The 54524-nt window shown below is 68.3% G+C and carries 55 protein-coding genes, 2 tRNA genes and 1 riboswitch (2 of these 58 running past the window's edge); of the genes, 28 read left to right on the forward strand and 29 right to left on the reverse strand.

What is annotated here, in order from left to right; all coding sequences use genetic code 11:
- A protein-coding gene (locus tag ACSFBC_RS21745) for an MFS transporter (protein ID WP_435512427.1) crosses the window boundary here: on the reverse strand, window positions 1-883 show its 5' portion. Its footprint begins 1034 nt before the window's first position; only the first 883 of its 1917 coding nucleotides appear in the window; the start codon lies at window positions 881-883; its stop codon lies off the left edge, out of view.
- An 11-nt stretch (window positions 884-894) separates the two neighbouring features.
- On the reverse strand, window positions 895-1734 hold the full coding sequence (locus ACSFBC_RS21750; RefSeq protein WP_435512428.1) for a hypothetical protein: 840 nt from the start codon (window positions 1732-1734) through the stop codon (window positions 895-897).
- A 100-nt stretch (window positions 1735-1834) separates the two neighbouring features.
- Here ACSFBC_RS21750 and ACSFBC_RS21755 point away from each other — a divergent pair, with 100 nt between their 5' ends.
- Together ACSFBC_RS21755 and ACSFBC_RS21760 are read left to right on the forward strand one after the other, a co-directional pair.
- A complete protein-coding gene (locus ACSFBC_RS21755; protein ID WP_435512429.1) occupies window positions 1835-2569 on the forward strand; it encodes a helix-turn-helix domain-containing protein in 735 nt (244 codons plus the stop codon).
- 193 nt (window positions 2570-2762) lie between these two features.
- A riboswitch (glycine riboswitch) is annotated at window positions 2763-2869 on the forward strand.
- Between the two features lie 77 nt (window positions 2870-2946).
- Window positions 2947-4170: an FAD-dependent oxidoreductase gene (locus ACSFBC_RS21760; RefSeq protein ID WP_435512430.1), complete on the forward strand. Its 1224-nt coding sequence runs from the start codon at window positions 2947-2949 to the stop codon at window positions 4168-4170.
- A 13-nt stretch (window positions 4171-4183) separates the two neighbouring features.
- Here ACSFBC_RS21760 and ACSFBC_RS21765 read toward each other — a convergent pair whose 3' ends face one another.
- The 5 genes from ACSFBC_RS21765 to ACSFBC_RS21785 all read right to left on the reverse strand — a co-directional run bounded on the left by ACSFBC_RS21765 (window position 4184) and on the right by ACSFBC_RS21785 (window position 8162).
- Entirely contained in the window at window positions 4184-5449 is a 1266-nt protein-coding gene (locus ACSFBC_RS21765) for an FIST signal transduction protein (protein WP_435512431.1), read from the reverse strand.
- Between the two features lie 39 nt (window positions 5450-5488).
- Complete coding sequence (locus ACSFBC_RS21770) at window positions 5489-6151, reverse strand: PhaM family polyhydroxyalkanoate granule multifunctional regulatory protein (RefSeq protein ID WP_435512432.1); 663 nt, start codon at window positions 6149-6151, stop codon at window positions 5489-5491.
- A gap of 62 nt (window positions 6152-6213) precedes the next feature.
- A complete protein-coding gene (locus ACSFBC_RS21775) occupies window positions 6214-6708 on the reverse strand; it encodes a copper chaperone PCu(A)C (protein ID WP_435512433.1) in 495 nt (164 codons plus the stop codon).
- A gap of 123 nt (window positions 6709-6831) precedes the next feature.
- Complete coding sequence (locus tag ACSFBC_RS21780; RefSeq protein WP_435512434.1) at window positions 6832-7209, reverse strand: DUF2946 family protein; 378 nt, start codon at window positions 7207-7209, stop codon at window positions 6832-6834.
- Window positions 7210-7220: 11 nt separating this feature from the next.
- Window positions 7221-8162: a TraB/GumN family protein gene (locus tag ACSFBC_RS21785; protein WP_435512435.1), complete on the reverse strand. Its 942-nt coding sequence runs from the start codon at window positions 8160-8162 to the stop codon at window positions 7221-7223.
- Window positions 8163-8281: 119 nt separating this feature from the next.
- Here ACSFBC_RS21785 and ACSFBC_RS21790 point away from each other — a divergent pair, with 119 nt between their 5' ends.
- Window positions 8282-8695 (forward strand): VOC family protein, encoded by a 414-nt coding sequence (locus ACSFBC_RS21790; RefSeq protein ID WP_435512436.1) that lies wholly within the window; start codon window positions 8282-8284, stop codon window positions 8693-8695.
- A 60-nt stretch (window positions 8696-8755) separates the two neighbouring features.
- Window positions 8756-9919, forward strand: coding sequence for a toxin-antitoxin system YwqK family antitoxin (locus ACSFBC_RS21795; protein WP_435512437.1), 1164 nt, complete (start codon window positions 8756-8758; stop codon window positions 9917-9919).
- A gap of 28 nt (window positions 9920-9947) precedes the next feature.
- Here the strand turns inward: ACSFBC_RS21795 and ACSFBC_RS21800 are convergent, their stop codons facing one another.
- From ACSFBC_RS21800 to ACSFBC_RS21810, 3 genes are read right to left on the reverse strand one after another with little or no spacing between them, the layout of a single operon-like run.
- Window positions 9948-10925 carry a Bug family tripartite tricarboxylate transporter substrate binding protein gene (locus ACSFBC_RS21800; RefSeq protein WP_435512438.1) on the reverse strand — a complete coding sequence of 326 codons (978 nt, stop codon included), beginning with the start codon at window positions 10923-10925 and terminating at the stop codon, window positions 9948-9950.
- A 4-nt stretch (window positions 10926-10929) separates the two neighbouring features.
- Window positions 10930-11157: a hypothetical protein gene (locus ACSFBC_RS21805; protein WP_435512439.1), complete on the reverse strand. Its 228-nt coding sequence runs from the start codon at window positions 11155-11157 to the stop codon at window positions 10930-10932.
- Entirely contained in the window at window positions 11154-12878 is a 1725-nt protein-coding gene (locus ACSFBC_RS21810) for an FAD-dependent monooxygenase (protein WP_435512440.1), read from the reverse strand. The genes ACSFBC_RS21805 and ACSFBC_RS21810 overlap by 4 nt, the downstream gene beginning before the upstream one ends.
- Before the next feature lie 88 nt (window positions 12879-12966).
- On the opposite strand from ACSFBC_RS21810, the gene ACSFBC_RS21815 reads away from it, so the two are divergent.
- Window positions 12967-13749 carry a helix-turn-helix transcriptional regulator gene (locus tag ACSFBC_RS21815; RefSeq protein ID WP_435512441.1) on the forward strand — a complete coding sequence of 261 codons (783 nt, stop codon included), beginning with the start codon at window positions 12967-12969 and terminating at the stop codon, window positions 13747-13749.
- A gap of 6 nt (window positions 13750-13755) precedes the next feature.
- On the opposite strand, the gene ACSFBC_RS21820 is transcribed toward ACSFBC_RS21815, so the two are convergent.
- Complete coding sequence (locus tag ACSFBC_RS21820) at window positions 13756-14838, reverse strand: fumarylacetoacetate hydrolase family protein (RefSeq protein ID WP_435512442.1); 1083 nt, start codon at window positions 14836-14838, stop codon at window positions 13756-13758.
- Window positions 14839-14944: 106 nt separating this feature from the next.
- Between ACSFBC_RS21820 and ACSFBC_RS21825 the strand changes: the two genes are divergently transcribed.
- A complete protein-coding gene (locus ACSFBC_RS21825; RefSeq protein WP_435512443.1) occupies window positions 14945-16075 on the forward strand; it encodes a DUF3108 domain-containing protein in 1131 nt (376 codons plus the stop codon).
- Window positions 16076-16182: 107 nt separating this feature from the next.
- A complete protein-coding gene (locus tag ACSFBC_RS21830) occupies window positions 16183-16461 on the forward strand; it encodes a BTH_I0359 family protein (RefSeq protein WP_435512701.1) in 279 nt (92 codons plus the stop codon).
- Window positions 16462-16474: 13 nt separating this feature from the next.
- Here the strand turns inward: ACSFBC_RS21830 and ACSFBC_RS21835 are convergent, their stop codons facing one another.
- On the reverse strand, window positions 16475-17542 hold the full coding sequence (locus tag ACSFBC_RS21835; protein WP_435512444.1) for an AbrB family transcriptional regulator: 1068 nt from the start codon (window positions 17540-17542) through the stop codon (window positions 16475-16477).
- 56 nt (window positions 17543-17598) lie between these two features.
- Here ACSFBC_RS21835 and ACSFBC_RS21840 point away from each other — a divergent pair, with 56 nt between their 5' ends.
- Window positions 17599-18423, forward strand: a complete 825-nt coding sequence (locus ACSFBC_RS21840) for a ChaN family lipoprotein (RefSeq protein WP_435512445.1) — start codon at window positions 17599-17601, stop codon at window positions 18421-18423.
- A gap of 10 nt (window positions 18424-18433) precedes the next feature.
- On the opposite strand, the gene aptA is transcribed toward ACSFBC_RS21840, so the two are convergent.
- On the reverse strand, window positions 18434-19768 hold the full coding sequence (gene aptA, locus ACSFBC_RS21845; protein WP_435512446.1) for an omega-aminotransferase AptA: 1335 nt from the start codon (window positions 19766-19768) through the stop codon (window positions 18434-18436).
- A 90-nt stretch (window positions 19769-19858) separates the two neighbouring features.
- Between aptA and purU the strand changes: the two genes are divergently transcribed.
- The 4 genes from purU to ACSFBC_RS21865 are packed head-to-tail and all read left to right on the forward strand — an operon-like array spanning window position 19859 to window position 23329.
- A complete protein-coding gene (purU, locus tag ACSFBC_RS21850) occupies window positions 19859-20707 on the forward strand; it encodes a formyltetrahydrofolate deformylase (protein WP_435512447.1) in 849 nt (282 codons plus the stop codon).
- Window positions 20708-20739: 32 nt separating this feature from the next.
- Window positions 20740-22245 (forward strand): FAD-linked oxidase C-terminal domain-containing protein, encoded by a 1506-nt coding sequence (locus ACSFBC_RS21855; protein WP_435512448.1) that lies wholly within the window; start codon window positions 20740-20742, stop codon window positions 22243-22245.
- Window positions 22246-22255: 10 nt separating this feature from the next.
- Window positions 22256-22600 carry a CidA/LrgA family protein gene (locus tag ACSFBC_RS21860; protein WP_435512449.1) on the forward strand — a complete coding sequence of 115 codons (345 nt, stop codon included), beginning with the start codon at window positions 22256-22258 and terminating at the stop codon, window positions 22598-22600.
- 6 nt (window positions 22601-22606) lie between these two features.
- Window positions 22607-23329: an LrgB family protein gene (locus ACSFBC_RS21865; RefSeq protein WP_435512450.1), complete on the forward strand. Its 723-nt coding sequence runs from the start codon at window positions 22607-22609 to the stop codon at window positions 23327-23329.
- Window positions 23330-23354: 25 nt separating this feature from the next.
- On the opposite strand, the gene ACSFBC_RS21870 is transcribed toward ACSFBC_RS21865, so the two are convergent.
- Window positions 23355-23732 carry a YXWGXW repeat-containing protein gene (locus ACSFBC_RS21870; protein WP_435512451.1) on the reverse strand — a complete coding sequence of 126 codons (378 nt, stop codon included), beginning with the start codon at window positions 23730-23732 and terminating at the stop codon, window positions 23355-23357.
- Window positions 23733-23913: 181 nt separating this feature from the next.
- On the opposite strand from ACSFBC_RS21870, the gene ACSFBC_RS21875 reads away from it, so the two are divergent.
- From ACSFBC_RS21875 to ACSFBC_RS21885, 3 genes are all read left to right on the forward strand, one after another.
- The gene (locus tag ACSFBC_RS21875; protein WP_435512452.1) at window positions 23914-24564 is read left to right on the forward strand and encodes a TetR/AcrR family transcriptional regulator; all 651 of its coding nucleotides are present in this window, start codon (window positions 23914-23916) and stop codon (window positions 24562-24564) included.
- Between the two features lie 50 nt (window positions 24565-24614).
- Window positions 24615-25526, forward strand: a complete 912-nt coding sequence (gene rocF, locus ACSFBC_RS21880; RefSeq protein ID WP_435512453.1) for an arginase — start codon at window positions 24615-24617, stop codon at window positions 25524-25526.
- Window positions 25527-25633: 107 nt separating this feature from the next.
- Window positions 25634-26035, forward strand: coding sequence for a response regulator (locus ACSFBC_RS21885; RefSeq protein WP_435512454.1), 402 nt, complete (start codon window positions 25634-25636; stop codon window positions 26033-26035).
- A gap of 7 nt (window positions 26036-26042) precedes the next feature.
- On the opposite strand, the gene ACSFBC_RS21890 is transcribed toward ACSFBC_RS21885, so the two are convergent.
- From ACSFBC_RS21890 to ACSFBC_RS21900, 3 genes are all read right to left on the reverse strand, one after another.
- A complete protein-coding gene (locus tag ACSFBC_RS21890) occupies window positions 26043-26732 on the reverse strand; it encodes a DUF2242 domain-containing protein (RefSeq protein WP_435512455.1) in 690 nt (229 codons plus the stop codon).
- Window positions 26733-26837: 105 nt separating this feature from the next.
- Window positions 26838-28112, reverse strand: a complete 1275-nt coding sequence (locus ACSFBC_RS21895) for a Glu/Leu/Phe/Val family dehydrogenase (protein ID WP_435512456.1) — start codon at window positions 28110-28112, stop codon at window positions 26838-26840.
- A 134-nt stretch (window positions 28113-28246) separates the two neighbouring features.
- Window positions 28247-28933 (reverse strand): YggS family pyridoxal phosphate-dependent enzyme, encoded by a 687-nt coding sequence (locus ACSFBC_RS21900; RefSeq protein WP_435512457.1) that lies wholly within the window; start codon window positions 28931-28933, stop codon window positions 28247-28249.
- A 50-nt stretch (window positions 28934-28983) separates the two neighbouring features.
- Here ACSFBC_RS21900 and ACSFBC_RS21905 point away from each other — a divergent pair, with 50 nt between their 5' ends.
- The 3 genes from ACSFBC_RS21905 (at window position 28984) to pdeM (ending at window position 32075) form a co-directional block, all read left to right on the forward strand.
- On the forward strand, window positions 28984-30027 hold the full coding sequence (locus ACSFBC_RS21905) for a type IV pilus twitching motility protein PilT (RefSeq protein WP_435512458.1): 1044 nt from the start codon (window positions 28984-28986) through the stop codon (window positions 30025-30027).
- A 161-nt stretch (window positions 30028-30188) separates the two neighbouring features.
- On the forward strand, window positions 30189-31325 hold the full coding sequence (locus ACSFBC_RS21910) for a PilT/PilU family type 4a pilus ATPase (protein WP_435512459.1): 1137 nt from the start codon (window positions 30189-30191) through the stop codon (window positions 31323-31325).
- 72 nt (window positions 31326-31397) lie between these two features.
- Window positions 31398-32075, forward strand: a complete 678-nt coding sequence (gene pdeM / locus ACSFBC_RS21915; RefSeq protein WP_435512460.1) for a ligase-associated DNA damage response endonuclease PdeM — start codon at window positions 31398-31400, stop codon at window positions 32073-32075.
- Between the two features lie 15 nt (window positions 32076-32090).
- Here pdeM and ACSFBC_RS21920 read toward each other — a convergent pair whose 3' ends face one another.
- Genes ACSFBC_RS21920 through ACSFBC_RS21930 form a run of 3 tightly spaced genes read right to left on the reverse strand, consistent with a single transcriptional unit; the run spans window position 32091 to window position 34159 of the window.
- The gene (locus tag ACSFBC_RS21920; protein WP_435512461.1) at window positions 32091-32606 is read right to left on the reverse strand and encodes a TPM domain-containing protein; all 516 of its coding nucleotides are present in this window, start codon (window positions 32604-32606) and stop codon (window positions 32091-32093) included.
- Window positions 32607-32608: 2 nt separating this feature from the next.
- Window positions 32609-33544 (reverse strand): TPM domain-containing protein, encoded by a 936-nt coding sequence (locus tag ACSFBC_RS21925; RefSeq protein ID WP_435512462.1) that lies wholly within the window; start codon window positions 33542-33544, stop codon window positions 32609-32611.
- Window positions 33545-33562: 18 nt separating this feature from the next.
- Window positions 33563-34159 (reverse strand): LemA family protein, encoded by a 597-nt coding sequence (locus ACSFBC_RS21930; protein WP_435512463.1) that lies wholly within the window; start codon window positions 34157-34159, stop codon window positions 33563-33565.
- A 132-nt stretch (window positions 34160-34291) separates the two neighbouring features.
- On the opposite strand from ACSFBC_RS21930, the gene ACSFBC_RS21935 reads away from it, so the two are divergent.
- The 3 genes from ACSFBC_RS21935 to ACSFBC_RS21945 all read left to right on the forward strand — a co-directional run bounded on the left by ACSFBC_RS21935 (window position 34292) and on the right by ACSFBC_RS21945 (window position 36425).
- On the forward strand, window positions 34292-34744 hold the full coding sequence (locus ACSFBC_RS21935; protein WP_435512464.1) for a YybH family protein: 453 nt from the start codon (window positions 34292-34294) through the stop codon (window positions 34742-34744).
- A 17-nt stretch (window positions 34745-34761) separates the two neighbouring features.
- Window positions 34762-35739: a YheT family hydrolase gene (locus ACSFBC_RS21940; protein ID WP_435512465.1), complete on the forward strand. Its 978-nt coding sequence runs from the start codon at window positions 34762-34764 to the stop codon at window positions 35737-35739.
- A 149-nt stretch (window positions 35740-35888) separates the two neighbouring features.
- Window positions 35889-36425 carry a DUF2946 family protein gene (locus tag ACSFBC_RS21945; protein WP_435512466.1) on the forward strand — a complete coding sequence of 179 codons (537 nt, stop codon included), beginning with the start codon at window positions 35889-35891 and terminating at the stop codon, window positions 36423-36425.
- A 76-nt stretch (window positions 36426-36501) separates the two neighbouring features.
- Here the strand turns inward: ACSFBC_RS21945 and ACSFBC_RS21950 are convergent, their stop codons facing one another.
- The 4 genes from ACSFBC_RS21950 to ACSFBC_RS21965 all read right to left on the reverse strand — a co-directional run bounded on the left by ACSFBC_RS21950 (window position 36502) and on the right by ACSFBC_RS21965 (window position 43119).
- Window positions 36502-37125 carry a c-type cytochrome gene (locus ACSFBC_RS21950; RefSeq protein WP_435512467.1) on the reverse strand — a complete coding sequence of 208 codons (624 nt, stop codon included), beginning with the start codon at window positions 37123-37125 and terminating at the stop codon, window positions 36502-36504.
- 148 nt (window positions 37126-37273) lie between these two features.
- Window positions 37274-38668: an efflux transporter outer membrane subunit gene (locus ACSFBC_RS21955; protein ID WP_435512468.1), complete on the reverse strand. Its 1395-nt coding sequence runs from the start codon at window positions 38666-38668 to the stop codon at window positions 37274-37276.
- A 4-nt stretch (window positions 38669-38672) separates the two neighbouring features.
- A complete protein-coding gene (locus tag ACSFBC_RS21960; protein ID WP_435512469.1) occupies window positions 38673-41831 on the reverse strand; it encodes an efflux RND transporter permease subunit in 3159 nt (1052 codons plus the stop codon).
- 13 nt (window positions 41832-41844) lie between these two features.
- Complete coding sequence (locus ACSFBC_RS21965; protein ID WP_435512470.1) at window positions 41845-43119, reverse strand: efflux RND transporter periplasmic adaptor subunit; 1275 nt, start codon at window positions 43117-43119, stop codon at window positions 41845-41847.
- Between the two features lie 153 nt (window positions 43120-43272).
- Between ACSFBC_RS21965 and ACSFBC_RS21970 the strand changes: the two genes are divergently transcribed.
- Both ACSFBC_RS21970 and ACSFBC_RS21975 read left to right on the forward strand, forming a co-directional pair.
- Window positions 43273-43938, forward strand: coding sequence for a TetR family transcriptional regulator (locus tag ACSFBC_RS21970; RefSeq protein ID WP_435512471.1), 666 nt, complete (start codon window positions 43273-43275; stop codon window positions 43936-43938).
- A 42-nt stretch (window positions 43939-43980) separates the two neighbouring features.
- Window positions 43981-44055, forward strand: a tRNA-Arg gene (locus ACSFBC_RS21975).
- A gap of 89 nt (window positions 44056-44144) precedes the next feature.
- Here the strand turns inward: ACSFBC_RS21975 and ACSFBC_RS21980 are convergent.
- Window positions 44145-45044, reverse strand: a complete 900-nt coding sequence (locus ACSFBC_RS21980) for a LysR family transcriptional regulator (protein WP_435512472.1) — start codon at window positions 45042-45044, stop codon at window positions 44145-44147.
- Window positions 45045-45171: 127 nt separating this feature from the next.
- Here ACSFBC_RS21980 and ACSFBC_RS21985 point away from each other — a divergent pair, with 127 nt between their 5' ends.
- The 3 genes from ACSFBC_RS21985 to ACSFBC_RS21995 are packed head-to-tail and all read left to right on the forward strand — an operon-like array spanning window position 45172 to window position 48130.
- Entirely contained in the window at window positions 45172-46377 is a 1206-nt protein-coding gene (locus tag ACSFBC_RS21985; protein WP_435512473.1) for a pyridoxal phosphate-dependent aminotransferase, read from the forward strand.
- A 40-nt stretch (window positions 46378-46417) separates the two neighbouring features.
- On the forward strand, window positions 46418-47395 hold the full coding sequence (locus tag ACSFBC_RS21990) for a Bug family tripartite tricarboxylate transporter substrate binding protein (protein WP_435512474.1): 978 nt from the start codon (window positions 46418-46420) through the stop codon (window positions 47393-47395).
- Window positions 47396-47440: 45 nt separating this feature from the next.
- Entirely contained in the window at window positions 47441-48130 is a 690-nt protein-coding gene (locus tag ACSFBC_RS21995) for an RraA family protein (protein WP_435512475.1), read from the forward strand.
- A gap of 65 nt (window positions 48131-48195) precedes the next feature.
- On the opposite strand, the gene ACSFBC_RS22000 is transcribed toward ACSFBC_RS21995, so the two are convergent.
- Window positions 48196-49092 (reverse strand): LysR family transcriptional regulator, encoded by an 897-nt coding sequence (locus tag ACSFBC_RS22000; RefSeq protein WP_435512476.1) that lies wholly within the window; start codon window positions 49090-49092, stop codon window positions 48196-48198.
- 99 nt (window positions 49093-49191) lie between these two features.
- Between ACSFBC_RS22000 and ACSFBC_RS22005 the strand changes: the two genes are divergently transcribed.
- Entirely contained in the window at window positions 49192-50061 is an 870-nt protein-coding gene (locus ACSFBC_RS22005) for an SDR family oxidoreductase (RefSeq protein ID WP_435512477.1), read from the forward strand.
- A gap of 285 nt (window positions 50062-50346) precedes the next feature.
- On the forward strand, window positions 50347-52704 hold the full coding sequence (locus ACSFBC_RS22010) for a hybrid sensor histidine kinase/response regulator (RefSeq protein WP_435512478.1): 2358 nt from the start codon (window positions 50347-50349) through the stop codon (window positions 52702-52704).
- A 536-nt stretch (window positions 52705-53240) separates the two neighbouring features.
- On the opposite strand, the gene ACSFBC_RS22015 is transcribed toward ACSFBC_RS22010, so the two are convergent.
- From ACSFBC_RS22015 to ACSFBC_RS22025, 3 genes are all read right to left on the reverse strand, one after another.
- A tRNA-Phe gene (locus tag ACSFBC_RS22015) sits at window positions 53241-53316 on the reverse strand.
- A gap of 17 nt (window positions 53317-53333) precedes the next feature.
- Window positions 53334-54038: a response regulator gene (locus tag ACSFBC_RS22020; RefSeq protein ID WP_435512479.1), complete on the reverse strand. Its 705-nt coding sequence runs from the start codon at window positions 54036-54038 to the stop codon at window positions 53334-53336.
- Window positions 54039-54117: 79 nt separating this feature from the next.
- A protein-coding gene (locus tag ACSFBC_RS22025) for a sensor histidine kinase (protein ID WP_435512480.1) crosses the window boundary here: on the reverse strand, window positions 54118-54524 show its 3' end. Its footprint extends 1927 nt past the window's final position; only the last 407 of its 2334 coding nucleotides appear in the window; its start codon lies off the right edge, out of view — the gene reads right to left on this strand; its stop codon occupies window positions 54118-54120.

Raw genomic sequence — 54524 nt, forward strand, 5'->3', positions numbered from 1 at the left:
CCTGGCGCCGGCTCAACGTCTCGCACAGCAGCGAGCCGATGCCGATGCCGACCGAGAACACCACCAGCAGCAGCGAGGCGACCTGCTCGTTGCCGTGCAGCACCTCCTTGGCGAAGCTGGGGAACTGGCTCAGGAAGACCGCGCCGAAGAACCACATCCACGAGATGCCCAGCAGCGAGCGGAACACCACGATGTTGCCGCGCGCCAGCTTCAGGTTGCGCCAGGTTTCGCTGAAGGGGTTCCAGTTGACGACCAGCTGCGGGTCGGTGGCCGGCGCCGTCGGGATCGCCTGTGCGACGCCGCGGCCGACCAGCGCCAGCAGCACGCAGGCCACGGCCACGCTCGTGTGGCCGATCTGGGGCAGCGCCACCAGCAGGCCGCCCGCCACCTGGCCCAGCAGGATGGCCACGAAGGTGCCCATCTCGACCATGCCGTTGCCGCCAGTGAGCTCGCGCGCCGCCAGCACCTGCGGCAGGTAGGCGAACTTGACCGGGCCGAAGAGCGTGGAGTGCAGCCCCATGAGAAACACGCAGGCCAGCAGCAGCACCGCATCGGCGCGGAAGAAGCCCCAGGCCGCAATCACCATGATCGCGATCTCGAGGTTCTTCACGAAGCGGATGATCTTCGTCTTGTCGTACTTGTCGGTGAGCTGGCCGGCCGTGGCCGAGAACAGCAGGAAGGGCAGGATGAACAGCGCGCCGATCACAAGGCCCGCCATGGCCGGCGGCATCCAGCTCAGTTGCAGCTGGTAGGTCACCATCACGGTGAAGGCGAACTTGAACAGGTTGTCGTTGGCCGCGCCCGCGAACTGCGTCCAGAAGAAGGGTGCGAAGCGCCGCTGCTTGAGCAGGGCGAACTGGTTGGCGTGGGCGTCGGATGCCATGGCGGGTGCTGTCATTCGAATGTCCCTGTCGGGCTCCTCAGGCCGTCAGGGCGGCTGCGCGTGGATTGTGCCGCAGGGGCCTGCCGCCATGCATGAAGCATCTGCAAGGCCGGCCATGCGGCGCAGGCCGCCGCGAGGTGCTTGAGGCTGTGGCCCGACACCCATTGGCCGGTGGCCTGGTAGATCACCTCGTCGCCGAGCTCCAGCAATTTGGCCAACCCGTAGCAGCAGATGACCAGCCCGAGCCGGAGGCCGAGCGCGCCCGGCACCGGCCGCAGCAGCGCCAGGCCGAGCACCAGCAACATGCCGCCGAACTGCAGCACGGCCCAGGGCAGCACGTCGCCGCGCAGGTGGCAGACCGCCAGCGCCCACCCGCCGGCCACGAGCATGGCGCAGGCCGCCGGCCAACCGGCACGCCGGCCGACGCGCTCGCCGACCGCCAGCCCGACCATGCCGGCAAACGCGACGGCCATGCCGAGGCGGTCGGCCGTGAGCCGCAAGGCATCGGGATGCAGGTGATAGAAGGCCGAGCCGGCGGCGGTGAAGACCAGGCCCGCGAAGAAGAGTTGCGCACAACGCCGCGGGCCGGCCTCGCCAGCCGGCGAGGCCTGGAGGCGGTGCAGCCGGACCAGGCCCCAGAGACCCAGCAGCGCGAACGGCAGGTTGCTCAGCACGTCCATCGCATGGGGCAGGCCCAGCCAGTGGCGGCCGTCGGCAAAGCCGGCGCCCGCCATCGGGTCCGGCAGCGCCGGCCCGAGAGCGGCCACGAGCACGCCCAGCAGCAGCACGGCCAGCAGCGCACGTTCGCGGCCGTCGAGCGCGGGGAAGAAGCGGCGAAAAGATCGGTTCATGGCTCGAATCTAGGCGTCTGCGGTGTTTTCCTGGCATCGAAAATCGATACGGTTCATCGATCGAGCCCATTCGGTATCGTCCTGTAATACCCTCTCACCCATGAGCACCACTGTCGATCTGGTTCAGGCCCTGAAGAACGAACTGAAGAACGCCCGCATGACCTATGCCGATCTGGCCCGGTCGCTGGGCATGGCGGAGTCCAGCGTGAAGCGCATGCTGGCCAAGTCCGACATGCCGCTGAGCCGGGTCGATGCGATCTGCCGCGCCCTCAAGATGGATTTTGCCGAGCTCGCGCGGCGTGTGGCCGACGCCCAGCCGCTGCTGCGCGAACTCACGCTCGAACAGGAAAAGGCGGTGGTGCGGGACAAGAAGCTGATCCTGGTCGCCATCAGCGTGCTGAGCCAGTGGACGCTGGAGCAGATCGTCGGCGCCTACCGCCTGAGCGAGGCCGAATGCATCACCTGCTTCGCCCAGCTCGACCGCATCGGCATCATCGAGCTGCGGCCGCTCAACCGTTACCGGCTCAAGCTGGCCAAGACCTTCCGCTGGCGCCCGCACGGGCCGGTGATGAACTTCTTCCGGGACAACGTCGTGCTCGACTACTACAGCGGCGGCTTCGACGGGCCGGCAGAGGGACTGCTGCTGGTGCATGGCTCGATCAGCCGGGCGCTGGCGCCGTCCTTCCTCGAACGGCTGCAACGCGTGGCGCAGGATTTCGCCCAGCAGCACCAGACCGATCAGAAGCTTTCGCCCGACGACCGGGAGGGCTACACCTTGCTGCTGGGCATGCGCAACTGGGAATTCGAGGCCTTCACCCGCCTGCGCCGCAATTGAAAATCGGCATGTGGCGCCGATGCCGCATGTTTCGATTCATATTCGACCTATATCGAATGCAGATTTATTTATTTTGTCAAGACGGGTAAACTCCTATTTCTGCAGAAAAGAGGGTCTCCGGCCCCACCGCACGCGCAAACTCCCATGAACGCCGAGGTGAACCGCCCAGCCGGTTCGACGACTGCCTCATTTCGATTCGCCGTCTGAAGAGCCATCGCCCCGCGCGATGCACCGAAGGAGCAAACCCGTTGCAAGGCGCAGCGGGCGAATCTCTCAGGTACCCAGGACAGAGGGAGCGGCAACCTGAACCCCGGACCTGGCCCGCACTGCGAAGTGCGGCGGTCCGCCGTTTGTGCCTTCCCACAAGGAATCGGACCATGCGCGTGATCGTTCTAGGCGGCGGTCTTCTCGGCGTCGCCTCGGCTTATTACCTCCAGCAGCTCGGCCATGAGGTCACGGTGATCGACCGTCATGCGGCACCTGCCGCCAAGGCCCGCGGCATGGCCAGCGCCCCCCTGCGCGCGCCGCCGGCGCCGCCGCCCGCGCGCAGCCTGTGCGGCACGGCAATCGACGGCCTGCGCCGCCGTCTGCGCCGCGTGTCCGGCTACCTGACCGGTGTGCGCCACCGGCCGGCCGCGCGCCTGGAGCACATGGTGCGCCTCGCCACCTACAGCCGGCAGACGGTGCACGAGCTGCGCAAGGAAGCCGGCGTGTCGCAGGACCTGCGCAGCGCCGGATGGATGCGCGTCTACACCGATGCCAAGGCCTTCGAGGCTCTCACGCACAACGTGGGCCGGCTGCAGGCGCTGGGCTGCTCGCTGCAGCTGCTGTCGCCCGATCAGGCCATCGGCATCGAACCCTCGCTCGATCATCTGCACGGCCAGCTCGCCGGCGCTGCGTACACCCACGAAGACATCTCGCGCGACCCGGCGGCGTTCGCGGCCAGCCTCGCCTTCATGTGCCGCGCCGCCGGCGTGCGCTTCCTGATGAACCACTCGGTGATCAAGCTGCATGCGCACGAGGGCCGCATCGATCAGGTGGAACTGGCCAATGCCGACGGCGAGCACAGCAGGCTGCGCGCCGATGCGTACGTGCTGGCGCTGGGCACGGGCAGCGTCCCCCACGCGCGGGCGCTGGGCATCGCCATGCCGCTGCGGCGGATGCGCGAGTACGTCATGGTGGTGCCGATCCAGGACATGGCACGGGCGCCGCAGGTAATGCTCAACGACCGGCAAGGCCGCCTGCGCATCCGGCGCATCGAGACCCCGGAGGGCGAACGGCTGCGCGTGTGCTGCATGGTTCGCCTCGCCACCGACGCGCAGGATCTCCCCGACTCGGCGCACTTCGCGCGCATGCTGGCGCGGGTCGAGACCCTGCTGCCGGGCGTGGTCGACCCTTCGCGCGCCGAGTTCTCCAGCACGCTGCACGCGCGCAGCGCCAGCGGCATGCCGCTGATCGGCCGCACGCCGCTGCGCAACCTGTTTCTCAACACGGCCCCTGGCGCGCAGGGCTGGGTCAACACCTGCGGCGCGGGCAAGTCGATCGCACGCATCGTGAGCGGGCTTTTGCCCGAGGTCGAATTCGCCTTCGCCAAGGGCTGAGCCCCGGGCGGGCTCAGTCGGCGACGAACACCGTCAACACGCCGGTGTAGCCGTACACGTGGTGCCGGGCGATCTCGCCGGCGGCGAAGAAGCCGGTCAGCGGCACATCGCCCAGCGCATGCCGCACGATCTGCATCTCCGCGCCTGGCGCACCGAAATGCGCGCCGCCGCGCCCCGAACAGCTCACATACACCGCGCCCGCGATGCGGCGCGCCGGATGCGGCGCGGCCTCGGCCTCGCCGGCCGCGACCGCGCGGGCCGTGGCCAGCGTCTGCTCCTCGGGCTCGAGCTCTTCGCGGATCTCGGCGCAGATGCGCATCAGGTCGGCACGCGCGGCCTGAGGGCTGCGCCGGCAGAAGCTCATGCGCATGCCGGCCTCGGCCGTGTCGGCGATCGCGATGCCGCGGCGCGTCGGGTCGAGGCCGATGATGTGGCGCACCAGCACGTCGGCGCCGAGGTCGCCGGTGCGGCGGATGCCGTCACTGCCGGCGTCGACCAGCCCGACCAGCGTGGCGCGCACCACCTCGATCGCCTCCTGCGGCGCCTCGAGCGAGATCTGCAGGTCGTTCAGCAGCACGTCGAGCGCGGGCTCGCCGTCGAGCTGAAGCAGCAGGTTGCCGTCGACCTCGGTGATCTCGCGCTCGCGCGACACCGGCTCGCAGCCCTGCGTGACGCGCGACACCAGCCGCACGCCTTCGCTGAACACCACGCCGGACATGCCGCCCGAGAACACGCCGCGGGCCGCGCCGTGGCCGCGGATGTTGCCGTTGCCGCCCAGTGCGAACTGCAGCGCCCCGCGGCGCCCCGACGACAGGCCGCCGAAGAGGTAGCCGGTGTCGGTGCGCCCGGCCATCTCGCCGACCAGCTCGGCCAGTTCCGGCGTGCCCGGGTCGGCATGCACCAGCGCCGTGTGCGCCTCGAAGCCGCTCATCTCCGAACTGCCCAGCGGCGCCACGCCGGAGAACACGCGGTACTGGTCGCTGGGCAGCGCGCACAGCATCACGCTCAGCGCCGGTTCGTCGAAGTACTCGGCATTGTTGGCCGCGACGCCGAAGCCCACGGTGCCCGACCAGTCGGTGATTTCGGGCAATTCGGCCCCGAGGTGGTCGAGGATGTCCTGCGCCTCGGCCGCATAGTGGTCGGTGATGTAGAGCAGGCCCAGCGTGGGGGCGGCGGCGTAGTCGGGCAGCGCCATCTGCGCGCGCAACTGCGCGAGCGCGAGGCCTGCCGCCATCCGCCATTGCGGATGGGTGGCGTGGCCGGTGGGAAAAAGCTTCATGCGCGCGGTCCGGGGTCCTGGAGAGAGAAAAGAAGGGATTCAGCCGCGCGCGCGCCGGGGCGCGGCTGCGGCGGGAGGTTTGGCCGCGGCCTTGCGCGGGGCGGTCTTGCGGGCGGGCGCCTTCCTGGTCGCCGGCTTCGCTGCGTGCGGCTGTGTCGGTGTCGCGCCCGGCATCTTGGCGTGGGCCGCCTCCTGCATCGCGGTGCTGGCGATCTGCTGGAATTGCTGCGTCAGCGCGTTCCACCACTGCAGCGGATCGACCACGCCTGGCGCCGCGGATGCTTTCTCGTCGGTGGCCTCGGCGGCGGGGGCGGGCGCCGGTTCAGGCGCAGGCGCAGGGGAAGGTGAAGCGACGGCCGACTCGGTCGCCGTCGCCGCCGGCCGGGTGAACACCTTGGCCAGGTCTTCCATCTGCACGTTCATGCCACGCAGCGTCGACAAGGTCATCTTCTGCACCTCGAGCGCCTGGATCGTCGCTTTCAACGCGTGGCCGTTCTGCTCGAGCCAGTACTGCACCGTCTTGAGCTCCTGGATGCGCTTTTCGAGTTCCTCGACGCTGAGCGTCGGCGCCACCCAGTTCGACAGGCTGGGCATGCCGGTGGCGGTGCCGCCACCGGAGGCTGCGTTGCCGGCCAGCCCCTTGAGAAAGTCGAAGCCGGGAACGAACTGACTGAAGGCAAAAGGGGAATTCGCGTCGCTCATGGCTGTCTCCGGCAGTGGTGGGCGCCAGCTTACCCCAGGCCGCTGGCGCGCGGCGGTCCCCCTCAGTGGCGGTGGGCCGGTGCCGCAGCACCGGCGGCGGCACCCGGAGCGACGCTGCGCACCGGCACGTTCAGCGCCAGCGTGCTCTTGGCGCCCTTGGCGTCCTCGAACTGCAGCGTGATCGGCAAGGTCGCGTCCTTGACGATGGGCTGCTTCAGGTCCATCAGCATCAGGTGATAGCCGCCCGGCTTGAGTTCGACCGTGCGGTGCGCAGGCAGCTCGACGCCGGACACGCCGCGCATGCGCATGGTGTCGCCCTCCATCTTCATTTCATGGACTTCGGCCACACCGGCGGCCGGCGTGGTCGCGCCGACCAGCTTGAGGCCTTCGTGGGCCGTGAGCTTCATGAAGGCGCCGGTGCCGCTTTGTCCAGGCACGGCGGCACGGACCCAGGCGTCCTGCACGTCGACCGGCGCGGCCGTCTGGGCCCAGGCCGAAACACTGGCTGCGATGGCGATGCAGGCTGCGGCGCTGCGAAAGGGGGTGATGAAAGTCATGCGGAAACTCCTTGGAGACAGGAAAACGTCGGGGGTCGAACGGGCGGCGGCGGTCTGCGGTGCAGGGCCTGCGGTGTCTCGCGCGAGCGGCAGGCACCGGCGCGGAAAAGACGGAAAAACGGATCAGGCGCGAAGCGGCGGCCCGCGGGCCGGCAGCGGCGCGGCGGCGAGCGCCACGCGCGTGGCCTCGACCGATCGCACCAGGCGTCCAATGGGCAGCAGCACCGGCCCCGGCCGCTGCGACGCGGCCTGCGGCGGCGCCCCGCCCGGCAGGCACAGCGGGCAGTCGATGTGGCTCGCGCCGACCTCCTGCAGGCCGTCGATCGTGTGAACCACCATCTTCACGGTGCCGACGCCGGAGCACACGAGTTCCAGCGCCTGCGATTGCACCAGCGGCGATGCCGCGGCCACACCGAGCGACAGCACGAAACCCCACAGCACGAAACGGCCGAGCACGCCGAGACGGCAGAGGCGAAGGACGTGGCGCAGGACGGCAGGCATGGAAGCGGCGATTATGGCGCCGGCACCTGCCGCGTCACGCGGAAGCCCCGGGCCGCCAGCACGGCCGGCAGGCCCTTCGGCCCGACCATGTGCAGCGCGCCAACCGCGGCGAATAGGCGGCGTCCCTGGTCATGCAGGCGAGCGATGCCGTCCGCCAGGCCGGGGTTGCGGTCGTCCAGCAGCCGCTTCAGCGCGCGCTCGTCAGCCGGCGTCTTCACGCAGTCGCACCAGCGGCGGTAGTCGGACAGCTTTTGCCAGTCGCTGGAAGCCCAGACCTCGGCGAGTTCGGCGCCGAGCGCGCTCGCCTGCCCGGACTCGAGTTCGTCGAGCATCTCGTCGACCTGCGCGATCTCGTCGGCCTCGCTGTCCCCCGCCAGCGCTCGCAATTGCGTGCGCGCATCCTCGAGCGCGACGATCGGCTTGGCCTGGCTGCGGGCGTGCAGGCCGAGGAAATGCTCGCTGCCCCATTCCGCGAACAGCCCCTGGTGGCGCACCGCGAGTCCGGCCAGCGTGCTGGCTTGCAGGATCGGCCGCAGGCGCGCCAGCGCATCGGCCGGCAGACAGGCGATCGCGATCTGGCGGTCGAGCCGGCGCTGGCGATCGGGCGTGAGGATGCGGGCCACGGCGGCGGCATCGAGCGGCGCGGCGAACACCGCCAGCGTGGCCGGGTCCGACAGGTCGAGTTCCAGCGCGATGACCTCGCTCTGCCGCAGCGCCGTGCCCACCTTCTTGCCGGGATGCACCCAGGCCGGCTTGCCCACATGCAGGGTGCCGTACAGCCACGAGGTGTGGCCGCCCTTCTCGAGGCGCCACAGGAAGCCCCGGTCCTGCGCCTGCTTCGAGGCGTTCTGCACCTCGTCCCATGAGGCCGTGGCCGCGGGCACGCAGACGGCCGGCGCATCTGCCGCCAGCGCCGCGCCGGCGATGCCGAAGACCAGCAGAGCGGCAGCCATCTGTCGGAAGAAGCGCCTGGCGCCTGGGCACCGAGGTGGCTGGAAATGGCGCTGCAGGCGCATGGTCTTCCCCGGGGGTCGAAGTATGGATCTGGTTACAAGGCGGCTATGCTGGCCCCATGCAGAGCATATTTCACCTCGCCTTCCACGTTCGCGACCTCGACGGTGCGCGCCGCTTCTACGGCGACGTGCTCGGCTGTACCGAAGGCCGCAGCACCGAGACCTGGGTCGACTTCGATTTCTTCGGTCACCAGCTCTCGCTGCACCTGGGCGAGCCCTTCGCCACCACGCGCACCGGGCGCGTCGGCGATGCGATGGTGCCGATGCCGCACTTCGGCATCGTGCTCGAACTGCCCGACTGGCGCGCGCTGGCTGGGCGCCTCGAAGCCGCCGGCACCGACTTCGTGCTGAAGCCGCAGGTGCGCTTCGAAGGGCAGCCGGGCGAACAATGGACCATGTTCTTCTGCGACCCCTTCGGCAACCCGATCGAGGTCAAGGGCTTCCGCTCCTTTGCCGCGCTCTACGACAAGTAGCCATGGCGCCCGAGACGACGATTCGCGACCTCAGGTCGCCGGCGCTGGAGAAATGAACGCATGAACGCACGCACGCAGATGGCCTGGATGTCGGTCCTGATGGGACTGGCAGGCGCCGCGCATGCGGTGCAGGACTGCGAGCTCAACGGCGCCCCGGTCAATCCTGCGAACGGCTACACCACGCAGGGCAAGACCGGCCTGATGCGCTGCAAGGACCGCGACAGCGGCGAACTGCAGCGCGAGCAGGAACTGCGCAACGGTGTCTTCATGGGCATCGTGCGCTACTACGACAAGGGCAAGCTGGCCAAGGAGCAGAGCGTCAACGCCAAGGGCAACCTGCACGGACGCGCACGCGAGCTCTATCCCGACGGCCGGGTGCTGCGCGAAGCGACCTACGACGACGGCCACGAACTCGGACTGGTGCGCAGCTTCCACCCCAACGGCCAGTTGCGTCGCCTGGCCTTCTACGCCGACCCCGGCGGCGAGCGCGCGGCGGCCGAGTTCAGCACCACCGGCCAGCTCTCGGCGTTGCGCTGCGCCGATCGGCCGGTGCTGGCGCCGGCATTCGACGATGCGCGCCTGTGCGGCTTCGTCGGACCCCAGCCCTCGCAGGTCGAGTTGTTCGACGCCAAGGGCGGCCTGCGCGCCCGGATGTCCTTCACGACGGGCAAGCGGGTGCGCAGCGAACGCCTCTACGACAACGGCAAGCCCGAGTCGGTGGACGAGCTCAGCGGCAACCAGCGCACCGAGCGGCGCTTCTCGTCCGAAGGCATCAAGCGCTACGAGCTGGTTTCGCTGATCGCCGAGCGCAGCGCGCTGAAACAGCACGAGAGCGAGTATTCCGAGAAGGGTTCGCTGGTGCGCGAGCAGCGTTGGACGCCCGCCGGCCTGGCGCTGAGCGACGACAGTTACTACCTCAACAGCCAGCCGCGCAGCAAGACCGTCTACAGCGGCGACGGCGCGGCGCGCGTGGCCGACATCACCGAGTTCCACGACAACGGCCAGCGCGCCGCGCAGGGCCGTTTCGGTGCCCCCGCGCCGCGCGGGCGGCTGATCGCGGTGGGCCTGCACCGGCGCTTCGACCTGCAGGGCCGCGTGATCAGCGAGTCCAACTACGACGACAAGGGGCGCGTCACGCGCGAGCGCACCTGGGACGCCAACGGCCAGCCCGACCGCGACGACGAAGTCTTCGAGGACGGCTCGCGCAAGGCCTACGCCAAGTAGCGCCGGCTTCGCGCGGACCGGCGTCGATTCAATCCAGCTTGACGCCCGCGGCCTTGATCACCGGGCCCCAGCGCCTGGCTTCCGCACGCGCCAGGCCGAAGAACTGCTCGGGCGTGCCGGGCATGGCTTCCATGCCGATGTCGGCAAAGCGCTTCTGCACCGCGGCGGTCGTGAAGGCCTTGTTGAGATCGCCGTTGAGCTTGCTCACCACGTTGGCCGGCAGGCCGGCCGGGCCCAGCAGGCCCTGGAACGCGAACACCTCGCTGTCGCGCACGCCCACCTCGGCCAGCGTCGGCACGTTGGGCAGCAGCTTGCTGCGCACGCCCGAGCCGATGGCCAGCACGCGCACCTTGTTGCTCTGCATGATCGGCAGGCCCGAGGCCAGGTCGAGGAACATGCACGGCACCTGGCCGCCCATCACGTCGGCCATCGCCGGCGCCGCGCCGCGGTAGGGGATGTGCGTGATGAAGGTGCCGGTGCGGTTCTTGAACAGCTCCATCGCCAGATGGTGCGGCGAGCCGTTGCCCGGCGACGCGTAATTCACCTTGCCGGGGTTGGCCTTCACGTAGGCCAGGAACTCCTTGAAGTCCTTGGCCGGGAAGTCGGGGTGCACCACCAAGGCGAGCGGGAACTTGCCGATCGCGCCGATGTAGCTGAAGTCCTTTTGCGGATTGAAGGGCAGCTTGCCGAACAGGTGCTCGTTGAAGGCCAGCACCGCATTGTCGGCCGACAGGATGGTGTAGCCGTCGGGCTTGCTCTTGGCCACCAGGTCGGCGCCGATGTTGGTGGCGGCGCCGGGGCGGTTGTCGATCACGATCTGCTGGCCCAGCGTCTGGCGCATGGCCTCGGACAGCGTGCGCGCGATGACGTCGGTGCCGCCGCCGGCCGGGTACGGCACGACCCACTTGATGATCTGTTCGGGATAGGCCGACTGCGCGCGAACGAAGGGCGCGGCCGCGACGGCGGCGCCCGATGCAAGCGTGGCCAGGAGGGTACGACGGTCCATGGATTCAATCTCCGTTTGTGTGTATGAGGGCAGACAGCGATGGTACGGGCAGGTCCCGCAGCGCGTGCGCCAGTGCATCGCTGCAGCGCGCTTCGTCGCCGACCTGTTCGAACAGCAGCAGGGTGAGCCGCGCCAGGAACAGCGACTCGCGTTCGGGTCCGGCTTCGGTGATGGCGCGCGCGCAGGCGGCGTAGAGGCGGTCGCGGGCTTCGGGATGCAAGGCGGTGCTCATGGCTGGCTTTCGGTTTCGATGGTGCACAGGGCGCGACGCAGGGCGGCCGTGAGCGCACCGGGGGGCACACGGCGCCAGCGTGCCGCGACATGCCCATCGGGACGCAGCAGGTAGGCCGCACCCTGCTGCGCGCCCAGGGCATCGAACAGCGCGGCATCGGCATCGAGGCGGCGCAGTTGCAGCCGCCCCCCCACGACCTGCTGCGCCTGCTCGAGCGCGGCTTCATCGACCGGATCGGCCACGCCTTCGGGCGCCAGCACCAGCAGCGTGAACGCCGACAGGTTCACGTCCACGCCACCGGACATCGCCTCGCCCGGCAACGGGCCCGAGGGCAAGGCATCGCCCGCGCTCGACAGCGCCGACGCCGCATAGCGCACCGCCTCGGTCTGGCGCGGATTCACGAGCTGTGCGATGTCACGGTGCGCCCCGGCCAGCGACAGCGCCGCCTCGCGCATCAGGTCGAAGCCGCGCGACGGCGGCGACATGAATTCGGTGCTGCGCATGGCGTTCTCGGCGTTGATGCGGAAGGCTTCGATGCGCTCCTGCGAGTAGCTGTCGAGCAGCGCCTCGCCCGCGACACCGTCCACCACCGCCGCCAGTTTCCAGGCCAGGTTGTCGGCGTCGTCGAAGCCCGAATTGAGCCCGCGCACGCCGAAGATCGGCATCGCATGCGCCGCGTTGCCCGCGAACAGGATGCGGCCATGGCGGTAGTCGGCCAGCGTCATCGCACCCGCGCGGTACACCGAAGACCACACGGTCTTCCACGGCAGGTGGCCTTCGCCGATCGCATCGAGGTGGCGCTGTACGAATTCGCGGATCGCCTCGGGCGTCATCGCGTCCTCGGTGCGCTGGCCGGCGCGCAACTGGTAGTCGATGCGCCAGATGTCGTCGGGCTGGCGGTGCATCAGCACGGTCGCGCCGCGGTGCCAGGGCGGATCGAACCAGGCGCGCCGCTCGGTCGGGTAGGTGCTCGGCAGTTCGATGTCGATGATCACGTAGCGGCCCTCGTAGGCCGCGCCTTCGAGCGACAGGCCGAGCGTCTTGCGCACGAAGCTCTGACCGCCGTCGCAGGCCGCGAGCCAGCGGCCCTGCAGCGTGTAGGCCGCGTCGCCGTGGCGCACGCCAAGCGTCACACCCTCGGCGTCCTGCGCGAGCGCGGTGACCTCGGTGGCCCAGCGGATGTCGATGAGCCCGGGCTGCCGCGCATTGCGGCGCTGGATCTCGTCGAGCAGGCTCTGCTCGATGTCGTACTGCGCGAGGTTCACCATCGGCGGCAGCGGTTGCCGCGCGTCCTGCGGCATCTCGAAGCGGAACACCTCGTCGGTCTTGTAGAAGCTGCGCCCGACCGACCACGGCAGGCCCTTGGCCAGGAAGCCCGGCAGCGCGCCCAGCCGTTCCATGATCTGCAGGCTGCGGCGCGACACGCAGATCGCGCGGCTGCCCACGCACACCGTGTCGTCCGCCTCGATCAGCACGCTGCGCACGCCATGGTTGGCCAGCCCGAGCGCGAGCGCCATGCCGACCGGCCCGCCGCCTGCGATCAGCACCGGATGCACGCCGGGTTCGCGCCCTTCTTGCAGCACAGGCGTGCGCGGCGCGTAGCGCGTGTAGTGGAAGCTGCCGACCGAGGGCGGCAGCGCGCCGTCGGCCGCGCGCGGCGGGACGGGGCCGCTGGCGGCATCGCCGGGACGCGAAGAAGGGGCAGTGGCTGCGGTGTTCATGCAAGGGGATTCTCCCGATGACATCGGTCGCGCGGTGTCGTAACTTCGTACGAGGCATTTACCCTAGTCTTCGGCCCCTTCCCTTCCCATGAAACGCTGGCGCGTCCCCTCGTCCGACCTGCCGATCGCGCCCGCTGTGATCTCCGACGTGCTTGCCGGCATCGGCACGCCGCAGCTCGCCGCCCACTGCCTCGCGGCCATGCAGCGCGTGCTGCCCGCGACCTTCTGCACGGTGTTCGCGGTCGGCGCGTCGGGCACGCTGGAGACGGTGTCGGCGGCCAGCAGCTACGGCAACACCGCCGAACGCACGGCCGCGCGCTACATCGCCGAGCGCTTCGACCGGCTCGATCCGCACATGGTGTGGCTGGCAGCGCGCGTGCGGCCGAAGCAGGCGCAGCGCTGGATCGGCCACCACCGCGGCGACGAACTCGAGGATGCGGTCTACCGCGCCGCCTGCTACGGCGAGGTCGGCATCCGCGAGCGCGCATCGGTGCTGCTGCTGTTGCCCACGGGCCAGCGCGCGGCCGTGAGCTTCTACCGCAGCCTGGCGCAGCCGGAGTTCGATGCCGGCGACTTCGCGCAGCTCGAAGCGCACGCCGCACTGCTGGCCGACGCGACCGCCGCGCACGGCCGCAGCGCCGTCGTCGCCCGCGAGACCGCCGACCCCGCGCTCGCGCCGCGCCTGCTCGCACTGAGCCAGCGCGAACGCGAAGTGGTCGGGCATCTGCTGGCCGGCCGCACGGCCAAGGCCACGGCATGCGAGATGGGCATCGCACTCACGACCGTGCGCACGCATCAGTACCGGGCGTTCCGACGGCTGGGGATCGGGTCGTTGAGGGATTTGCTGCGCAGCGGTGGCAGCCCCACATGAAGACGATCAGCCCTCGGCCGCCGCCTGGCTGCGCGCCAACGCCTGCGCCTTGAGCGCCTCCGCGGCCGCCCGCTCGCGCGCCCCCGGCGCCACGACCTCCTGGTCGATCGCGCCGAACAGCGAGCGGCCGTCCAGGCCCTTCATCTCGATGCGGATGGTGTCGCCGTAGCGCATGAACTCTGTGCTGGGCTGACCGTCTTGAATCGTCTCGATGCAGCGCTTCTCGGCGATGCACGAATAGCCCTTGGGCCAGTCCATGCCGCCGTCCTTGCGCTCGACGCCCTTGTTGCTCACGGTGCCGCTGCCGACGATGCTGCCGGCGCGCACGTTGCGCGTCTTGGCGATGTGGGCGATCAGCTGGCCGAAGTGGAAGGTCATCTCCTCGCCCGCGTCGCACAGGCCGACCTTGCGGCCGTTCCAGGTGCTTTGCAGCGGCAGGTGGACGCGGCCGTCGCGCCAGGCCTCGCCGATCTCGTCGAGCGTCACGGCGACCGGGCTGAAGGCGGTGGCCGGCTTGCTCTGGAAGAAGCCGAAGCCCTTGGCGAGTTCGGCCGGGATCAGGTTGCGCAGGCTCACGTCGTTGACCAGCATCACCAGGCGGATGCCGTCGAGCGCCTGCTCGGGCGAAGCGCCCATGCGCACGTCGCCGGTCACGACCGCGATCTCGGCCTCGAAGTCGATGCCCATGGCTTCGCTGGGCACCACCACGTCGTCGGTCGGGCCGATGAAGTCGTCGCTGCCGCCCTGGTACATCAGCGGGTCGGTGTAGAAGCTCTCGGGCACCTCGGCGTTGCGCGCCTTGCGCACCAGCTCGACGTGGTTGATGTAGGCCGAGCCGTCGGCCCACTGGTAGGCGCGCGGCAGCGGCGCCATGCACTGGGCCGGGTCGAAGGGGAAGGCGTGGCGGGCGCGGCCGTTGTTGAGCTCGTCGTACAGGTCCTGCAGCTGCGGGCTCAGGAAGCCCCAGTCGTCGAGCACCTGCTGCAGGCGGCTGGCGATGCCGGTGGCGTAGTGGGCGAGCGAGAGATCACGCGAGACGACGACGAGCTGGCCGTCGCGCGAGCCGTCCTTGAGGGTGGCGAGTTTCATGGTGGCGGCGGGCCCGGGTGCGGCCTCGCTACTAAACTGGTGGAACGGCGGCAGTGTACCGAGGTGAACCTCCGGCGCGCCGACCGGTCCATACCTGATGACGCTGATGCCGACGTCCGCCCCCTTCCCCGCCGCCGGCCCCATGCCGGCCGAGCGCACCGCATGGCGCACGCCATTGCTGGTGAGCGCCGTGGTGGCGGCCGCGCATCTGGCCCTGCTGGGCGCCATTCCGCTGGGCAACACATCGGACGCGCCGACGCCGGCCGAGCGCTTCATCACCCGCACGATCGTGATCGCGCCGCCCCCCGTGGCGGAGGCGCCGAAGCCCGTCCCGGCCCCTGTCCCTGCGCCACCGCCCGCAGCACCCCGCCCCAAGCCGGCGAAGCCGCGTCCGGCGCCCGCAGCGGCACCCGTGCCGCAGGCGATCAAGGCAGAACCCGAGCCCGGGCCGGAGGCGCCTGCCGCCCCGGCCGCGCCCGGCAATTCAGCGGCTCCCGCGAGCGACACGAGTTCGGCTGCGGCCAGTGCCGCACCGGAGCCACCGCCCCCGCCTCCCCCTCCGCCCGCCGAGGTCCCGCCGCCGCTGGCCATTCCCGGTGCGGTCCGGCTCAAGTTCGCCGTCACCGGCCAACAAGGCGTGGCCCCGTTGAGCGGCGTCTTCGGCGAACTCAGCTGGCAGCAGGATGGCCAGGCCTACGAGGCGCGGCTGTCGCTGAGCTTCCTGTTCAAGACCCTGCGCACCCAGCAGAGCACTGGCCGCATCGGGCCCGCGGGCATCGCACCTGACCGTTTTTCCGACACCCGCAAGACCGAGGTGGCCTCGCATTTCGTGCGCGACCAGGGCCAGATCGTGTTCAGCAACAACGCGCCCAGCGTGCCGCTGATGCCGGGCGCGCAGGACCGCCTGAGCGTGATCCTGCAGCTCGGCGCGCTGCTCGCTGGCGACCCGGCACGCTACCCGACCGACGGCGCGATCGCGGTGCAGACCGCGGGGCCGCGCGATGCCGACATCTGGATCTTCAAGATCGGCGAGGAGGAATACCTGCGGCTGCCGGGCGGCGACTTCATCGCCCGCAAGCTCACGCGCAACCCGCGCTACCCCTACGACGACAAGGTCGAACTCTGGCTGGCGCCCGCGCTGGGCTTTTTGCCGGTGCGGATTCTGCTGACCCAGCCCAACGGCGACTTCGCCGACATGCGTTTGCGCGAACGGCTCGCCCCGGCGGCGGCGAACTGAATCCCACAATGGCTTGGCCAGAAGAAAAACGCGTCGGTCTTGAAACTGGCGCGTTAAATGCTATCTAACCTTCCATGAACGCCATCGACATCCTCACGGGATCCGCCATGAACATGCTTTACGACTCGGAGTCCTTCGTCGTCGTGCACGTGCAGCCCACCGAGGACGACGCCCCGGTCGCGCCGCATGTGCCGGTGCTGGCGCGTCATGGTTTCGAGATCGTCGACAAGCGCTCCGGCAAGGAGGTCTACCTCGACGGCTCCTGGGCCGAGCTGTTCCAGCAGCAGATCACCGCCTGGCAGCTCAACACGCCGACGCAGGAAGAGGTCGAGGACACGCTCGAAGGCTACGCCGAACTCGCGCAGAACCCGGTGCTGGTCCACTGAGCCCGACGCGGCGTCAGCGCCGCTCGTAGAGCCAGCCGTACATCGGCCCGACCAGCAGCAGCACGGCCACCAGCCGGCAGACCTGGAAGGCCGTCACCACCGGCACGCCCAGCTGCAGCACCTTGGCCGTGATCGACATCTCGGCGATGCCGCCGGGCGACGTGCCGAGGATCATGGTGGCCGGATGCAGGCCCGTGCCCCACGCCAGCAGGAACGCGAAGCCTGCACACACCGCGATCAGCACCAGCGTGCCGCAGGCCACGCTCAGCAGCCAGCGCGGCGCGGTGTGCAGGAACTCGCGGCTGAAGCGCACGCCCAGGCTCACCGCGATCACCAATTGCGCACCGTTCGACAGCCATGGCGGCACGGCCGACAGCTGCACGCCGCTCACGGTGAAACCGATCGCCACCAGCAAGGGCCCGATGAACCACGGGTTGTTGCGACCGGTGGCGCGCATCAGCAAGGCGCCGGCACCGGTGGCCAGTGCCAGCAACGCCAACCCACCCCACTGCACGTCGCGCACCGAGGGCGGGTTGATTTCCAGGCCCTGCAGTCCGCTCCACTGCATCGCGAAGGGAATGGCGATGGTCACGATCACCAGTCGCAGGCTGTGCGCCGCGGCCACCAGATCGGTGCGCGCGCCCACCTTCTCGGCCATCAGCGTCATCTCCGACGCACCGCCGATCGCACCGGAAAAGTAAGCGGTGGCTCTCATGGAGCGCTTGGGCACGTAGGGCATCCGGGGCCCGTGTCCGCGTTCGAGCCAGAGGCCGAACAGCCCGCCCGCGAGCAAGGCCCAGACGATGGCCAACGCAATCGCCCACCAGATGCTCGCCACCAGCGCGACCACGTGCGGCGTGAAATAAAGGCCCAGCGCGCCGCCGATCACCCATTGCCCGGTGTTGCGCAGCACCGTGGCGCTGGCGGTCGGCGCATTGGCGATCGACGCGAGCGACACGGCCAGCAACGGGCCGATCATCCAGGGCAGGGGCGTGTGCAGCGCGAGGCAGACGCCCGCGGCGGCGAGCGCGAGCAGCAGCGTGGCAACCACGCGCAGCGGAAAACGGAAGGAAGCGGGCAAAGGTAGGCGACAGGAGATGGCGGCCGGGCGCCGCACGCCACGCGTAGTATCGCCCGATGCCTGTCCGCCTTTCCTTCGTCCGGCATTGCGCCGTCCTCCTGAGCGCTGTCGTGGCGCTGTCCGCCTGCACCCTCTTCCCGCCCGCCGACGACGCGCCGGTGGACCGCAAGGTGGCCGCGCTGCTGCCTGTCGATGCCTTGCTGCTCGGCGAACAGCACGACGCCGCCGAGCACCATGCGATCGAACGCGAGACGGTCGAGGCGCTGGCCTCGCGTGGGCGGCTGGCCACGCTCGCGCTGGAGATGGCCGAGGCAGGCAACGACACCACCCATCTGCCCGCCAGCGCCGACGACGCCCAGGTGCAGACGGCGCTGCGATGGAACGACAAGGCCTGGCCCTGGGCTGCCTACGGGCCGGCGGTGATGGCGGCCGTGCGGGCCGGCGTGCCGGTGATCGGCGCCAACCTGCCGCGTGGGCGCATGAAGGATGCGATGGCCGACGTGTCGCTCGACGCGCAGTTGAGCGACGCGGCCCGCGCGGCCCAGCGCGAGGCGGTGCGCAGCGGTCATTGCGGCCTGCTGCCCGAATCGCAGATCGGGCCCATGACGCGCATCCAGATCGCCCGCGACCGCGCGATGGCGCAGGCGGTGATCAAGGCGCGCCAGCCCGGCCGGACGGTGCTGCTGATCGCCGGTGCCGGCCATGTGCTGCGGCCGCTGGGTGTGCCGCAGCACCTGCCGAGCGACTTCAAGGTGGCGAGCGTGCGGCTGCTCGCGGCGGCCACGGCCGATGACGACCGCAGCTACGACGCCACCTGGCGCACGCCGCCCCTGCCCGAGAAGGACTACTGCGCGGGCGTCAAGGCACCCGCGCGTCCTTGAAAGGAAAGTCTCAGGCCGCCTTGCGGATCGCGTCGGCCAGCGTGTTGACCAGCGTGTCGATGTGCGACTTCTCGACGATGTACGGCGGCGCGATCACCACCACGTCGCCCGCCGGGCGCACCAGCGCGCCCTTGTGGAAGCAGTCGACGAAGATGTCGTAGGCGCGCTTGCCCGGGGCGCCGGCGATCGGCGCCAGCTCCACGGCCGCTGCCAGGCCCAGGCTGCGGATGCCGATCACGTTGGGCAGGCCCTTGAACGCGCTGTGGAAGGCATCGCCCAGCACCTGGCTCATCTCGCCGGCCCGCGCGAACAGGTTCTCCTGCTTGAACAGATCGAGCGTGGCGATGGCCGCGGCGGCCGCCACCGGATGGCCCGAGTAGGTGTAGCCGTGGAAGAACTCGACCACGTGCTCGGGCGCGTCGGTCTTCATCATCGCGTCGTACAGCTTGTCGCGGCAGATCACACCGCCCATCGGGATCACGCCGTTGGTCACGCACTTGGCGAAGTTCAGCATGTCAGGCACGACGCCGTAGTAGTCGGCGCCGAAGTGGGTGCCCATGCGGCCGAAGCCCGTGATGACCTCGTCGAAGATCAGCAGGATGCCGTGCTTGTCGCAGATCTCGCGCAGGCGCTTGAGGTAGCCCTGCGGCGGCAGGTACCAGCCCGCTGAACCGGCCACCGGCTCGACGATGATCGCGGCCACGTTGCTCGCGTCGTGCAGCGGCAGAATGCGCTGCTCGAGTTCGAGCAACGGGTCCTCGGCCCAGACCGGTTCCTGGTTGTGGATGTAGGCGTGGTTCACCGGGTCGTGGATGAAGCGCATGTGGTCCACGCGCGGCAGGAAGGCCGAACCGAACACCTTGCGGTTGCCCGGGATGCCGCCCACCGACATGCCGCCGAAGCCCACGCCGTGGTAGCCCTTCTCGCGCCCGATGAACACGTTGCGATGGCCTTCGCCGCGCGCGCGGTGGTAGGCCAGCGCCACCTTCATCGAGGTGTCGGCCGCCTCGGAGCCCGAATTGCAGAACAGCACCTTGTTGAGGTCGCCCGGGGCCAGCGCCGCGATCATCTCGGCCGCCTTGAACGCCTTGTCGTTGCTGATCTGGAAGGCGGTGGCGTAGTCGAGCGTGTCGAGCTGCTTCTTGATCGCCTCGTTGATCGGCTTGCGGTTGTGGCCGGCGCCCACGCACCACAGCGAGGAGATGCCGTCGATCACCTTGCGGCCGTCGTGGGTGGTGAATTCCATGCCGTCGGCGGCCACGAAGACCCGCGGGTCCTTCTGGAAGGCGCGGTTGGGGGTGAAGGGCAACCACTGGTTGTCCATGTTGAAATCGTTCTGAGCCATGGTCACTCCTGCTGAGGCGTGCGTGAGAAGGAAAAGCACATTCTGGCACCGCGGCGAGGCGCGGGCAGGACTGCGACAATGGCGGCCCTTATGACCTCCGCCTACATCCTGACCCTGTCCTGTCCCGACCGCACCGGCATCGTCCATGCCGTCTCGGGCTTCCTGCTGGAACGCAACGGCAACATCGAGGAAGCGGCGCAGTACTACGACGCCGGCACCGGCCTGTTCTTCATGCGCGTGCGCTTCGCCTGCAGCGACCACAGCGAGGCGGCCCTGCGCGAACAGCTGGCCGGCTTCGCCGAAGGCTTCGGCATGACGCTGCAGCTGCATGCCGTCGCCCAGCCGATGAAGACCGTGATCCTCGTGAGCAAGGAAGGCCACTGTCTGAACGACCTGCTGTTCCGCTGGAAGAGCGGCCTCTTGGCCATCGACGTGCGCGCCATCGTCTCGAACCACCGCGACTTCTACCAGCTCGCGGCCAGCTACAACGTGCCCTTCCATCACATCCCCGTGACCGCCGCCACCAAGGCGCAGGGCGAGGCGAAGCAGATGGAAATCATCGAGGCCGAAGGCGCCGAACTGGTGGTGCTCGCGCGCTACATGCAGATCCTGAGCAACGACCTGTGCGTCAAGCTCAACGGCCGCGCGATCAACATCCACCACTCCTTCCTGCCCAGCTTCAAGGGTGCCAAGCCCTACTACCAGGCGCACGACCGCGGCGTGAAGCTGATCGGCGCCACCGCCCACTACGTGACGGCCGACCTCGACGAAGGCCCGATCATCGAACAGGACGTGGCGCGCGCCGACCACACCGACACGGTGGAAGACCTCACCGCCCGCGGCCGCGACACCGAGAGCCAGGTGCTGGCCCGTGCCGTCAAGTGGCACAGCGAGCACCGCGTGGTCATGAACGGCCACAAGACCGTCGTCTTCAAGTAACCCCGGGCGCTCTTGCGTCGTAGAGTGAGGCCATGAACGCTCCCGCCACGCCCACCGAGAACGCGCAGCATGCGCGCGCGGACCGCCAGTCGCAGACCGTGCGCGCGCTGCAGGCCCACCTGCCCGCCCATGCGCTGATCTGGCACGACGAGGACACCACGCCTTACGAGTGCGACGGCCTGACGGCCTACCGCCAGCGCCCGCTGGTGGTGGCGCTGCCGGAAACCGAGGCGCAGGTGGCCGCGGTGCTGCGCACCTGCCACGCACTGGGCGTGCCGGTGGTGGCGCGCGGCGCGGGCACCGGTCTCTCGGGCGGTGCGATGCCGCACGCGATGGGCGTGACGCTGTCGCTGGCCAAGTTCAACAAGATCGTGAAGATCGATCCGGTGAGCCGCACCGCCGTCGTGCAGTGCGGCGTGCGCAACCTCGCGATCAGCGAGGCCGCCGCGCCCTTCAACCTCTACTACGCGCCCGATCCCTCGAGCCAGATCGCCTGCACCATCGGCGGCAACGTGGCCGAGAACTCGGGCGGCGTGCACTGCCTCAAGTACGGCCTCACGCTGCACAACGTGCTGCGCGTGCGCGGCTTCACCGCCGAGGGCGAGGCGATCGAGTTCGGCGGCGAAGCACTGGACTGCGCGGGCCTGGACCTGCTCGCGCTGGTGGTCGGCAGCGAAGGCATGCTGGCCGTGACCACCGAGGTCACGGTCAAGCTGGTGCCCAAGCCGCAGCTCGCGCGCTGCATCATGGCCAGCTTCGACGACGTGCGCAAAGCCGGCGACGCGGTGGCGGCCGTGATCGCCGCGGGCATCATCCCGGCCGGCCTCGAGATGATGGACAAGCCCATGACCGCCGCGGTCGAGGACTTCGTCAAGGCCGGCTACGACCTCGACGCCGCGGCGATCCTGCTGTGCGAATCCGACGGCACGCCCGAAGAAGTCGAGGAAGAGATCGGCCGCATGACCGCGGTGCTGCGCGGCTGCGGCGCCACGGCCATCTCGGTCAGCGCCAGCGAGGACGAACGGCTGAAGTTCTGGAGCGGGCGCAAGAACGCGTTTCCCGCCTCGGGCCGCATCAGCCCCGACTACATGTGCCTGGACTCGACCATCCCGCGCAAGCGTTTGGCCGACATCCTGCTGGCGATCCAGCAGATGGAGATCAAGTACAAGCTGCGCTGCTGCAACGTGTTCCATGCGGGCGACGGCAACCTGCATCCGCTGGTGCTCTTCGATGCCAACGATCCCGACGAACTGCACCGCTGCGAACTCTTCGGCGCCGACATCCTCGAGACCAGCGTCGCGATGGGCGGCACGGTCTCGGGCGAGCACGGCGTGGGCGTCGAGAAGCTCAACAGCATGTGCGTGCAGTTCACGGCCGCCGAGAACGAGATGATGTTCGGCGTGAAGCGCGCCTTCGATCCGTCGGGCCTGCTCAACCCCGGCAAGGTGATCCCGACGCTGCAGCGCTGCGCCGAGTACGGCAAGCAGGTGGTGCGCGGCGGCCAGACGCTGCCGCATCCGGACCTGCCGCGCTTCTAGGCACGACGCGATGAAAGGCTTGCGCGGACTCGCCTGGCTGCTGGTGTTCCAGTCGATCGGCGAGGTGCTCGCGCGCGGCTTCGCCCTGCCCTTGCCCGGCCCGGTGCTGGGCCTGATGCTGCTGCTGGTCGCGTTGCGTTTTCCGCTGGTGCGCGAACCGGTGGGCGAATGCGCCGACTTCCTGCTTTCGCACCTGTCGCTGTTGTTCATCCCGGTCGGCGTGGGCGTGATGACGCACCTCGCGCTGCTGTCGCAGTACGGCGGGCGCATGCTGTTCGTGATCGTGCTCTCGACCTGGATCGGCATGGGCGTCACGGTGCTCGTGCTCTATGGCGGCAAGGGCCAGGCCCACTGAACGGCCATGCGCTTCGTCGAACTCTGGGTCTATCTCTCCGCCTCGCCGCTGTTCGGCCTGACGGCCACGCTGGTGGTGTACCTGCTCGCACAGGCGGCCTACATGCGGCTCGACAGCGCGCCCTGGGCCAACCCGGTGCTGTGGTCGGTGCTCGTGCTGGCGGGCGGCCTGCTCGCCACAGGCGTCGACTATCCGAGCTACTTCGCGGGCGCGCAGTTCATCCACTTCCTGCTGGGCCCGGCGGTGGTCGCGCTGGCCTGGCCGTTGTGGCAGCGACGGGCCGAACTGCGCGCGCGCTTCGGCCGTGTGCTGCTGGCCGCGCTGCTCGGCGGCATGGCCGCGTCCGGCTCGGCCGTCGCGCTGGGCTGGGCCGTGGGCCTGCCGCACGATGTGCTGATGTCGCTGGCACCCAAGTCGGTCACGGCGCCGGTCGCGATGGGCATTGCGGAAAAGATCGGCGGCATCCCCGCACTGTCGGCGGTGTTCGCGGTGCTCACCGGGCTGGTCGGCGCGCTCTCGGGCAAATACCTGTTCGACTTCCTGCGCATCGCGACCACGCCCGCGGGCTGGGCCGCGCGCGGCTTCGCGCTGGGCACCACGGCGCACGGCATCGGCGCCGCGCGAGCGCTGCACGTGAACGCCGATGCGGGCGCCTACGCGGGCCTGGCGCTGGGCCTGCAGGTGGTGCTGGCGGCCTTGTTGATGCCGCTGGCGTTCCGGCTCTTCTGAGCCGACGCACCCCGATCAGCGGCCATCAACGGCGGTTGGGGTTGTCCGGGCGGCGGTCGTGGCGGTTGGGCACGCCGTCGCCGTCGCGGTCCCAGCGGCCCCGGTTGTATTCCCAGCGCCCGCCGCGCTCGCGCCACTCGGGCGCCCGGTAGGCATAGCCGGGGCGTGCACGCATGTACGCACCCGGCACCCACACATGGCGGTGGCCGCGCGCTTCATAGTGGCCCGGCGCCCAGACGTAGCCGCGGCGCGGCGGTGGCACGCGTTCATAGCGCGGCGGTGGCGGCGGCGAGTTGATGAACACGGCCACCGGCTGGGCTTCTGCAGCGGTGGGCAGCATGACCGCGCCGACAGGCAACAGCACGGCAGCGCAGGCGGCGAGGGAGAGTGCAAGTTTTTTCATGGCAAACCTTCTTTGAGTCGGTGACTCGATCGTGGGTCTTCGATGTGAAGCCCGTGTAAGCGGCACACGAAATCTTGTGTCGTGCTGTGTCGCCGATGTGCCTGTGGCTCAGGGTTTGCGATAGCGGCCGGCCGCACGCGGCGGCTTGCCAGCACCCAGGCCCCCAAGAACAATCCTACCCATGGGTAGAACGAGACAAACCACACCACGCCAGCCACATCTTCCGCAGGGCACCGGCCGGCAACGCACCGCGACAGAAGCGACCGACATCCAGCGCGAACGCATCCTCGAAGCCGCGGCCACGCTGTTCGCGGCGCAGGGTTACGCGGCCACCACCCTCGCGCAGATCGCGCGTGCGCTGGACGCCACCAAGCCCTTCGTCTACTACTACTTCCGCGACAAGCAGGAAATCTTCGAGACCTTGTCGTGGCGCCCCACGGTGGCCTGCTTCACGTCGATGGACTTCGCGCCCGACGATGCACGGCCGGCCCGCGCGAAGGTGGGCGAAGGCATCGAGCGCCTGATCCGCGCCACGCTCGACCACCACCCCTGCGCGGTGTTCCCCTACCGCGAACCGCAGGTGTACCGGCCCGAATACATTGCCGCGCAGAAGAAGCTGGCACGCCATTTCTACAGCCGTCTGTGTGCGCTGCTCGAGGAGGGCCGGCGCGACGGCGACTTCGATTTCGGCGACACCATGGTCACGGCGCTGGCCGCCTGCAGCCTGCCCGGCTTTCTCTACACCTGGTATCGCCCGGGCGGACGCCTGTCGCAGGACGAGACGGTGGCCGAACTTTCCCGGCTCGCCTGGCGCGTGCTGGGCATGCGCTGAGCGCCCTTGTCCCACAATCCCCGTGATCGCATCCGGACCATAGTAGGGCCATGACGAAAACCATCGAGCTGATCGGCGCGCCCACCGACATCGGCGCCAGTGTGCGCGGCGCCGGCATGGGCCCCGATGCCTTGCGGGTGGCCGACATCGCGGGCACGCTGGCGCGGCTGGGCTTCGAGGTGCTCGACCGCGGCAACCTGGCCGGCCCGGCCACGCCCTGGGCCGCACCCACGGGCGGGCTGCGCCACCTCGACGAGGCCGTGGCCTGGAACCGCGCGGTGTACGACGCGGTCGACACGGCACTCGGCGCCGGACGCCTGCCGCTGATGATGGGCGGCGACCACAGCCTGGCGATCGGCTCGATCAGCGCGGTCGCCTGGCATGTGCGGCAGCGCGGGCAGGCCCTGCGGGTGCTCTGGCTGGATGCGCACACCGACGTCAACACGCACGGCACCAGCCCGAGCGGCAACATCCACGGCATGCCCGTGGCGTGCCTGCTGGGCCATGGCCCCGCCGCGCTGACCGGCTGGAGCGGCCAGCCGGCCGCTCTGACGCCCGACGCCATCCGCTTCCTGGGCATCCGCAGCGTCGACGCCGACGAGAAGCGCGCCATCCAGGCCCAGGGCCTCACCGTGTTCGACATGCGCCACATCGACGAGCACGGCATGCGCAACACGCTGACCGAGGCGCTGCAGGACGTCGACGAGAACACCCACCTGCACGTCAGCTTCGATCTCGACTGCCTGGACCCGGCCGACGCGCCCGGCGTCGGCACCGGCGTGCGCGGCGGGCCCACCTACCGCGAGATGCAGCTGTGCATGGAGATGCTCGCCGACACCGGCCGGCTGGGCTCGCTGGACGTGGTCGAGCTCAATCCCGCGCTCGACGTGCGCAACCGGACCGCCGAGGTGGCGGTGGAACTGATCGCCAGCCTGCTGGGCCAATCGACGCTGGCCCGCTGAGGCGAAAGCGCTGTTTCAGGCGACCTTCCTACGCAGGGACGTGGAGAGACGGAAGTCCCTGCAGCGCGTTGGCGCGTACAGTGGGTCTTTCTCCGCCGACCCCTGACATGCCTTTCCCCGCGATGCTTCCCCCCGACGACAACGCTCCCGCCTCAGCGAGCCCGCTGCGTGTGCTTGTCGTCGAGGACGATCCCGCCACGTTGGACGCCACCGTCGAAATGCTGCAGTTGCTCGGCCATTGGGTGGCCGGCGTCAAGAGCGCCGAGGTGGCGCGCGACCGCTTCATCGACGGCGCCTTCGACGTGCTCATGACCGACGTCGGCCTGCCCGCCCTGTCGGGACTGGACCTGGTCGACATCCTGCAGGTGCAGAACAAGCTGCAGGTGATCTTCGCCACCGGTCAGCCGAAACCGGCCCGGCCGGTGCCGGGAACGGTCTGGCTGCAGAAACCTTTCAGTGTCGAGGCCTTGCAGGCCGCGCTGCAGGGCATCGAAAAGATGTCGGACTGAGGTCGGCTCAGCCGCGGTCGCCCGAGGGCTCGACCGGCATCGTCTGCGGCGGTGCACTCAAGGGCGTGGCCGACGGTACGCCCTGCGGCGTCACCGGCATGGTGACCGCAGACCCGACGGTCGGTTGCGCTTTCTCTTCGGGGATGTCGGCGACCAGATAGCGATCGAGCAACGCATAGAAGCGGTCGTAGAAGCGCTCGTCGGTCAGCGTTTCGCTCGCCACCTTGATCATCGCGTCATCGCTCGACGAGAAGGGCAAGGACAGCGAGCCGATCACGCCCACGCCCACGCTGGCGGCGTTGTTGGTCTTCTTCATGCCGTAGCGGTCCTGCAGCGCCGTGGCGAAGGCGATGGTCTTGCGCGGTCCGCTCTTCGCCGCCTCGTCGCGTGCGCACACCACGCGGAATTCGACCTCGACGTGCACTTCGTTGGCCGGCTGGAAGCTCTTGCGTCCGGTCACCAGGTCGGCGTTGGCCGCCGTCACCAGGTAGCCCTGGCTCAGCAGCGCGCGCCGGGCCGCCTCGCAGGTCTGGGCCTCGGTGGCGGCATAGCTGCGCGAATGGGTGGTGGTCGAGTCGAACTCTTCGGGGTCGTAGACCACGCGGCGGGCCGGCCCGCTGGCGCAGCCCGCGAGGACCAGAACGAGGAGGGCCGCGGCGGCGCGGCGGGAAGAAAGGGGCAGGGATTGGAGCGACATCGGCATGGAATGCTACCCGGCGAAGACCGGCGCCTGTTCGGAGCCGTTCAGCTGCCCTTCAGTTCCCGGCCGCCGCGCATCCCCGCCGAAAGCGCACGGGTCGACTCAGGGGTAGAGGCCGCGTTCCTGCCGCGCCATCAGGATCCGCTCGCAGGCCACCGCGTAGGTGGCGGTGCGCAAGGAGATCTTGTGCTTGTCGGCCGTGTCCCAGATCTGGTGCAGCGCATTCATCATGATGCGGTCGAGCCGCACGTTGATTTCGTCCTCGTCCCAGAAGAAAGAGGAGAAGTCCTGCACCCATTCGAAATAGCTGACCGTCACGCCGCCGGCGTTGCAGATCACGTCGGGCACCACCAGCACGCCGCGCTCGGCCAGGATGTCGTCGGCCTCGGGCACGGTCGGGCCGTTGGCGCCTTCGAGCACCAGCCGGGCCGTGGTCTTGCGCGCGCGCTCGGCCGTGATCTGGCCTTCGAGCGCCGCCGGGATCAGGATGTCGCAGGGGACGTCCCAGAACTGCTCGTCCGGGATCTTGTCGCCGCCTTCGAAACCGGCCGCGCCCGCGGGGGTGCGCGAGATCGGGATCAGCGTGTTCAGGTCGAGGCCGTCGGGATTGACGACGGTGCCCGTGTGGTCCTGCACCGCCACCACCTTGGCGCCGGCTTCGACGAAGAGCTCGGCCGCCACCGAACCGACGTTGCCGAAGCCCTGCACCGCGATGCGTGCACCGCGCAGGTCCAGACCCAGGCGGCGTGCCGCCTCGCGGCCGGTGACGAACACGCCGCGGCCGGTGGCCTTGACGCGGCCCAGCGAACCGCCCAGGTGCAGCGGCTTGCCGGTGACGACGCCGGTGGACGTGCCGCCGGTGTTCATCGAGTAGGTGTCCATCATCCAGGCCATGATCTGGCCGTTGGTGTTGACGTCGGGCGCGGGGATGTCGGTGTGCGGGCCGATGATGATGCCGATCTCGCTGGTGTAGCGGCGCGTGATCTTCTCCAGCTCCTTCTGCGACAGCTTCTTGGGATCGACCCGGATGCCGCCCTTGGCGCCGCCGTAGGGCAGGTTCACCGCCGCGGTCTTGACCGTCATCCAGGCCGACAGCGCCATCACTTCTTCCAGCGTGACGTCGGGGTGGAAGCGCACGCCGCCCTTGCCCGGACCGCGGCTCATGTTGTGCTGCACGCGGTAGCCCTCGTAGTGCGCGATGCGCCCGTCGTCCATCTCGATCGGCACGTCGACGATCAGCGCCCGCTTGGGACGCTTGAGCGTCTCGGCCCAGCGCGCGAGGTCGCCGAGGTAGGGGATCACACGGTCGACCTGCTGCAGGTAGGTGCCCCAGGGGCTGTTGGCGGTCGGGTGGACGAAGGAGAGCTTTTCACTCATGGGAGGCCTCGGTGGTGACGATGGCCGTCACGATAGTCCTGCAACGCCGTCTGCGCCATGGCCTATGCGCGCCATGCCGACGGTTATGCAAGAGCCGTAAGAAGAAGCCACGCGCCCGCGGCGCCCTCGCCTGCTCAGCGCCGACCGAAGATCGCGGTGCCGACGCGCACCATCGTGCTGCCTGCGGCCACCGCAGCCTCCAGGTCGGCGCTCATGCCCAGCGACAGCGTGTCGAGCGCGAGGCCGGCCGCGCGCAGGGCTTCGTGGACCGCGACCGCGCGCAGGAAGAGTTCGCGCTGCACCGCAACATCGATGCTCGGCTCGGGGATCGCCATGAGCCCACGCAGCCGAAGGTGCGGCAAGGCGGCGACCGCACGTGCGAGTTCGAGCGCGGCTTCGGGCGGCACGCCCGACTTGTTGGCGCCGCCGTCGACGTTGACCTGCAGGCAGACCTGCAGCGGCGGCAGGTGGGCCGGCCGCTGGGCCGACAGGCGCTCGGCGATCTTGAGCCGGTCGATGCTGTGCACCCAGTCGAACTGCTCGGCCACCGCACGTGTCTTGTTGCTCTGCAACGGGCCGATGCAATGCCATTCGAGCTGTGCGCGCAGGTCGCCCAGCGCCTCGATCTTCTCCAGGCCTTCCTGCACATAGTTCTCGCCGAAGGCCACCTGGCCGGCCGCATGCGCGTCGCGCACGGCCTGCGGCCCGAAGGTCTTCGACACCGCCAGCAGGCGCACCCCGGCCGGGTCGCGTCCGGCCGCGGCACAGGCCGCTTCGATCCGGTGTTTCACTTGCTGGAGGTCGTCGCCAATCATCGTCATAATCGTCCAAAATCGTATCAAAACGTTCCGACACCCGCCCGAGGAATCCCGTGGACATCACCCAACTGCTGGCATTCAGTGTCAAGAACAAGGCCTCCGACCTGCACCTCTCGTCGGGACTGCCGCCGATGATCCGGGTGCACGGCGACGTGCGGCGCATCAACGTCGATGCGCTCGACCACAAGGCGGTGCACGCGATGGTGTACGACATCATGAGCGACACGCACCGCAAGCACTACGAAGAGTTCCTCGAGGTCGACTTCTCGTTCGAGATCGACGGCCTGGCGCGCTTCCGCGTGAACGCCTTCAACCAGGCGCGCGGTGCGGCCGCGGTGTTCCGGACGATTCCCTCGAAGATCCTCACGCTCGAGCAACTCAACGCACCCAAGATTTTCGGCGAGCTCGCACTCAAGCCGCGCGGCCTCGTGCTGGTGACCGGCCCCACGGGCTCGGGCAAGTCGACCACGCTGGCCGCGATGGTCAACTACCTCAACGAGACCGAGTACGGCCACATCCTCACGGTCGAGGACCCGATCGAGTTCGTGCACGAGTCGAAGAAGTGCCTGATCAACCAGCGCGAAGTCGGCCCGATGACGCTGAGTTTCGCCAACGCGCTGCGCTCGGCACTGCGCGAAGACCCGGACGCGATCCTGGTCGGTGAGATGCGCGACCTCGAAACGATCCGCCTCGCCATGACCGCGGCCGAGACCGGCCATCTGGTGTTCGGCACGCTGCACACCTCGTCGGCCGCCAAGACCATCGACCGGATCATCGACGTGTTCCCGGGCGAGGAAAAGGAAATGATTCGCGCGATGCTGTCGGAGTCGTTGCAGGCGGTGATCTCGCAGACGCTGTGCAAGACCAAGGACGGCCTGGGCCGCGTGGCGGCGCACGAGATCATGCTGGGCACCTCGGCCATCCGCAACCTGATCCGCGAAGGCAAGGTCGCGCAGATGTACTCGACGATCCAGACCGGCAGCGGCCAGGGCATGCAGACGCTCGACCAGAACCTGACAGACATGGTGCGCCGTGGGATCATCTCGCCAGCGGAGGCGCGCGGCAAGGCGAAGACGCCCGAGAACTTCCCCGGGTAGGGGCACACCCCCGTTTCTCGCGCACTTCGTGTCGCTCAATTCCCCCTCTAGGGGGCGACACCGGTGGCCCGGCAAAGCCGGTTCGGCGGTATCTCCCGAACAGAGATATGGCCACGGCATTGGCCTGAAACGACAGCAGCAACCCGACAACGGAGCGCCCCATGGAACGCGATCAAGCCAGCCAGTTCATCAACGACCTGCTCAAGCTCATGGTGAGCCGCAACGGGAGCGACCTGTTCATCACGGCCGACTTTCCGCCGGCCATCAAGGTCGACGGCAAGGTCACCAAGGTGTCGGGCCAGGCGCTGGGCATGCAGCACACGGTGGCGCTCACGCGCTCGATCATGAACGACCGCCAGGTCGCGGATTTCGAGCGCACCAAGGAGTGCAACTTCGCGATCTCGCCCACCGGCATCGGCCGCTTCCGCGTCAACGCCTTCGTGCAGCAGGGCAAGGTCGGCATGGTGCTGCGGACCATCCCCTCCACGCTGCCGACCATCGACGGCCTGGGCATGCCGCAGGTGCTGAAGGACGTCGCCATGACCAAACGCGGCCTGATGATCCTGGTGGGCGCCACGGGCTCGGGCAAGTCGACCACGCTGGCGGCGATGGTCGACTGGCGCAACGAGAACTCCTACGGCCACATCGTGACGGTCGAGGACCCGATCGAGTTCGTGCACCCGCACAAGAACTGCGTGGTGACGCAGCGTGAAGTGGGCATCGACACCGACAGCTGGGACGCCGCGCTCAAGAACACGCTGCGCCAGGCGCCCGACGTGATCCTGATGGGCGAGATCCGCGACCGCGAGACCATGGAGCATGCGGTGGCCTTCGCCGAGACCGGCCACCTGTGCATGGCCACGCTGCATGCCAACAGCGCCAACCAGGCGCTCGACCGCATCATCAACTTCTTCCCCGAGGAACGCCGCACGCAGCTGCTGATGGACCTGTCGCTGAACCTGCGCTCGCTGATCTCGCAACGGCTGGTGCCGACCGAGGACGGCCTGGGCCGGGTCGCCGCAGTCGAGGTGCTGCTCAACACGCCGCTGATCTCCGATCTGATCTTCAAGGGCGAGGTCGGCGAGATCAAGGAGATCATGAAGAAGAGCCGCAACCTGGGCATGCAGACCTTCGACCAGGCGCTGTTCGACCTGTTCGAGAACCATGCGATCGGCTTCGACGACGCGATCCGCAACGCCGACTCGGCCAACGACCTGCGGCTGCAGATCAAGCTCAACAGCCGGCGCGCGCGCTCGACCGACCTGTCGGCCGGCACCGAGCACTTCGCGATCGTCTGAACGTCCGCACCCGGGCAGGGTGCTTCCCCCGCACCCCGGCGGCATGCCTCGCACTTGGGAGACACTCGGAGCGTGTCTTCCGCCACCACCGCCTGCCGCGTCGAATGGGCCGGCCAATCCCTCGAACTGCTGCCCGAGCGCGCACTGTGGTGGCCCGCGCGCGGCGTGCTGTTCGTGGCCGACCTGCACCTGGGCAAGGCCGCGACTTACCGCGCACTGGGCCAGCCCGTGCCCGGCGGCACCACGCAGGAGAACCTGGAACGGCTCGACCGGCTGATCGCGCGCCTCGGGCCCGCGGAGATCGTGTTCCTCGGCGATTTCCTGCATGCGGCCCAGGCCCGCACACCCGTGCTCCTGGCCACGTTGCAGGCCTGGCGCGCGACGCACGACCCCGCGTTGCGCCTGACCCTGGTGCGCGGCAACCACGACCAGCGCGCCGGCGATCCGCCGCCAGCGCTCGGCATCGCGGTGGTGAACGAGCCGCACCTGCTCGGTCCCTTCGCCTGCTGCCACCATCCGCAGCCGCATCCCACGCATTTCGTGCTGGCCGGGCATCTGCATCCGGCCTGCAAACTCTACGGCCCGGGGCGCGACCGGCTGCGCATGCCCTGCTTCGTGCAGGAGGCGGACCAGGTCATCCTGCCGGCCTTCGGCGAGTTCACGGGCGGCTGGCAGGTGCCGCCGGCGCCGGGACGGCGCTTCTACGGCGTGGCGGGTGCGGCCGTGTGGGCGCTGCCTGCCGAGGGCTAGCTATAGCACCACCGGCTAAAGCACCACCGGCGCGTCCGGCAGCTCGTTGCGCGTGGGCTCGCCCTCGGCGCGCGGGAAATGCGCGACCAGCAGCGCCGACACTTCCTCCAGCGCCTGCGTGAGCCCGTCCTCGAAGCGCCCGGCCTGGAAGGCGGTGCCCATGGAGCGGGTCATGGCACGCCACGCTTCGGCGTCCACATGGCGGTCGATGCCGCGGTCGGCCACGATCTCGATCGAATGGTCGGCCAGCAGCAGGTAGATCAGCACGCCGTTGTTGTGCTCGGTGTCCCAGACGCGCAGCTTGCCGAACAGCATCAGCGCGCGCTCGCGTGCCGGCGCCTCGCGCCAGAGGTAGCTGGCCGGCAGGCCGGCCTCGATGCACAGCCGGACCTCACCGGTGTGGCGCTGCTCGCTGGCCGCGACACGCCGGCGCAGTTGCGCCAGCACCGCGGGCGGCAGCACGCGGCGCACGGCCGCCTCGTCGGTCCAGCGATGGCGCCAGAAACGCCCCAGTTTGGCAAACAAGCCCATCTTCACCAGCCTCCCGAGGCGCCACCGCCGCCAAAATTACCGCCGCCGCCCGAACTGAAACCACCGCCACCGCCACCGCCGCCACCCCGGCTGCCGCCCGAGCCGCCGCTCCAGCCGCCGCCGAAGCCGCCCGGCAAGCCCATGCCGCCGATGGGCAGCGAGCGGGAAAAGGACCCGGCGATCATCGCGACCAGGCCGGCCACCACCGCGGTGAACAGGCTGGCGGTGATCAGGAAGGCGACCGTGCCGATGCCGCCGCCCAGCACCAGCGTGCCCAGCACCTTGCCGAAGATGCGGCGCACGATCGGCGCCACGATGAAGAAGCCGAAGAACAGGAAGATCCCGAGGTTCCCCCAGTCGATGCCGCCGCCCGAGGCGCGCTCGCCGCTGTCGCGGCGCGCCGGTTCGGGCAAGGGCTCGCCGTCGATCAGGCCGATGAGCCGGTCGACGGCCGCGTTCAACCCGCCCGCGAAATCGTTCTGGCGAAAGCGCGGCATCATCTCTTCGTCGATGATGCGGCTGGCCGCGAGGTCGGGCACCGGGCCCTCGAGCGTCTTCGCGACCTCGATGCGGATGCGGCGGTCGTCCTTGGCGACCACCACCAGCAGCCCGTCACCCACCTCCTTGCGGCCGATCTTCCAGTCGTTGGCCACGCGTTGGGCGTAGCTGGCGATGTCCTCGGGCGCGGCGGTGGGCACCATCAGCAGCACGATCTGCGAGCCCTTGCGGCGCTCGAAGTCCGCCAGACGGGTCTCGAGGCCGGCGCGCTGGGCGGCATCGAGGGTACCGGTCTGGTCGATCACACGCGCGCTCAGCGCGGGCACGGGCTTGAGTGCGGGCGCCGACGCCACGGTGGGCATCTGCCCCAGGGCCGGCCACGCGACGAAGGCCAACGCAAGCATCAGCCAGCGCGAGCCGTGCGCCAGAAGCCTGTTCATGCGGCGCGCCGACCCACGTTACGGCTTCTTGGGTGCACTGAAGTCCACCGTCGGCGGCACCGAGATCTGCGCTTCGTTCTGCACGCTGAAGTTGGGCTTGGGGGCGTAGCCGAAGATCTTGGCCGTGACCATGGTCGGGAAGCGGCGCGCGAGCACGTTGTAGTCCTGCACGCTCTCGATGTAGCGGTTGCGCGCCACGGTGATGCGGTTCTCGGTGCCTTCCAGCGTCACACGCAGGTCGCGGAAGGCCTGGTTGGCCTTGAGTTCGGGGTAGCGTTCGGCGACCACCATCAGCCGCGATAGCGCCGACGTGAGTTCGCCCTGCGCCTGCTGGAACTTGGCGAAGGCCTCGGGGTTGTTGAGGGTCTCGGGCGTGACCTGGATCGACGTGGCCTTGGCCCGCGCTTCGATCACTTGGGTCAGGGTGTCCTGCTCGAAGCTGGCCTCACCCTTGACCGTCGCCACGATGTTGGGCACCAGGTCGGCACGGCGCTGGTACTGGTTGAGCACCTCGCTCCAGGCCGACTTGCTGGCCTCGTCGAGTTCCTGGAATTCGTTGTAGCCGCAGCCGCTCAGCGAGAGCGCCGTGAAGAGGATCAGAAGCCAGCGTTTCATGGTGTGCGTTTCCCTTGGTCGATGAAGCATCGGCGGCGGCGCTTCGGTGCCGCACCGGCCGGTTCGGCGACAAGCATAGCCCAGGGTCATCGGCCACAGGCAAAATCGCCCTTCCTCCAGAACCAACCTGCCATGCCCACCAAGACCAAGCTCCGCGACGCGGCCATCGGCGGCACCGCCGACGACGTCGAAGCCGCCTTCTACGAGGCGCTGCAGCGCGGCGACATCGACGCGCTGATGGCGTGCTGGGCCGACGACGACGAGGTGTTCTGCGTGCACCCTGGCGGGCCGCGGCTCGTGGGCCCGGTCGCGATCCGCGCGGCCTTCGAGCAGATGTTCGGCCACGGCGCGATCCATGTGCGGCCGGCGCGGGTGCGCAAGGTCGAGTCGCTGGCCAGCGCGGTGCACAACGTGCTCGAGCGCATCGAGGTGCTCACGGCCGAAGGGCCGCAGCATGCCTTCGTGCTGGCCACCAACGTCTATCACAAGGCCGCCCAGGGCTGGCGCCTGGTGGCCCACCATGCCAGCCCGGGCAGCGCGCGCGAGCCCGACGAGGACGACACCGCGCGCCAGACGCTTCATTGAGCCCGGTCGCGGAAGCCATGCAGTCCTACCGTGCGCCGCACTGGTTGCCCGGCGGCAACCTGCAGACCATCTGGCCGGCGCTCTGGGCGCGCCGTGCGGATGCGCCACCGGTCTACCGGCGCGAGCGCTGGACCACGCCGGACGGCGACTTCGTCGACGTGGACCGCATCGATGCCAGCGACCCGGCCGCGCCGCTGCTGGTGCTGTTCCACGGCCTCGAGGGCTCGTCGCACAGCCACTACGCCGAGGCTTTCGCGGGCTTCGCCGCCGCGCGCGGCTGGGCCTTCGCCCTGCCGCATTTCCGGGGCTGCAGCGGCGAGATCAACCTCGCGCCGCGCGCCTACCATTCAGGCGATTTCGAGGAGATCGGCTGGATGCTCGAGCGCTGCGCCGCGGGTCGCCCGCCGGGCGCACCGATGATGGCCGCAGGCGTCTCGCTGGGCGGCAACGCGCTGCTGCGCTGGGCCGAGGAAGCCGGCGCCACGGCCGCGCGCACCGTGCACGCCGTGGCTGCGGTCTCGGCGCCGGTCGATCTGGCGGCCGGCGGCGCGGCGATCGGCCGCGGTTTCAACCGGCGGGTCTACACACGCATGTTCCTGTCGACCATGAAGCCCAAGGCCCTGGCCAAGCTGGCCCAGCACCCGGGCCTGTTCGACCGCGACACGCTGATGGCCGCCGGCGACCTGCGCGCCTTCGACAACGTGTTCACCGCCCCGCTGCACGGCTTCAGGGACACCGACGACTACTGGAGCCGCGGGTCGGCCAAGCCCCACCTGCACGCGGTCCGTGTGCCGACCTTGGTGGTGAACGCGCTGAACGATCCCTTCGTGCCCGCCGAGAGCCTGCCGCGCCCCGACGAGGTCGGCCGCCACGTCACGCTGTGGCAACCCGCGCACGGCGGCCACGTCGGTTTCCCGCTGGGCCTGCCGCCCGGCCACGTGCGCGGCATGCCCGAGCGCGTGGGCAGCTGGCTGGCGCAGCATCTGTCCCGCTGAGTCCACGGGGTATTGCCAGGACCACCGCTCCGGTTTTTTCCAGGGCCATCGCGGAACCGGCTTCGCCGGGCCGCAGATGGCGCCCCCGGTAGGGGGAGGGAGAAGCGACACGAAGTGGCGCGGAGCCTGGGGGCGAGCAAAATACCTTTATGGATGACATCGTCAAGCAGGCCCTCGCGAAGTGGCCCAACGTCCCGCACTGCCATGGCTGGCTCGGCCTCGATGCGCGCGGCAACTGGTACATGCGCGACGACCGCACGCAGGCCGAAGGCCCGTTCCCGGCCGCCAAGGGTTCGCTGCTGCGGCACGACAAGCTGATCGACTTCATCCAGCGCAACTACGAGGCCGACGAAGCCGGCCAGTGGTTCTTCCAGAACGGCCCGCAGCGCGTCTACGTCGAACTCGAGGCCGCGCCCTGGGTCTGGCGCATCGGCGAGGATTTCTCGGTGCACGCGCACACCGGCACGGCCACCACGCACGGCCAGGTCCTGCTCGACGAGGCCGGCAAGCTCTACCTGGCGACGCCGCTGGGGTTGGGGCTGGTGCACACGCAGGACATGGGCCTGGCGGCCGACGCCCTCGAACAGGGACTGTGGCCGCAGCCTGAGGCGGTGCAGGCGGCCGACCTGCCCGCGCGCTTCGGTCATGTGCTCAGCCCGGTGGCACGCCACCCCACAGCGGGCTGAGCAGCCCCCCAAAGAAAAAGCCGGCACAGGGCCGGCTCGTTCGGGACGGCGTCGAAGACGCCGAGGGGATTCCTGCTTACTTGCTTGCGGCAGCGACCGGTGCGGAGGCCGCGCCATCGGCGGCAGGTGCCGCACCGTCCGCGGGCGCAGCGGCCGGGCGGTCGGGCACCGGGAACTTGCCGCCAGCCGAGTTGGCCATGTAGACCACGGCACGGCCGATTTCGAGGTCTTTGAAATCGCCGCCACCCTGCGGCGGCATCGCGCCCTTGCCCTTGAGCGCATGCTCGAGCAGCATGGCGTAGCCCTGGCCGATGCGCGGGCCCCAGGCCGCAGCGTCGTTCAGGTGGGGTGCGCCCGGAATGCCGGGGGCGCCGTGGCAGGCAATGCACTGTGCCTTGAACACGACTTCACCGGCGGCCAGCGCACGGTTGGCATCGCGGATCTCGATCGAGCCGACCTTCTTCAGGCGGTCGGCCACTTCACGGTCGCGCGTGTCCTTCGACACGCCATAGAGCGACATGTTGTCGCCCTGCGCCGCACCCGAGGGCCGGTTGTCGGAGACCACATAGGACACGAGTCCGACGATGATCACGATGGGGGCGATGAACGAGAAAAAGACCGCCAGCAGCAGTTGTTTCGGGTTCTTGATGGGGCCGGTGTGGGCTTCTTCTGTGGCCTGGTAGTGCGGGTCTGCGCTCATGGCGTCCTCAAAATCGGGGGCTTCTCGGGGGGTCGGGCGAAATCAACCCGCGATTATAGGGAAGGCCCCAGAGATCGACGGACTGTGTTGCCCATCGCGGTGCAGGCATGGCATGCGCGCGGCACCCCGGAAGGCGCCGCGCCGCGACTCATTCCTTCCAGCCGCCGCCCAGCGCCTTGTAGAGCGTGACCTGGTTCTGCAGCTGCAGCAGGCGCGTCTGCACCGCGGCCTGCTGGGCGCTGAACAGCGAACGCTGCGCGTCGAGCAGGTCGAGCGAGCTCGCGATGCCGTTGCGGTAGCGCAGGTCGGACAGCTTGAAGCGCTGGTCCTCGGCCGCGGCCTGCGCGCGCAGGGCACGCACCTGCTCGCCCAGCGTGGCGCGGCCGGCGAGTGCATCGGCCACTTCGCGGAAGGCCGACTGGATCGACTTCTCGTACTGCGCCACCGCGATGTCGCGGCCGGCGCGTGCCGAATCGAGGTTGGCCTGGTTGCTGCCGGCGTTGAAGATCGGCAGCACCAGCTGCGGTGCGATCGAAAACGCACTCGAGCCGCTCTTGAACAGCCCCGACAGTTCGTTGCTCGCGGTGCCGGCCGTGGCCGTCAGCGAGATGCGCGGGAAGAAGGCCGCGCGCGCAGCGCCGATGTTCGCGTTGGCCGACAGCAGCAGCTGCTCGGCCTGGCGGATGTCCGGACGCTCGATCAGCAGATCGGACGGCAGGCCCACCGGCAGCTCGGGCATGGTCTGGATGCTCTCGAGCCGCCCCAGTCCGTTGACCGTGGGAAGGGCCGCGGGCTGCACCGGCGCGCCGAGCAGCAGCGCCAGCGCGTTCTCGTCCTGCAAGCGCTGACGCTGCTGCTGGGCGTAGGCCGCGCGGGCCGTCTCGGCGGCCGAGTTGGCCGCCTGGAAATCGATCTCCGACGAGACGCCGGCGTCGAAGCGCAACTTGGTGAGCCGCACCGATTCATCGCGCGTGCCCAGGGTCTGGCGCGTGAGTTCGAGCAGTTCGTCGTCGGCCAGCAGCGTGTACCAGCCGGTCGCCACGGCACTGATCAGGCTGATCTGCGCGGCCTTGCGGGCCTCTTCGGTGGCCAGGTACTGCGCGAGCGCGGCTTCCTTCAAGCTGCCGAGGCGATTGAAGAAGTCGATTTCCCAGGACGAGATGCCCAGGCCCACCTGGAAGCTGTTGCCCAGGCGACCATCGATCGCCGAGGGCTGGCGCGTGGCCGAGACGATGCCGTTGAGCGCCGGGTACTGCGCGGCACGGCTGATCTGGAACTGCGCGCGCGCCTGCTCGATGTTGAGCACCGACACCCGCAGGTCGCGGTTGTTGACGAGCGCGGTGCGGATCAGATCCTGCAGCCGCGGATCGGTGAAGTAGTCCTGCCAGGCGACCGTTGCCGCCGCCGCGCCGGCGGGTTGCGCCGGGTCGCCGGGGAAAGTGGTGGGCACCGGCGCCGCGGGGCGCTCGTAGGTCGGGATCAGCGAGCAGCCGGCCAGGAAGGCGCTGGCCGCCAGCGCGCTGAGCGTGTGGCGTGAAATCATTCGCTTAGTCATGGCTTTGTTCGATTCCTGCCGCTTCGGCGTGGCGCCGATCGGCTTCATGCTGGCGCTTGCTGCCCTTGAACAGGGTGCGCACGACCACGAAAAACACCGGTACGAAGAACACCGCCAGCACGGTGCCCGTGACCATGCCGCCCAGCACGCCGGTGCCGATGGCACGTTGGCTGGCCGAGCCGGCGCCGGAGGCCAGCACCAGCGGCAGCACGCCGAGGCCGAAGGCCAGCGAGGTCATCACGATCGGGCGGAAGCGCAGATGGGCGGCTTCGAGCGCGGCCTGGACCACCCCCTTGCCTTGCGCCTGCAGATCCTTGGCGAACTCGATGATCAGAATCGCGTTCTTCGCGGACAGGCCGATGATGGTGATCAGCCCGACCTGGAAGTACACGTCGTTCGAGTAGGCCCGCAGCATGGTCGCCAGCAGCACGCCGAGCACGCCCAGCGGCACCACCAGAATCACCGACAGCGGGATGGTCCAGCTCTCGTAGAGCGCAGCCAGGCACAGGAACACCGCCAGGATCGCGAAGCCGTAGAGGATCATGGCCTGCGAGCCCGCGAGCTTTTCCTCACGCGACTGGCCGGTCCACTCGAAGCCGAAGCCCGCCGGCAGCTTGGCTGCCAGCGCTTCCATCTCGGCCATCGCCGCGCCCGAACTCGACCCAGGCGCCGCCGAGCCGGAGATGCGCACCGCCGGATAGCCGTTGTAGCGCACCGTCTGCTGCGCACCGTTGACCCAGCGCGTGCTCGCGAAGGTCGACAGCGGCACCGGGTTGCCCTGCGTGTTGCTCGCATTGAGCTTGAGCAGGTCGTCGGGCTGCATCCGTGCGGGCGCATCGGCCTGCACCACCACGCGCTGCAGGCGGCCCTGGTTCGGGAAGTCGTTGATGTAGCTCGAGCCCAGCGCGGTCGACAGCGTCGTGTTGATCGCGTCGAAGGTCACACCCAGCGCGTTCGCCTTGTCGCGGTCGATGTCGATCTGCAGCTGCGGCGCATCTTCCAGGCCGTCCGGCCGCACCTGCGTGAGCAGCTTGCTCTGCGAGGCCATGCCCAGCAACTGGTTGCGCGCGTTGATGAGCGCCTGGTGGCCCGCACCGGCGCGGTCCTGCAGCCGGAAGGTGAAGCCGCTGGCGTTGCCCAGTTCAGGAATCGGCGGCGGGTTCAGCGGGTAGATGAACGCATCGCGGATGCCCGAGAGCGCACCGAAGGCGCGGCCGGCCAGGGCGTCGGCCGACTGACCGGCGTCCTTGCGTTCTTCCCAGTCCTTCAGCGTCACGAAGGCGAGGCCGGCGTTCTGGCCCTGGCCCGAGAAGCTGAAGCCCAGCACGCTGACCATGCTCTGCACTTCGGGCTGCTTGAGGAGGTAGCCCTCGACCTGCTCCATGACCGAGAGCGTGCGGTCCTGCGTCGCACCCGGCGGCAGCTGCACGTTGACGATGATGTTGCCCTGGTCTTCCTGCGGCAGGAACGAGGTCGGCAGGCCGCGGAACAGCAGCACCACCGCGCCCACGATCGCGATGTAGATGATCAGGTAGCGCGCGGCGCGCTTGAGCAGCCGGGCGACGACGCCTTCATAGCCCTTCGAGGTGCGCGAGAAACCGCGGTTGAACCAGCCGAAGAAGCCCTTCTTCTCATGGTGGCTTCCCTGCTCGACGGGCTTGAGCAGCGTGGCGCACAGCGCCGGCGTGAGCGACAGCGCCATGAAGGCGGAGAAGCCGATCGACGCCACCATCACCGCCGAGAACTGGCGGTAGATGTTGCCGGTCGAGCCGGCGAAGAAGGCCAGCGGCACGAACACCGAGATCAGCACCACGGTCACGCCGATGATGGCGCCCGAGATCTGCTTCATCGCCTTGCGCGTGGCCTCGAGCGGCCCCAGGCCCTCCTCGGTCATGATGCGCTCGACGTTCTCCACCACCACGATCGCATCGTCCACCACGATACCGATCACCAGCACCATGCCGAACATGGTCAGCACGTTGATCGAGAAGCCCAGCGCGGCCAGCACCGCGAAGGTACCCAGCAGCGCGATCGGCACCACGATGGTCGGGATGATCGTGTAGCGCCAGTTCTGCAGGAACAGGAACATCACGACGAACACCAGCGCCACGGCTTCGAACAGCGTCTTCACCACCTCGGTGATGGAGATGCTCACGAAGCGCGAGCTGTCGTAGGGGATGCTCCACTTCACGCCTTCGGGGAAGTACTTGGCCAGCTCGGTCATCCGGTCACGGATGGCCTTGGCCGATTGCAGCGCATTGCCGCTGGGCGACAGCTGGACGCCGATGCCCACGGCCGGCGCGCCATCCAGGCGGGCCGAGGTCGAATAGGCCTGGCCGCCGAGTTCGATGCGCGCCACGTCCTTGAGCCGTACGGCCGAACCGTCGGTGTTGGCGCGCAGCACGATGTTGCCGAACTGCTCGACGGTGCTGAGCTGGCCGGTCACCACCACGGTGGCGGCAATGCTCTGACCGGTGATGTTCGGCAGGTCGCCGATCGAGCCCGAGGAGACCTGCGCGTTCTGCGCGCGGATCGCCGCATTGACGTCGGCCGACGACAGGTTGAAGCCCTGCAGCTTGGCCGGATCGATCCAGATGCGCATGGCGCGCTCGGTGCCGAAGAGCTGTGCCTGGCCGATGCCGGCCACGCGCTGCAGTTCGGGCACGATGTTGCGGGAGGCATAGTCGCCCAGCGCGATCGGATCGATCGCCGGGTTGTCCGAGGACAGCATCGTGAACAGCAGGAAGTTGTTGCGCGACTTGTCGACGCGCACGCCCTGCTGCGTCACCGCGGCCGGCAGACGCGGCGTTGCACGCGACAGGCGGTTCTGCACATCCACCTGTGCCAGGTCGGCATTGGTTCCGGTTTCGAAGGTGACCGTGATGGTGCCGGTGCCGTCGGCCTGGGCCACCGATTCCATGTAGATCAGCCCGGGCGAACCGTTCATCTCGCGTTCGATGACGGACAGCACGCTGTCCTCGAGCGTCTGGGCGGAAGCGCCCGGATAGGCGGTGTTGATGACGATGGCGGGAGGTGCCACCGGCGGGTACTGCGAGATCGGCAGCTGCGTGATCGCCACGCTGCCCATCACGATGACGAACAGCGCGATCACCCACGCGAAGATGGGCCGATCGATGAAGAATTTAGCCATGCGGGCGAGCTCCTTACTTGGCGGCCGAAGCCGCGGCGGCCGGCGCCGAAGCGGCCGGTGCAGCAGCTGGGGCTGCCGCCGCCGTACCCGGCTTGACCCATGGCACGGCCTTCACCGGCGTACCGGGCGGCATCATCTGCAGCTTCTGGAAGCCGTCGACCATCACCTGCTCACCGGCCTTCAGGCCGTCGAGCACGATCCACTGGTTGTCCTGCGCCGCACTGATCTTCACCGGACGCTTGCTGAGCTTGCCGTCGGCGGCCACCACGGTGACCGTGTCGCCCTGCTCGGTGCGCGTGACAGCCTGCTGCGGTACCGCGATCGCGTTGCTGACCTGGGCCTGTTCGATCTTCACGCGCACATACAGGCCGGGCAGCAGTTCGCCCTTGGGATTGGGCAGTTCGGCGCGCAGCGTGACCTGGCCGGTCGTCGGATCGACCGTGAGGTCGGAGAACAACAGCTTGCCCGGCAGCGGGTATTCGCCGCCGCCTTCGAGCAGCACGCGAACGCTCGCCGCATCGGCCCCGTCGGCGCGCTTGAACTTGCCGTCGGCCATGGCGCGGCGCAGCTTCAGCACGTCGTTGGCCGACTGCGTGAAGTTGACGTAGAGCGGGTTGATCTGCTGGATCACGGCGAGCTCCGTCGCATCGCCCTGGCCCACGAGTGCGCCTTCGGTCACCAGCGCGCGGCCGATGCGGCCCGAGATGGGGGCGGTCACGGCCGCATAGCCCAGGTTGATCTTGGCGGTGGTCACCGAAGCGCGGCCCACGGCCACGTCGGCCTCGGCCGTCTTCTGCGAAGCGACCGCATTCGCGTATTCCTGCTTGCTCACCGCATTGGCCTCGACCAGCGGCTTGTAGCGATCGGCCAGTGCCTTGGCCTGCACCGCGTTGGCTTCGGCACGCGCCAGGCTGGCCTGCGCGCTCTGCGCCGCGGCGGTATAGGGCGCCGCATCGATGCGGAACAGCGGCTGGCCGGCCTTCACGTCGCTGCCTTCACGGAACAGCCGCTCCTGCAGGATGCCGGCGGCGCGCGCGCGCACCTGCGCCACCCGCGAGGCCTCGAGACGGCCCGGCAGCTCGGTCACCAGACCGACGTCGGTCAGGGTCGCGACCACCACACCGACTTCGGGCGGCGGCGGCGCGGCGCCAGCCGGCGCTGCCGCCGCGGCTGGATCCTTGCCCTTGCCGCAAGCCGCAAGCAGGGCAAAGACCAGCACGGCGACGCCGGACAAGGCCATGCGCCGAGGGGAAAACGAACGACGCGAAGAGACATGCGATTGCGGCATGTGATTCCTTTGAAGCAAAGAGGAGACGACGCGAAGCGACCTTGATCGCCGTCAAGGCCTGTCGGCCAGGTGGGTCATCGGGAGGCGGCTAGTTTACATACATTCATGGATGTATATTTAGGCAAGACATTCAAATCCTTATCAGGAGACAAATTGGCCCGCCACACGAAGGAAGAGGCCCTCGCCACACGCAACCGTCTGCTCGATGCAGCGGAGCTGCTGTTCCAGGCGCAGGGCGTTTCGCAGACCTCGCTGCAGCAGATCGCGCAGCAAGCGGGGGCGACGCGTGGCGCGATCTACTGGCACTTCAAGGACAAGGCCGATCTCTTCAACGCGATGATGGAGCGTGTGACGCTGCCGCTGGAGGCGGCGGCGCGGGCCACCGGCCCGGTCCGCGACGACCCGCTGGAGGAGATCGAACGCGGGTTGCTCGTGGCGCTGAAGCTCATGACCACCGACCCGCAGGTGCGGCGCGTGTTCGAGGTGGCGACGCACAAGGTCGAGTACACGCACGACATGCAGTCGGTGCAGCAACGCCACCTGAGCGCACGCGACGCCTGCGTCATCGACTTCGAGCAGGCCTTGCGCCATGCGGCACGGCGCCAACGCATCCGCCTCGCCATTCCCGCGGCGGCGGCGGCGCAGGGACTGCATGCGCTGGTCAGCGGCCTGATCCAGAATTGGCTGCTCGACCCCTCGTCCTTCGACCTGGTGCAAGTGGGCAAACGCACTTTCGAGGTCTACGTGAACGGCTTGGGCTTCGGCCATCCGCCCGCCGCGATCGAAATCCTTGCCGAGAAAATTTCGATGGTCGCCTGATGGGCGATAATCGTCGACTTGCGGCACTGTGCCGCGAACTCTCTCGCTGTATTTCAACGGATAGAATTCGGCCCTCCGAAGGCTGAGATCCAGGTTCGATTCCTGGCGGCGGGACCATTTTCAAGGCCGGGCACTTTCACAAGTGCCCGGCCTTTTTCATGGGCTTCCGAGAACAGTGCAGCGCATCGCACGACAGCCGGACAAGCTCATGAAGGTCTCAGGCCGAAATTGCAGCACTCCACAGCCATGTCGATGATGTCCTCCAGCGCCGCGCTGCCGTTGTCGGTGCGATAGACGGCGCTGTACACCATCGGTGGGGGCATGGGATCGCACCGGACGATGCGCAAGCGCCCGGCCTCGATGTCGGGCCGCACGTAGTCCAGCGCCATCTGCGCGATGCCGAACCCACCGATGGCCAACTGGCGCAGCACGGTGGTGCTGTTGGTCGCCAGCACCTTGTTGAACTTGAATCCGTGCTCTGCCAGCCAGCCTTCGTAGTACCGGTTCTTGGCGGCACCCGTGGACTGTTCGAGGATCGGATAGTTCGCGAATTCCGCAGGTCGCAGCGGTCGATCGGGCAACGGGATGGAGGGACTCGCCATCCAGTAGTCGTCGACCTGCCCCACCTTGACGGTTGCATAGTCCTTGCCCCAATAGGTGCCCGGGATGATGACCAGATCGATCTTGTTGGTCTCCAGTCCCTGGAACAGGCTGAGCCCCGCATCGACGACCGGCTCGATCATCAATGCCGGATGCTGGACCTGGATCTTCCGGATGAAGTCCGTGAGCCAGGTCATGGCGATCAATTCCGTGGCGCCGAGACGGAAATTCCCTTTGAGCGTGTGGTCGCCGCTCATCTCCGCCGCGATCCGCCCCGTCAACCTTTGCGACTCTTCCGCAAAGGGCAGCAGTCTGCGACCGCCCTGGGTCATCTCCAGGCCTTTGGGGGTCCGGCGCAAGAGCGGCGTGTCCAGGACGCTTTCCAGTTCGGCAACGCGTTTGGAGATGGCCGATTGCGTCGTGTGCAGCTTGTCCGCCGCAGCGCTGAAACTGTGCAGCTTCACGCTGAACAGAAAGGCTTCCAACTGCTTGAAGGTGAGGTTCATGGGCGAATGGGCGAATGGGCGCCGGGTGCAGGAAAAAAAGGAATAGCACCTCAATCCCTTTATTCGTTTTGCGCTTAGGGAGGGGCTCCGGATACTACAGAAACCGTCATTGCAGCCCCTCTGAACCATGCTTCGAATCGCCACCAGACTCAACCGCATCCAACCCTCCCCCAGCTCCATGGCAGGGCAGCGCGCTCGCGAACTCCGCGCACAGGGACGCGACATCGTCGGACTGACGGCCGGAGAGCCGGACTTCGACACCCCCGAACACATCAAGGAGGCCGCTCGGCGCGCCATGGCCGAAGGGCAGACCCGCTACACCGACGTGGGCGGAACTCCGGCGCTCAAGGAGGCGGTCGCCCACAAGTTCAAGAATGAAAACGGACTGGCCTATGCGCAGAACGAGATCATCGTCGGCACCGGCGCGAAGCAGGTCATCTTCAATGCGGTGATGTGCACGGTGGAGGCGGGCGACGAGGTCATCGTGCCCGCGCCCTACTGGGTCTCCTATCCCGACATCGTGCGGCTTGCCGGCGGCACGCCGGTGATCGCCGAATGCGCAGCCGGCGAGGGCTTCAAGCTGACGCCCGAGAAGCTCGAACAAGCGATCTCGCCACGCACGCGCTGGTTGGTACTGAATTCGCCCAACAACCCCAGCGGTGCAGCCTACAGCCGCGAGGAGCTGATCGGGCTCGGGGAGGTGTTGATGCGTCATCCGCACGTCTGGGTGCTCACCGACGACATCTACGAGCACCTGCTGTACGACGGCAAGACCTTCGTCACCCTGGCGGAGGTGGTGCCCGCACTCAAGGAGCGAACCCTCACCATCAACGGCGTCTCCAAGGCCTATGCGATGACCGGGTGGCGCGTAGGCTTCGGCGCCGGCCCTGCCGAATTGATCAAGGCGATGGTCAAGCTGCAGTCGCAGAGCACCTCCGGCACCTGCTCCGTCAGCCAGGCCGCGGCGCGCGCGGCGCTGGCCGGTCCCCAGGATTTCGTGACCGCCAGCCGGCAGGTCTTTCAACAGCGCCGGGACGTGGTCGTGGCCGCCCTGAACCGCATCCCGGGCATCCAGTGCCACGTGCCCGATGGCGCGTTCTACGTCTTCGCATCCTGCGAAGCCCTGTTCGGTGCCCGCACGCCGGCGGGACAGACGATCCTCAACAGCAACGACTGGATCCTGCATCTGCTCGAGGCACAGAACGTGGCTGCCCTGCAGGGCAGCGCCTACGGCATCGATACGCACTTCCGCATCTCGTTCGCGGCCGGCACCGCCTACCTGGAAGAGGCCTGCCGTCGCATCGCCGCGGCGCGCGACCAACTCAGCCACTGATCCGTCTTCCGTCCTGTCCCTCCCCCTCCAGAGAACCACCATGCAACTTCGCTCCCTGCTCCGCACGTTGATTTCCGTGGCCGCCACGATCGCCGTCGTCTCCCCGGCCATGGCCAACGACCCGTTCCCGTCCAAGCCCGTGCGCATCGTGGTCGGCTTCTCGCCTGGTGGCTCGAACGACATCGTGGCGCGGCTGCTGGCGCCGAAGTTGGCGGAAGGCCTGGGCCAGCAGGTTCTCGTGGAGAACAAGCCCGGCGCGGGCGGGAACATCGCTGCGCAGACGATGCTCGGCGCACCGCCCGACGGCCACACGCTGATGATGTGCACGACCGGCACGGTGTCGATCCAGCCGCATCTGACCAAGGCGCCGTTCAACCCGGAGACCGACCTGCTGCCGGTGACGCTGATCGCCAATGCACCCTATCTGCTGCTGGTGAACGCCTCGATACCTGCGACCACCGTCAAGGAGCTGATTTCGTACGCCAAGAGTCATCCGGGCCAGCTCAACTTCGCCTCGTCAGGCAATGCCACCGGCGGGCATCTGGCGGGCGAGATGTTCAAGTCCAAGGCGGGCGTGGACATCGTCCACGTGCCCTACAAGGGCACGGGGCAGGCGATGACGGATCTGCTCGCCGGCCAGATTTCGATCATCTTCGACCAGGCCGTGAGCTCCATGCCTTACGCCAAGTCCGGCAAGCTGCGGATTCTGGGCGTGGCGAGTCCGCAGCGGCTGAAGGGGTTGCCGGAGGTCCCGACGATTTCGGAGTCGGGCGTGCCCAATTTCGATCCGGTCACCTGGACCGGACTGTGCGCCGCCAAGGGCACACCGGCCGCCGCCATCCTGCGCGTCCAGCAGGAAGTGGCCAAGGTGCTGGCCACGCCGGAGATCTCGCAGAAGCTCATCGCAGCGGGGCTGGAGCCGGTCGCCAGCACGCCCGAGCAATTCCGCGCGTTCCTGGCGGCCGACAAGATCAAATGGGGCACGGTCATCAAGGATGCCGGCGTCAAGGTGGACTGAGTCGAGCTTCGGGTCCATTTTTCCTTCTCTTCCAGGCCTCACGCCATGAACCAACTCCCCGAAGTCATCCGCCACATCGAGCGCGTCAGCGCCGATGTCGCGGCCCAGGCCGCCACCTTCCAGGCCGCCATCCTTGCCGACGTGGCCGGGCGCCGCGGCACCATGCACAGCCGTGTCGCGCCGGTGCACGAACGCATGAAGCTCGCCGGCCCTGCGTTCACCGTCGAGGTGCGACCCGGCGACAACCTGATGATCCACGCGGCCATTGCGCTCGCACAGCCGGGCGACATCCTCGTGATCGACGGCAAGGGCGATCAGACCGCGGCCCTGATGGGCACGCTGATGCTCAGCGCCTGCAAGCAGCGCCGGCTCGGCGGCGTGGTGGTCGATGGCGCCATCCGTGACAGGCTCGAAGTGCTCGAGCTGGATTTCCCGGTGTTCAGCGCCGGCTTCAACCCGGCTGGCCCGACCAAGTTCGTGCCCGGCCGCGTCAACCACCCGATCTCGGCCGGCGGCGTCACGGTGAACCCCGGCGATCTGGTGGTGGCCGATGCCGACGGCGTGGTGGTGATCGAGCGCGCCAAGGCGCCCGCGATGATGGAACTGGCCGTGAGGAAGGTGGCCGACGAAGCCGCGCGCATCGAGGCGATCCAGCGCGGCGACACCGCCGCCAAGTGGCTGCCGGCCGCGCTGCGTGCCGCGGGAGTGCTGGCGGCGGGCGAGCACCTGGTCTGAGGTGGGCGGCCATGCCGGACCGCAACGCTGAGTTCCGAACCCTACGCATGGCCGCGGTCGTCGCCTCAATCGATGAAGGCCGCCAGCTCATCTGGGGACCCTGAGGGGAACGATTCTTTCAGGAATTCCAGGAACGTTGATACGCGGGCGCTCAGCAGCCGGCGAGAGGGGTACAAGGCCCACAGTGCAATCTCCGGGCCTTCGACATCGCCCCAGCGCACCAGCTTCCCGGACGCCAAATCCTGGGTCACCAGGGAGATCGGCAAGCGGGCAACACCGACGCCCGCACGGACGGCGTCCCGCACCATGAACAACGAGGCAAGAGACAGCACCGGTCTCACGGTGATGCACTTCTTGCCGGACATGCCCGTGTACTCCCAAGAAGATGCCGTGGCGCCGAAGCCGCCACCGCGCATGACTGCTGGAACCGCTGCCTTGCCCACAGGTGGCTCGAGCTGCGGGCTCGCAACAACGACGAGACGGTCCCTCATGAAGATCCGTCCCACCAGCCTTGCATCCGGATCCGGGTTGACCCGGATCACCAGGTCGTAGCCCTCTTCCACCATGTCCACGGCCCGGTCTTCGGTCGTGACTTCAAGCCGGATCTCTGGATACCTCAGCGCGAACTTGGCTGCCAGCTTTCCCATGGCTGCCTGCGAGAAGAGCAGCGGCGCACTGACCCGCAAGTTGCCTCGCGGCGTCTCGCCGCCCGAGGCGATCGCCGCAGCCGTTTCGTCGAGTTCGGCCAGCAGTACTGACGTCCTTTCGTAAAGGGCGCGCCCCTCCTCCGTGAGCTTCAACACTCTCGCGCCCCGCTCGAACAAACGCAGATTGAGGCCGCTTTCGAGATCGGACACCCGTCGGGACAGGGTTGCCTTGGGGCGGCCTGATTCGCGCGCCGCGCGCCCGACGCCGCCATGGCGCGCGACAAGGTTGAAGTCAGCCAGTGCAAGCAAGTCCATCTGTTCCACCCGTGAGACGAAGCGTCCAAATATAGCGACTATCGACGCCATAACGGAACAACGAAGATCTGGGCTCGTTTCAACCCACCGGAGTTTTTCATGACCATCCTCATCACCGGCGCCTCTGGCGCCATCGGCCGCCAAGTCGTCCAGCAACTCGTCGACCGCGGAGCCGCCGTGCGTGCACTCGTCCGCGACCCGGCAAAGACCGACTTCCCCGTCGGCGTCGAAGTCATGCAAGGTGACTTGCTCGACGTCGCGTCGCTGCGCAAAGCCGTGGCCGGCGTGTCCACGCTGTTCCTGCTCAACGGCGTCGTCCCGGACGAGTTTACGCAGGCCCTGGTCACCCTGAACGTGGCACGCGATGCCGGGATCGATCGGATCGTCTATCTGTCGGTGATCCACAGCGACAAGTACCTGAACGTTCCCCACTTCGCCGGCAAGTTCGGCGTGGAGCGAATGCTCGAGCAGATGGGCTTTGGCGCCACCATCCTGCGGCCAGCCTATTTCATGCAGAACGACCTCACCGTCAAGGACGTCGTCACCGGATACGGCGTTTATCCGATGCCCATTGGCAACAAGGGTCTCGCCATGATCGACACACGCGACATCGCGGAGGTCGCTGCCATCGAACTGCTTCGCCGCGAACAAGCGCCCGGATCGCTTCCACTGAGCCGGATCAATCTGGTGGGTCCCGATGCGCTGACCGGAAACGACGTCGCCGGCATCTGGTCGGAAGTATTGGGCCGCTCTGTCAACTACGGCGGCGACGACACCGCTGGCTTCGAAAAGAACCTGCTGAACTTCATGCCGAGCTGGATGGCGTACGACATGCGCCTCATGAGCGAACGCTTTCTGGCCGAGGGCATGACCCCGGAGGCGGGTGACGTGGAGCGCCTGACGACGCTGCTGGGCCGCCCGCTGCGCTCGTACCGGGTCTTTGCGTCCGAAATCTCGGCGTCGGCGTGACCTGAGTCGGCCCTTCACCCCCCCACAAGGAGTTCCTCAGGATTTACTCGACAGCCGCCCTCACCCGCGCCCAGGCCCGGGCCGGGTCTGCATCGGCGAAATCACATTGAAGAACGCGCGCGGCAGACCTCGGCGGCAACCCGGTGGAAGGCCGGAGGATTGAGGGTTCCCCTTATCATCCAGAGCCGGCTCGATGGGCAATGCCTCTGCGTCGTGTTGGCGCTCCGTGTCCGCGCAAGGCATCGGCCCTGCTTTTACGACCCGCGCCAGCTTTGGAACCTAGAAATGGACAGCCGCGACCTCCCCGACGACGACAGGTTGATCGAACTGCAGCGCTTCGAGCTGCTCGTCTCAGCGATCCACGACTATGCAATCTACATGCTCGATGCCCATGGCCATGTGGTGAGTTGGAACGCCGGAGCGGCCCGATTCAAGGGCTATGCAGCCGACGAAATCATCGGGGAGCATTTCTCCCGCTTCTATTCACCCGAAGACCGCGCGGCGGGAATTCCCGACCGCGCCTTGAAGACGGCCGAGACCGAAGGCACCTTTCAGGCCGAAGGCTGGCGCGTGCGGAAGGATGGTTCGCGCTTCTGGGCCAACGTCGTGATCGACCCGATCTACACGGTGGATCGCCGCCTGCTGGGCTTTGCCAAGATCACCCGCGACGTCGGTGACCGCAAGGCGGCAGAAGACGCTCTGCGCAAGAGCGAGCAGGAGTTTCGCCTGCTGGTCCAGGGGGTCACCGACTATGCGATCTACATGCTCGATTCCGAAGGGCGGATCACCAACTGGAACGCCGGAGCGCAGCGGATCAAGGGCTACACCGAGTCCGAAGTGCTCGGCACCCATTTTTCGCGTTTCTACACACCGGAGGATCGGGATTTCGGAATTCCGCAGCGCGCCCTGTCCACCGCCCTGGCCGAGGGGCGGTACGAGCAGGAAGGCTGGCGGGTCCGCAAGGACGGCTCCCGCTTCGTTGCGCATGTCGTCATCGATGCACTCCACGACGAGGTCGGGAAGTTCATCGGCTTCGCCAAGATCACCCGCGACGTCACCGAGCGCCGGGAGGCGGCCGAGACGCTGAGGCGAACGGAGAAGGCGCTGCTCCAAGCGCAGAAGATGGAGACCATCGGCAAGCTCACCGGTGGCGTGGCGCACGATTTCAACAACCTCCTGCAGGTCATCGCAGGCAATCTGCAGTTGCTGGCGCGGGAGGTCACCGGCAACGAGCGCGCCGAGCGACGGGTTCAGAACGCGATGGCCGGTGTGCGCCGTGGAGCGAAGCTGGCGGGGCATCTGCTCGCGTTCGGTCGACGGCAGACGCTCGAGCCCAAGGTCGTGAACCTTGGCCGCTTCATCCAGTCGATGGACGACATGCTTCAACGTGCGCTGGGAGAAGCGGTGCAGGTGCAAGCCGTTGTCGCCAGCAGTCTGTGGAACACGTCGGTGGATCTGTCTCAGGTCGAGAACGCGGTGCTGAATCTGGCCATCAATGCGCGCGACGCCATGGAAGGCGTGGGCAAGTTGACGCTGGAGCTCAGCAACGCCGTGCTCGACGATGCCTACGCTCGGTCCCATGCGGAGGTGGAGGCCGGCGAATACGTCCTGCTGGCGGTGTCGGACACGGGTGCCGGCATGACGCCTGAAGTGATGGCGCAAGCCTTCGATCCGTTCTACACGACCAAGCCCGAAGGCAAGGGGACCGGCCTGGGCCTGTCAATGGTCTACGGTTTCATAAAGCAGTCGGGCGGCCATGTGAAGATCTACAGCGAGATCGGCCACGGAACCACGGTCAAGCTCTACCTGCCTCGGTCGCGAGATTCCGAACAGGTGCTTGCGCAGCCCGACACGCGCCCGCTCGAGGGCGGCACCGAAACCATCCTGGTTGCAGAGGACGACGAACAGGTGCGCGCCATCGTGGTCGAAACGCTCAAGGAACTGGGCTATCACGTGCTCGTGGCCAGCGATGCCGAGGAGGCGATGGCCGTCGTGAAGAGCGGAATCAAGATCGACCTGCTGTTCACCGACGTGGTGATGCCTGGGCCACTGCGCAGTCCTGACCTGGCGCGCAAGGCCCGCGAGTTGCTGCCGAACATCGCGGTGTTGTTCACGTCGGGCTACACCCGCAATGCCATCGTGCACGGCGGGCGCCTCGACCCTGGCGTGGAATTGCTGGCGAAGCCCTATTCGCGGGAAGACCTGGCGCGCCGCGTCCGGCAGGCGCTGACGAAGACGCATCAAGGAGGCGAGCCACCGCTTGACTCCGGCCGCTCGGCACCGGAGGTCAGCAGCGGTCGCCTGCGCATTCTGCTGGTCGATGACGACGAGGTGAATCGTGCGACCACAGCAGAGCTCCTCACCAGTCTGGGTCATGCGGTCACACACGCGCCGAGCGGCGAACAGGCGCTGGCGGCGCTGGACGTCGGAGGCATCGACGTGCTCCTGGTGGATGCTGACCTGACCGGCATGTCGGCGACGGCGCTCGCTGAATCTGGCCGACAGCGCCAGCCGGGCCTGGTTGTCGTGCTCGCCACGGAGCAGGCCGATCCGGTGACTTTGCCCAACGTCCAACGGCTTGCGAAACCGTACGATGCGAACTCGATCTCGGCACTTTTGAGCAGCTTGAACGCTGCCGCGTAAGCGAAAGACACGTTCGGGCTACCGTAGTCGCAGCAGCACCGGATGACTGTAGTGAGTGCTGCCTTGCACTCCAACGAGCCTTTACCGCGGAGCATGGGCCTGTTGAAGGGTAGGCGTCGGCTCATGGCCCTCTTGCCCACAGCCGTTCAATCAGATGTCGAAGACCTGGCGCAGCATGTGGATCGATCAGCTTCGGGTCGGCGCCCTGTGGGTTCACTCTGTCGTCCTCTTTGCGTCGTCGGGTTGCAAACGCCCGGGTACGAGGTGCTCAGGCGGCCAGCCGCTGCTCGACGTGCTGCGGCCCGAGACCGCGCCCCATTTCGCCGGGTGCAAGAGCCGCCTTCAACAGAGATGGACTCCAGCTCAACATTCCCGTACGCGCCTTTCGCGAGCACTGCCCTTCTGTTGATGTGCCGCCGACTCTAGAGAGCGAAGATGCCACGGTGTACTTGCCTGGTGTACCGAATCAAGCGGGCAGCGAAGGGCCACAAATTGAAAAGCCCCTGATTCCGTTAAGAATCAAGGGCTTAGAAGAGTGGTGGCCTGGGTCGGAATCGAACCAACGACACGCGGATTTTCAATCCGCTGCTCTACCAACTGAGCTACCGGGCCATGTGTGCAGCCTGCGATTATACAGCGCTTCTGCGGCCTCTCGACAAGTCGACGCCCAATTGCTTGAGTTTTCTGTAGAGATGCGTGCGCTCCAGGCCCGTCTTCTCGGCCACGCGGGTCATCGAGCCGTTCTCCATCGCCAGATGGAATTCGAAGTACGCCTTCTCGAAGCCGTCGCGCGCATCGCGCAGCGGGCGGTCGAGATCGAAGCTCTGGCGCGATTGCGGGCCGGGGTCGACGACGGCCGTCACCACATCGTGCATGGCGGGCACCAGCGCGCTCTCGCCGGCCGTGGTGACCACGGTCGCCGCGAAGCCGCTGGTCACCGGCACCACGCTCGCGGCGGCACGGCGCGCGCTCTCTCGCGCCAGGCCCTGCTCCACGGCCTTGAGCAGCTTCTGCATGGTGATCGGCTTCTCGAGGAAGGCGAAGGCGCCGATGCGCGTGGCGTCGACGGCCGTGTCGATGGTGGCGTGGCCGCTCATCATGATCACCGGCATGCTCAGCAGGCCCGCGGTGGACCACTCCTTGAGCAAGGTGACGCCGTCGGTGTCGGGCATCCAGATGTCGAGCAGCACCAGGTCGGGCCGCGCACGCTGCCGGGCGGCGCGCGCCTCCGCGGCGTTCTCGGCGAGCTCCACGTGGTGGCCCTCGTCATTGAGAATTTCAAAGAGCAGGTCCCGGATGCCCAGCTCGTCGTCGACCACGAGGATGTTTGCCATGAGTCTTTGTTGCTGCTGCTGCGTTGTCCGCGTATGAGACGGGTCCGTCGGCCGGACCATCCATGCGCTGCTGCAGGCCTCAGACGATGGATGGTTTCGATTCTTCGGTGTGAGCGACCGCTATGCGCGGCTCGCCTGCCAACGCGAATGATAACGAGACTTGCGCCCCGGCCACAGCCCCGTCGACCGTGCGGTTGGAAAGCTCGATCCGCGCACCGTGCTCATCGGCGATCTTCTTGACCACGGCCAGGCCCAGTCCGGTGCCTCGGGCCTTGGTGGTGACGTAGGGTTCGAAGGCCCGCTTGAGGATGTTCTCCGCGAAGCCCGGGCCGCTGTCTTGCACGGTGAGCCGCACCCGCTGGCCCGAATCGCCCAGCCGGGTCCGGATCACCACCTCGCCCGCGCGCCCCGTTCCGGCGGCCGCGGTCTCGGCGGCATCCTGGGCGTTTTGCAACAGGTTGTGGATCACCTGGCGGATCTGCTGCG

Source organism: Variovorax frigidus (assembly GCF_051216515.1).
Classification (GTDB): Bacteria; Pseudomonadota; Gammaproteobacteria; order Burkholderiales; family Burkholderiaceae_C; genus Variovorax.

Excerpts from the sequence above, each read along its gene's own strand:
- ACSFBC_RS21750 (WP_435512428.1), bottom strand. The coding sequence starts at position 1,734 with ATGAACCGATCTTTTCGCCGCTTCTTCCCCGCGCTCGACGGCCGCGAA.
- ACSFBC_RS21755 (WP_435512429.1), top strand. The coding sequence starts at position 1,835 with ATGAGCACCACTGTCGATCTGGTTCAGGCCCTGAAGAACGAACTGAAG.
- ACSFBC_RS21760 (WP_435512430.1), top strand. The coding sequence starts at position 2,947 with ATGCGCGTGATCGTTCTAGGCGGCGGTCTTCTCGGCGTCGCCTCGGCT.
- ACSFBC_RS21765 (WP_435512431.1), bottom strand. The coding sequence starts at position 5,449 with ATGAAGCTTTTTCCCACCGGCCACGCCACCCATCCGCAATGGCGGATG.
- ACSFBC_RS21770 (WP_435512432.1), bottom strand. The coding sequence starts at position 6,151 with ATGAGCGACGCGAATTCCCCTTTTGCCTTCAGTCAGTTCGTTCCCGGC.
- ACSFBC_RS21775 (WP_435512433.1), bottom strand. The coding sequence starts at position 6,708 with ATGACTTTCATCACCCCCTTTCGCAGCGCCGCAGCCTGCATCGCCATC.
- ACSFBC_RS21780 (WP_435512434.1), bottom strand. The coding sequence starts at position 7,209 with ATGCCTGCCGTCCTGCGCCACGTCCTTCGCCTCTGCCGTCTCGGCGTG.
- ACSFBC_RS21785 (WP_435512435.1), bottom strand. The coding sequence starts at position 8,162 with ATGGCTGCCGCTCTGCTGGTCTTCGGCATCGCCGGCGCGGCGCTGGCG.
- ACSFBC_RS21790 (WP_435512436.1), top strand. The coding sequence starts at position 8,282 with ATGCAGAGCATATTTCACCTCGCCTTCCACGTTCGCGACCTCGACGGT.
- ACSFBC_RS21795 (WP_435512437.1), top strand. The coding sequence starts at position 8,756 with ATGAACGCACGCACGCAGATGGCCTGGATGTCGGTCCTGATGGGACTG.
- ACSFBC_RS21800 (WP_435512438.1), bottom strand. The coding sequence starts at position 10,925 with ATGGACCGTCGTACCCTCCTGGCCACGCTTGCATCGGGCGCCGCCGTC.
- ACSFBC_RS21805 (WP_435512439.1), bottom strand. The coding sequence starts at position 11,157 with ATGAGCACCGCCTTGCATCCCGAAGCCCGCGACCGCCTCTACGCCGCC.
- ACSFBC_RS21810 (WP_435512440.1), bottom strand. The coding sequence starts at position 12,878 with ATGAACACCGCAGCCACTGCCCCTTCTTCGCGTCCCGGCGATGCCGCC.
- ACSFBC_RS21815 (WP_435512441.1), top strand. The coding sequence starts at position 12,967 with ATGAAACGCTGGCGCGTCCCCTCGTCCGACCTGCCGATCGCGCCCGCT.
- ACSFBC_RS21820 (WP_435512442.1), bottom strand. The coding sequence starts at position 14,838 with ATGAAACTCGCCACCCTCAAGGACGGCTCGCGCGACGGCCAGCTCGTC.
- ACSFBC_RS21825 (WP_435512443.1), top strand. The coding sequence starts at position 14,945 with ATGCCGACGTCCGCCCCCTTCCCCGCCGCCGGCCCCATGCCGGCCGAG.
- ACSFBC_RS21830 (WP_435512701.1), top strand. The coding sequence starts at position 16,183 with ATGAACATGCTTTACGACTCGGAGTCCTTCGTCGTCGTGCACGTGCAG.
- ACSFBC_RS21840 (WP_435512445.1), top strand. The coding sequence starts at position 17,599 with ATGCCTGTCCGCCTTTCCTTCGTCCGGCATTGCGCCGTCCTCCTGAGC.
- aptA (WP_435512446.1), bottom strand. The coding sequence starts at position 19,768 with ATGGCTCAGAACGATTTCAACATGGACAACCAGTGGTTGCCCTTCACC.
- purU (WP_435512447.1), top strand. The coding sequence starts at position 19,859 with ATGACCTCCGCCTACATCCTGACCCTGTCCTGTCCCGACCGCACCGGC.
- ACSFBC_RS21855 (WP_435512448.1), top strand. The coding sequence starts at position 20,740 with ATGAACGCTCCCGCCACGCCCACCGAGAACGCGCAGCATGCGCGCGCG.
- ACSFBC_RS21860 (WP_435512449.1), top strand. The coding sequence starts at position 22,256 with ATGAAAGGCTTGCGCGGACTCGCCTGGCTGCTGGTGTTCCAGTCGATC.
- ACSFBC_RS21865 (WP_435512450.1), top strand. The coding sequence starts at position 22,607 with ATGCGCTTCGTCGAACTCTGGGTCTATCTCTCCGCCTCGCCGCTGTTC.
- ACSFBC_RS21870 (WP_435512451.1), bottom strand. The coding sequence starts at position 23,732 with ATGAAAAAACTTGCACTCTCCCTCGCCGCCTGCGCTGCCGTGCTGTTG.
- ACSFBC_RS21875 (WP_435512452.1), top strand. The coding sequence starts at position 23,914 with ATGGGTAGAACGAGACAAACCACACCACGCCAGCCACATCTTCCGCAG.
- rocF (WP_435512453.1), top strand. The coding sequence starts at position 24,615 with ATGACGAAAACCATCGAGCTGATCGGCGCGCCCACCGACATCGGCGCC.
- ACSFBC_RS21885 (WP_435512454.1), top strand. The coding sequence starts at position 25,634 with ATGCCTTTCCCCGCGATGCTTCCCCCCGACGACAACGCTCCCGCCTCA.
- ACSFBC_RS21890 (WP_435512455.1), bottom strand. The coding sequence starts at position 26,732 with ATGTCGCTCCAATCCCTGCCCCTTTCTTCCCGCCGCGCCGCCGCGGCC.
- ACSFBC_RS21895 (WP_435512456.1), bottom strand. The coding sequence starts at position 28,112 with ATGAGTGAAAAGCTCTCCTTCGTCCACCCGACCGCCAACAGCCCCTGG.
- ACSFBC_RS21900 (WP_435512457.1), bottom strand. The coding sequence starts at position 28,933 with ATGACGATGATTGGCGACGACCTCCAGCAAGTGAAACACCGGATCGAA.
- ACSFBC_RS21910 (WP_435512459.1), top strand. The coding sequence starts at position 30,189 with ATGGAACGCGATCAAGCCAGCCAGTTCATCAACGACCTGCTCAAGCTC.
- ACSFBC_RS21920 (WP_435512461.1), bottom strand. The coding sequence starts at position 32,606 with ATGGGCTTGTTTGCCAAACTGGGGCGTTTCTGGCGCCATCGCTGGACC.
- ACSFBC_RS21925 (WP_435512462.1), bottom strand. The coding sequence starts at position 33,544 with ATGAACAGGCTTCTGGCGCACGGCTCGCGCTGGCTGATGCTTGCGTTG.
- ACSFBC_RS21930 (WP_435512463.1), bottom strand. The coding sequence starts at position 34,159 with ATGAAACGCTGGCTTCTGATCCTCTTCACGGCGCTCTCGCTGAGCGGC.
- ACSFBC_RS21935 (WP_435512464.1), top strand. The coding sequence starts at position 34,292 with ATGCCCACCAAGACCAAGCTCCGCGACGCGGCCATCGGCGGCACCGCC.
- ACSFBC_RS21940 (WP_435512465.1), top strand. The coding sequence starts at position 34,762 with ATGCAGTCCTACCGTGCGCCGCACTGGTTGCCCGGCGGCAACCTGCAG.
- ACSFBC_RS21945 (WP_435512466.1), top strand. The coding sequence starts at position 35,889 with ATGGATGACATCGTCAAGCAGGCCCTCGCGAAGTGGCCCAACGTCCCG.
- ACSFBC_RS21950 (WP_435512467.1), bottom strand. The coding sequence starts at position 37,125 with ATGAGCGCAGACCCGCACTACCAGGCCACAGAAGAAGCCCACACCGGC.
- ACSFBC_RS21955 (WP_435512468.1), bottom strand. The coding sequence starts at position 38,668 with ATGATTTCACGCCACACGCTCAGCGCGCTGGCGGCCAGCGCCTTCCTG.
- ACSFBC_RS21960 (WP_435512469.1), bottom strand. The coding sequence starts at position 41,831 with ATGGCTAAATTCTTCATCGATCGGCCCATCTTCGCGTGGGTGATCGCG.
- ACSFBC_RS21965 (WP_435512470.1), bottom strand. The coding sequence starts at position 43,119 with ATGCCGCAATCGCATGTCTCTTCGCGTCGTTCGTTTTCCCCTCGGCGC.
- ACSFBC_RS21980 (WP_435512472.1), bottom strand. The coding sequence starts at position 45,044 with ATGAACCTCACCTTCAAGCAGTTGGAAGCCTTTCTGTTCAGCGTGAAG.
- ACSFBC_RS21985 (WP_435512473.1), top strand. The coding sequence starts at position 45,172 with ATGCTTCGAATCGCCACCAGACTCAACCGCATCCAACCCTCCCCCAGC.
- ACSFBC_RS21990 (WP_435512474.1), top strand. The coding sequence starts at position 46,418 with ATGCAACTTCGCTCCCTGCTCCGCACGTTGATTTCCGTGGCCGCCACG.
- ACSFBC_RS21995 (WP_435512475.1), top strand. The coding sequence starts at position 47,441 with ATGAACCAACTCCCCGAAGTCATCCGCCACATCGAGCGCGTCAGCGCC.
- ACSFBC_RS22000 (WP_435512476.1), bottom strand. The coding sequence starts at position 49,092 with ATGGACTTGCTTGCACTGGCTGACTTCAACCTTGTCGCGCGCCATGGC.
- ACSFBC_RS22005 (WP_435512477.1), top strand. The coding sequence starts at position 49,192 with ATGACCATCCTCATCACCGGCGCCTCTGGCGCCATCGGCCGCCAAGTC.
- ACSFBC_RS22010 (WP_435512478.1), top strand. The coding sequence starts at position 50,347 with ATGGACAGCCGCGACCTCCCCGACGACGACAGGTTGATCGAACTGCAG.
- ACSFBC_RS22020 (WP_435512479.1), bottom strand. The coding sequence starts at position 54,038 with ATGGCAAACATCCTCGTGGTCGACGACGAGCTGGGCATCCGGGACCTG.